This is a genomic window from Stenotrophomonas sp. MMGLT7, assembly GCF_021168555.1.
GTDB lineage: Bacteria > Pseudomonadota > Gammaproteobacteria > Xanthomonadales > Xanthomonadaceae > MMGLT7.
Window position 1 is genome coordinate 1 of sequence record NZ_JAJOZS010000010.1, and the last position, 57671, is coordinate 57671.

Here is a 57671-nt window from a genome sequence, read left to right on the forward strand (position 1 = left end):
CCGCCTTGGAAGCCGAGTACGGCGAGTTCGGCGCGTAAGGGGTGGTCTCGCTGAACTTGCCGGTGGCCCCCAGCGTGCCGTAGACCTCGTCGGTGGACACGTGCAGGAAGCGGAACGCCTCGCGCGCACCGGCCGGCAGCGCCTTCCAATGGTCGCGCACCGCCTCCAGTAGGCCCAGGGTGCCGACCACGTTGGTCTGCACGAACGCGCCGGGACCGTCGATGGAGCGGTCGACGTGGCTCTCGGCGGCGAAGTTCACCACTGCGTCGGGCTTGTGTTCGGCCAGCAGTTGGGCGACGAGCGCGCGGTCGCCGATGTCGCCGTGCACGAACACGTGGTCCGGGTTGCCCTCGAGCGAGGCCAGCGTGTCCAGGTTGCCGGCGTAGGTCAGCGCGTCGAGGTTGATCACGCGGATGCCGCGCGCCACCGCCTCCAGCACGAAGTTACCGCCGATGAAACCGGCGCCGCCGGTTACGAGCCAAGTCAACAAAAATCACCTATATCGTCTATCAATAGAAAAATGGAGCACGCAAGATACAAATATCATCAACTCAAGTCCATTCATCAGGGCAATCCCTCTTCCAATCCTCCATTGCAGAATTCAAATCATATAAATAAGGATACCCCGTGGACTCAAGAAACTTCGGAATAATGTTATTAGATCGAACTAGCTTATGAATTCGCACAGGACTGAAGGGGTGCTTCAAATGAAATGGCTTCATCACCGCATCAATCACATGAGCAACGCAAAGTAACGCAGAATATGGAACATTTAATACAACCCGCTTAACGTCCGAAACATTACAAACCGCCGCAACATATTCAGAAATGGAAGGTCCCGGATTCATCGACCCATTAAACAAGGCAACCCCTCCACCATTTTTTGCTTGTCGTGAAAACACCCACCAAAAAGCAGCACACAGTTCTTTAACATAGATGCCGGCTTTTCGTGTATCTCGATTGCCCATATAGAAAAAATAACCTTTCCGCACCGCCTTCACCAATCTTGTTACATTTCCCCCCTCACCTGGCCCGAATACGACTCCCGGCCGAGCGATCACCAATGTCCTTCGCCTTGGATCTCCGGCTTGCCAAACTAAATGAATTTTTTCAGCAACTAACTTCGAAGAACCATAGGCGGTAACTGGCACCGGCAAAGTGGCTTCATCCTTTACATCTTCGCTGATGCCATACGGCGAGATCGAGGACGTGAAAATTATATTGTCACACTTCATATCTTGAGCCCAGACAACCACATTCTCGGCACCTTTCAAATTAGTATTGAAATATTCTTGATCGACATGTCCAGGTTCGCGATGAACAGCAGCAAAATTAGCTATCAAAGTGATATTATCGACTGGTTTCCAATCGATACTTAAGCGTACGTCGCCCCGAATGAATTCTATTTTTGAACCATGACGTTCCATCAATCGTGAACGATAGGGAAATGGCTTTTCCTGATACGACTCCATGTCATACAAGTAAATCTTTTCAAATCCGCCCTCACGCAAGAGAAAATCGGCAAAAAAACAACCTATGAATCCAGAACCACCAAAAATAACTGCGCAAGACATTCCAATTTCCTCCAGTTAAATCCAACCAAAAATAGCGGAAATGGCTAGGACAGCTCTATCGGAAAGCCGGCGACGTCCGCGCTTGAACAACAAACATGCGAAGCTCAGTCTTCGCTGAATACTATCGGGACGATCGAGAATCACAGCGAAATCCTTAGGAATCACGCCTGGCCCGCCGATCTCGATGATTGCAGCGGCAATTAGGCGGACTTGACTGACGTACCAACCACTTCTTATCAACTGCAGTCGTTTCTTTACACCAGACCACGCTCCACGAGCCCCTGTGTCATTTCCTCCATGTTGGCGATATTTCAGATATGAGTCACTATCGAATATCCAGCCACGATCTAGCGCCCTACTAATTGCATAAATAAACCAATCATGATAATGGACCCCTGAATAATTCAACCTTGGATTCCTCAAGACTTTCTGGACTTGGGCTACAAAATCGCTTCTCAGCACGAAAGAACATCCCTGACCAGCCCCCTCAAACAGAAAATCAATATCCGTGACATTCGGATTCTGGCGAAGCATCTTGGCAGAGCCATCTGCCCAGAATGCCTCCACTGCACATGAATAGCCTGCTACAGAAGATGATTCAAGCTTACCTACCGCACTCAATAACTTGTTATGCGACCAGATATCATCTTGATCGCTAAAAGCAACATAATCGCATTTACCTGTATCTATGATTTTTAATAAGCGCAAGAAATTCTGTCCCGCACCACCAGACTGCTCTTTAAATCGGACAATTTCACATACCTCAAGATACTGGGATTCAATAAAATCAGCACTCCCATCTCCGGAACAATCGTCCCCTACAATCAAACTGACCCGAACACCCTGTTGATTAAGAATACTATCAATCTGTTCTTTGAGCCAAACTTTACCGTTATAGACACCGAGAACAACGAGAACATGCTTCATATTAGTCATATTCATATTATTTAAGCATCAGCCCCCTTGGACGCAATAATAACCTACAGCTCAAAACAAGAGCGCACTATCAATATTCAACGAATAACCTAGGCTTACAGCAATACATAGATCATAACATGCTAAGAAAGCAAACCATTATGGATATTTAAGAAATCTTAATCAACTCAGAATTTCGCAAACTTTCAGAGTCGCGACCGATTTTAACTTGATGCAGATATTTTCCATAAAACACCCAAAACAAAAGCATGGCTTTATGTGTGACGAGTGCATCGATAAATATAGAACTCAGCACTAAAACCAACAGATAACCACGCAAAAGTCGATCATCTACACTCCGGTACAGAATAAACAAAAAGGAGATATAGAGAATGAATCCTATCAAGCCCACTTCAATCAAAAGACGAACAAAATTTCCATCTACAGCAAATCCAGCAAATGAAGGCCCAAGTCCGAAGACCGCAGAGTCAAGACTACCAAGAGAAGACTTTATTAAAGTAGCCCACCTATTAAATCTAATATATGCACTAACGTCGCCATCGGCTTGTGAAAATTCATCTACAGCATCGCCGTAGGTCATATCACGATAATCAGCAGATGTCTTGACGGCTGTACTGTTGGAAACTATAGACTTAATAACATCCATTGTTCCACTATCTAACGCCTGTTCAAACCTAGATAAAACCCCATCAGAACTTGAACTGAAGCTAAAAGTCCCAATAACAAAAACAAAACACAAAGCTAAAGCAGATAAAAAAACAAAAGAGAACCGCCTGGCGCTATTTAAAATATTTCTAAAGAATATACGCAAATATAAGCCAAGAAAAACTACAACCAGAGCTACAATGGTAACCCTGGACTGAGTAAACACTAGTAATAGAAAAGAAGCAGCCGCCCAAACGAATGCCTTATATTCCAAAAAATAAAGGCACATAAATGCCGCCAACAAGGCAAGTTCCCAAGGCCCCCCCGTGTTGGCTATTGCCCGATTAAAACTAAAAGAAGTGACTCCGCCAATAACCCCCAAGAACTGCCCAACAACAAGAATAGAGGAATAAATCAAATATAAGCAAATCCACCTCCTGAAGTTGAAGTTAGATTTCGCCAGCATATACCCCAGATACGCATAAAAAGAATACTCCAGATGCCTCAAGGCAAACAACAGTCCAGATATAAGCTCTATTCTCCCAACGAAAAAATTGTAGAATACCGATAAGCAAGACCATAAAATAAAAACAAAGAAAACAATTAACGCACGACTCACCCTCGCCAACTTATTAGTCAGCAACTGATGAACCGCTAGACAACCTAGTATTACAGCAAGAAAATCGTCAGGACGAATCCGCCCCCAACTTTCTACAAGATTCAGTTTGAACCCAAACAAACTATAGATAAAAACAAAAGAGTAGAATAATTTACTCACCCGCCACCCCTGTATTCGACCCACGGGAAACTAAAACCACTGCTATTTTCAAAAAAATGTCGCCTATGAATTAGCTCGACACTTAAATGTCCCACCAATTCTGCGCCGAGCGTTAACCCGCACTTAACAAATCGCTATAGGCACGCATATAAGACTTTGCTGAATATGAAATACTAAATTCAAGGATATCATCATTATTGACATCCCCGTAATTGGAATACTCATCAAAAATCATCCTGACACATGAGTAAAATTCACCATCGTTACACACCACTCCAAATCTACTGCTTTTAATTTGCTCTGGCAGCCCTCCCTTGTTGGACACAACAACAGGGAGCCCTCTAATTATTGCTTCCATAGCCACTCGGCCAAATGGCTCATTATACGAAGATGGAACAACAATACAGTCGACCATGTCATAGAAATCCGAAGACTTCATATATCCGACAAAGTCTATCCAGGGCATTAAATCCTTAACCTTCGACTCCATTTCCGGGTAAATTTCTAGAAAATCATCCCTAAATCCTCCCGCTATGATTAATTTAGTTCCTCGTTTCCCTCTATAGAAAGAGTCGATAAGTACATCGATCCCTTTTTCTTTCGAAAAACGACCAATGTACCCCGCCACTCGCGACTCTCTTTGTCGGATACCTTCGTTCACCGAATTAACAGCAAAGCCATTATATATGACACGCCGATTTGCTTTTTCAAAAAAAGCAAAATTAGCATGCGCATTTAACATATACTTGCTATTAAAAACAACGCTTTTTAAAGGGCGTGACAGCCACCTTTTATAAGTTAACTCCATTCTAGCAACAAGACCCATCCTATTATGATCACCTCTATACCATGATTGGCGATCTAATAAATAAAAATCCCGAGTGGTGTGAATAACCCGAACCCCCAATAAACGACAAGCACAAAAAATCCAGGGAGAGACACCTTTTATGTTATTAGTGTGAAGTATATCCCCTCCTTCACTCTTTACCAGCCGCACAACCCTAATTGCCATTGGAATATTTAAAAGATCGATTAAGTTCCAAAAAACCTTCATTAATAAATTTCTTTTCTTTGCCGAAAATGGCCAAAATATATTCCAGAGAGGAATTTTCTTTATTCGTACTCCACAATATTCAAAAATCTCAACGCCTTTAGATGGATCGTTTAATGCAAGCATGCATACATTTACATCGTTCTTTAGCAGCTCACTAGCCAATTCCAGACAAGAAAATTCACTCCCTCCGTGCATTTCTGGATATGAAGTAGTATTAAAAATCACCACCTTCGCCCCACCCAAATAAATATTTTCGCTCACTTAAACCACCTTAGATCCCGATATTAATTCCACCCAATCAGCCGCTAGAACTTATACGTCATCGCAGGCATGAAATAAATTATATATGCCCTAAGACCCGATTTCTCTGATCTTAGATTAAATTTCTAATTTTTTAAAATTGTGACTACGATCGCCCACTTCAGTAGAAAGTAATGAACCAACGGATTCTGCACAGGGCGCATGGTTAATGTAGTGGCATAGACTTGGTCGGGCGTTTTCATCTTCAACGCCTGATGCGGTCGCTGCCGGTTGTAGAACCCGATCAAGTCGCCGATCACGCGCAGGGCGTGGCTCTGGCTCTCGAACCGGTGGCGCTGGCGGTGGCGGTGGACGCATTGCTTCTTCAGCCTATGGATCACCCGTTCCACCATCCCGTTCTGCTGTGGACAGTGCGGTGTGATGGACTCCTGCTTCAGTCCGTAGCTGCGCACCAGACGGGTGTAGTCCCGGCTAGTGAAGACCAGGCCGTTGTCCGAGCGCAGCAGGAACGGCTCCTCCCGGCCCAGCGTGCCGAACCGATTGATCAAGGCCTGTACCAGGGCCGCCACGGACGTGCTGGCATTGCCGGTGCGTGATGCTGCCAGCCCAGCGGGCTACTGGGAATGAACAAAAACACGGTACAGCGGATCTTCCAACTCTAGGGCTGGCAGGTACGCAAGCGAGCCGTAGGCCATCGTCCCCGGATCGAGGGCGCTGGTTCGGTTGCCACGGGCACCGAACCAGCGCTGGACCCCAGACCTGTGCCGAATCTGGGGTGGCAAGGATGGCTGGCTGAGTCTTGCACTAATGATCGACTGTCATACCCGACCCCGGCGTCCGATAGCCGAACGACGGCACGACCTTGATCAGCTCCCGAATCGGTTCGGCCAGCTCCGGTTTCACCTTCGGCGTTGCCTTGACGGATTCGTAGTAAACACTGCGCCGGCCGGCCCACGCCGAACCACTGGCACAGCTTCACCATCGATACCTCGAACCCGTATTCCCTCAAGCCCTGCTGGATCGAGGCCATCAGCTCTCGTCCTTACCCAGTAGGGCTGCCAACTTTCTTCGGCTACACAACTCCAGCATCGCCTCGCCGTAGGCCTCCTGCAGGTCCTTGAGCTGACGCTCGTACTACTGCTCTTGCACATCTTCCGGCTTGACCCGCAGCGCCTTCTCCAGGCCTCGCTTGCGTTCATCGATCCAGCCTTAAATCTCCGCCGGAGTCAGGTCGAACTGCCGGCTGGCCTGCGCCACCGCCGTCTTGCCCTAAGATGATCTCCAGCACCAAGGCTGACTTGCATTAGGCCGTCCAGCGCTTGATCTGTTCCTCGTCCATCACTTCGCTCATCGGTGTCTCCTTCGAAAACTAACACCTGAGCAGAAATTCAGTGGGTCATTACAAGAATCCTGATTAGCTAAGCTCTCGCTCTTGGTAACACCCTAGGTCATCGTATATCTTGCTTCTGATGGTTTCGCACAACTCGCGCAGGCACGCCAACTGCAACCGAACCAGCCGGTAACGATTTCGTCACGACGGCACCTGCACCTACTACGCAATCTTCGCCTAGCACTACACCATCTAATATGGTGACATTATTGCCAAGCCAACAGCGTGCACCAATACTGATACCCTCACGGGTAACTGTTCCTGAAGTGAAACTACCATCTTCTCCCAGCACATGTTGCTCTGCCGCCAACGCAAGCCCTGCACCGATCTGACAATTTTCGCCAATCGAGATAGGCCCGCCGACACCGATCACTGCATTTGGTCCAATGTAAGCTCCAGTACCAATCACCAATCTTGCACCAGGCTCATTAAATCCAGACCGGCATTGTACCCAGGCATTCTCGCGCAACGTCACTCTGTCCTCGAAGCGACAGGCAGAAATCGAACAAGTTTCAATATAACTATATGCTCCAATTGATACACCACGCCCGAGTTCAAGCTTAGTTGAGCATATAAACCTTACACCGGCACCAATGAATAATAGTCGCGGCTGACGTAAATGTAAGATCTGCCAAAGCAATCCACGCACCATTGGGCCGAGCCCCTTTTCAAGCCCATAAAACAAATCCACCCTGTTAGCAAGTAGGCGTTTGATATGAAACCTCATCGATTTTCACCCATCATTCTATCGATTTCCACTTATAGCACCATGATAGAGATCTCTACTCGCAAATGCATCCTTAAATCGAACTCACACGAGTTATGAACCCGATACTTCTGGCATGAATAATAAAATAAAACCTTGCCCGAACCAAATCAAAATCCATAATTTTGGATTTATTTACTGGCGCGACCGTTAACGGGATTAATATGAATTTCTGATGGCAGAGGCGATTCTAAAGCCGTGAAAAAAACCCGTGCATATTCAATTGCCGCTTTATGCAATTCTATTGCTTGACTTCGTGCAGCCCGCGCAAGTTCACACCGCCCCTTTTGACATATGCTCACTGCCTGCGCTAATCGACTCGCATCAGACTCTAGGTCCATAGTGAGTAACCACGGATAATTTGACATAAGTCGTTCGGAAATACAGCCTCTATCTGAAGCCAATACCGCTACACCAGCGCTGTATGCTTCCAAAATGACGAGCGGGTCAGCCTCATCTACTAGCATAGTAGGCAAGATAAATAAATCAATTTCTCTATAGAAACGCGCTTTATCCGCGCCCGTTACCGGACCACGCCATTCGATCTTATCGGGGTAACGAGCAATAGAAGCGTAGATCTGTGCAGAAAGTGACGCTGCCTTAACAGGGCCAGCCAGCACCAGCCGAATATCACATCCCTGCGCTAGTAATAATTCGGTTAGCTCTAAAACTATCTTTACTCCTTTTTCTGGAGTCATTACACTCAGGTGACCAAGCGTAACAGGCCCAGCACGCGCAACTACCAAAGAATCCTCCAATGGCATAGGAAATAAGAAAGCATTTGGCAAAACTAAAACATGAGCGCGCTGTTTTAAAGTCAGATAAAGTTGACCATAAGCTTCAGCCATGCGCGCGCTAAAAAAAATATGTCGCTGCTTACTCCCCCCGAATAGACAGAGCAAACGCGACGATAGCAGAGGACCTAAATTTATTGCTCGATAAGAATGATGATGTACAAAATGGCCGGCCCCACGTAATCTTAATGCCAGCACCGTCAATAAAAATAGCCAGAGCCCCATCTGTCCCGGTGGTGACGTATAAACTATATCACCTCTCCGCCATTGCAATAAAATAGAGAAAGGATTAATCAGCGCGCGCAATATTTTCTCTACAGGGTCCCCGCCAATCGGAAGAAATCTTATTTTTCGTGATCTATTGACAAGCAAGGATTGCATTTGATCATTGAATAGCGACTGTCCATTTATCGGCGGCGACGTTGCCCCAATAAACCAGAGACACCCCATATTTTTACCGTTGTAAGTGTTACTCATTTTTTCACCGCCACCTCAAACTCAAAAATTCCTTATTTGATGCCAAGCTAACGAAGTACCCTCTAACCGATAAACTTATTTCCCGCATACCAATAACACCCTCATAAATTTACAGATGATCGCCTTGATCGCATTCTAACAAAGCCTCCCACGAAAATTAGTAGATTCACAAAAACCTAATAGGACGACGACAGAAGAAAGAGAAATGTGGGCTCCGAAGTAGCCATATCTATGCATCCCCCGCCCGCCGATGGATCCCAGATAAGCATCTTCAAACGAACCATGCAACTGCGAACTCATAAGATTAGCTACAATCATATCGAAAAGCATGCTTAATCGACCGCTTGAATAATACTTCTTTTACCCCCTTAAGATCCTCAGATCACTTGGACCATGGGAATCAATCAGTCACAAGCATAAGAATTTTTGTATGGGATGGGCAGAAAAATCCACGTATTTATGATGGCCGACCTAGTTGACAATATTATTTATCGATGCGATTGATGCCATTACGAATGTAGCAACCCCAGATGGCCAAGTATTTATAAGAAATTTTCCATACCCCCCACCTAATACTTTCTTATGCAATACAAAGTAAATCTGGAAAAAATTTAAATTGAATGAAACAAATAAGCTCCAGCATAATGCCTCAAGACTACCACACCAAATCCCAAAAACAATGGCAGAAATATTGAGTATTGTCCACAGCACGCCTGTGCTGAACATCAAATCAGTACGATTGAATGCTTGGAAAAAACTTCCACTAGTGGACATGATAGTTTGTGCAGGGATGCTCAGCGCCAGCAGCTTGATCACTGGAACAACGGTCATCCATTGCTGACCAAAAGCTATAAGCACAATATATTTTGCAAAGAAAAATACGCCGAGCGCTGCGATTGAGCCACCGATAGATAGCTTGAACGCCAAATCGCGATGAAGATCGTTAACATGCCTAATATCATGAGTAACTTCACGAAGCGCAGGTTGTATCGCTGGCGTCATCGCAAAGGTGAGCAACATCAACGGGTAGCGCATCAACTGATAAGATCGGTCGTAAATACCTAGAAAACTAGCGCCGAGATATTTTCCCACAAGGATGTTATCAAGATTTCGCGAAAAATAGTTCATGAAGTTAAAACCCAACTGGTAACTAGTGGTCCCCAGCAATGGCCTTATCGCGAAAAAATAACTTCCCGGCAATGGACGGCCGAATTCGGTATAGCCACTATAATACAAATTTGCAATAAAATTAAGCAATGCCTTGACTGGAAAATATAAAGCATATGCTTGCAATGCCGACAGTTTATAATGTGCGATGACGGTGACAACAAGTGCGCCGAATTCGGCCATCATCCCAGCTTGTGCTATCCGCTTGAACATTTGCTCCCGCTGCAATAACGCGAGTGGGAGTACTACAGCGGTATTAGCGAACAAAGCAACAGATACAAATGGAATTATATAGACAATGTCTTCAATATTATAGAATTTCGCCAGAGTCGAGCCAAGCATCACCATGACAACAGCAAGAAACGCCGCAACAAACAAACTTAATCCAAAAATACCGTCACGATCTCTTTTTTCAAAGTCTCGTAAATTAATGATAGCTGGACTAAGCCCACCTTCAGCTATCAATTGAAAAAAAAGCACGATGCTTTGCGCAGCAGCGACCACGCCAAAAACCTGCGGCGTAAAAATACGTGTCAAGACCATAAGCGAAATTATACTACATGCATACACCGCATAGCGAGATAACATGCTTTTCCCTATGGCGCGATAGAGATTACTCATCTGTCAAAGTTCATATCAATCAAAACTCCCACGGCATGCCATCTGGATTTTCAACAGATCTTATAAGTTTCGCAGGAGCGCCGGCCATAACGGAGTACGGAGCAACATCTTTAGTAACAACCGAATTAGCTCCGATCACCGAGTGATGACCAATTGTTATGGGTCCAAGAATCACGGCACCGGCACCTATAGAACAAAAATCTTCGATTTTTGGATGGATACGCTGTCCATCCATTGGACGAAAATTTCCAGCGCCTAAAGTTACACCATGCCTAATAACTACGTTTGCGCCCACAATAGAGCTGAAACCGATCACAGTGCCCATGCCATGACTGAAGATCGCCTTATCCGAAATTACTACGCCAGGTTCGATTTCGATACCTGTCAGAAAGCGGGAAATCTGGCTGACTAATGACGCCGCATGTTTCATTTTTATGCGATACAATGCCGCAGTTAATTTGTGCAAAAAAATTGCTTTTTCGCCAGGAAACACAAGAGTACGATATATTTTCCCAAAACCTTTTTTTGAGCTTCTGAGAATGTTATTTTTCCCATTCGTCATCGGAATCAATCCGCCCCAAAGAGATCGCGACTGTACACCTTTTCAACTACGTCCCTGATGTCGTCAGTCGCGCGGTTAGCAACTATTACATCGCTGAGTTGCTTGAATCCTGTGAGGTCATTTACGACGCGGGAGTTGTAGAATTTGGTATCAGTGAACACCGGTTCGTACACAATCACTTCCACACCCTTGGCCTTAATACGTTTCATAATTCCCTGGATGCTGGAGGCACGAAAATTGTCGCTTCCAGCCTTCATGATCAAACGATAGATTCCCACCACTTTGGGCTTACGCCTTAGAATTTCGTCGGCAATGAAATCCTTGCGGGTGCTGTTGGATTCCACGATAGCTTTGATCAGGGTTTGCGGCACATCGTTATAATTGGCCAGCAGTTGCTTCGTGTCCTTGGGCAAGCAATAACCGCCGTAGCCAAAGCTGGGATTATTGTAATGGTTGCCTATACGTGGATCCAGACTGACGCCTTCGATAATCTGGCGAGTATCCAGATCACGGCTGGCCGCGTAGGTATCCAGTTCGTTGAAGAAGGCCACACGCATGGCGAGATAGGTGTTGGCGAAGAGCTTGATCGCCTCGGCCTCAGTAGGGTCAGTGAACAACACAGGCACGTCTTTCTTGATCGCCCCTTCCTTAAGCAGATTCGCGAAGGCTTCGGCGCGCGCTGACGGCTCACCGACGATGATCCGGCTAGGATGTAGATTGTCATATAGCGCACGACCTTCACGCAGAAATTCGGGCGAGAAAATCAGATTGTTGGTTCCGTATTCTTCGCATGCCTTGACGGTGAAGCCTACCGGAATAGTGGATTTGACTATCATCACTGCTGTCGGATTGATGGCTACTACGTCAGCAATTACGGATTCTACCGAACTGGTGTTGAAGTAATTGGTCTGGACATCATAATCAGTGGGCGTGGCGATGATGACGAAGTCGGCGCCCTCATAGGCTTGGTGCTTGTCCAGAGTGGCGGTGAAATCCAGTTCATGGTTGGCCAGGTAGTCCTGAATCTCCGCATCCTCGATCGGGGACTGCTTGCGGTTGAGCAATTCGACCTTGTGTGGGTCGATGTCCAGGGCCACCACTTGGTGATGCTGAGCCAGGAGAACGGCGTTGGACAGGCCGACGTAGCCAGTACCGGCGATTGCGATCTTCATGTCGTTGGTTGGGTAGTTTTGAAAGAGGGGGATACGCCATTGGCCGCGCGGGTTGGACATTGGAAATATGGCTGCCGGCCGCGGAGGCCGATATACGCTTGGATGCCAGGGCCATCGCATCCCGGGCATCACGGGCAGCGGTGGTCTTCGTGCGTCGGCCGCATGGGGCCGACCTACGGAAAGGTAATGCGATGGCCCGTGCGGTCAGGTTTAAAGCATTAAGATCAGGGTCACGGCCCTGACGCTCGTGAAACCCGGGCACTTCACTACTTGGTTTCACGGAGGAAGCCGCTGGGTCCCCGCCTGCGCGCACTACTGTCCGGGGAAATCCCGCTCGTCGCTCCCGCGCAGGCGCCGAGCCTATGGACGTTGCCTCGATCTGCAGGAAAGTCCCTGGATCCCCGCTTTCGCGGGGATGACGAGAACCAAAGTTCGGCGCGCAAGCCACAATCGAGTCCTGGTACACCGGGAGCTTTGCGTTCCAGGCATTTGCTGTCCCAACGACGAAACTTCCCCGGACAGTAGGGCGTCTGCGCGAGGACGACGAGTTCCAGTTTCGCAAGGCGCTTGGAACCCTAGCAATCACGCGCGTCAGCTACGTAGAGCCGACGCACGGAACGACGGAATCATTTTTCCGTGGACTTGTACTCGTAGTAGCCGTAGCTGTAGTAGCCGGCTGCCCGACGTTCAACGGCGTTGAAGATGGCACCCTTGATCTTGACGTTGTTCTGCTCGAAGCGCTTCTTGGCCAAGGCCAGTTCCTTGGCCTGATTGAGGCCGAAGCGTGCCACCAGCAGGCTGGTGCCTGCATGGTGCGCTATGACCGCCGCGTCGGTCACCGCCAGGATCGGCGGAGTGTCGATGATGACAAGGTCGTAGTCCTTGCTCACCCCTTCCAGCAGGCGGGTGAAGTTCTCGTGCATCAACAGTTCCGATGGGTTCGGCGGTACGTCGCCACGTGGAATGAAGTGCAGGTTGGGCAGGCCATCGAGAGCGCGGGTGGCTTGCTCGGCAGTAACGTCGCCCACCAGAAGGTCCGACAGGCCGGGCGACTGCTTGGCGCCCAAAGCCTTGTGCAGCGTGCCCTTGCGCATGTCCGCATCGATCATCAGCACCTTCTTGCCGGCCTGGGCGATCACTGCGCCCAGGTTGGTGGAGACGAAGGTCTTGCCGGCGTTGGGGCTGGAGCCGGAGATCAGCACGATGTTGTTCTTGGCTTCCAACTGGGCGAAGTGCAGGCTGGTGCGCAGGCTGCGCATGGCCTCCACCGCCAGATCCGCCGGGTCGTTGATCGCCAGCAGGTGCAGCTTGCCGTCGGCGCGTACGTGGCCGCGCACCGAGTCGGTTTCCTGCTTGGGACTGACCGGGATGGAGGCGTAGACCGGCAGGCCGAGCTCCTCAATCTGCGCCGGATCCTCGATGCCGCGGTTAAGCATCTGCCGCAGCAGCACGATGCCCACCGACAGGAACACACCCAGCAGGGTACCGATCAGCACCACCAGCCCCTTGCGTGGCTTGACCGGGCGGGTATCGTCCACCGCAGCAGGATCGACAATGCGTACATTGCCGACGGTGCCGGCCCGTGCCACGTCGAGCTGCTGCGCCTGGTTCAACAGCGAGGTGTACATCTCGTTGCTGAGGGTGAGATCGCGGGTGAGCCGCAGCAGCTCGCGCTGGGCATCGGGCAGTTCCCCGACCTCGCGCTGGAAGCCGGACTTGCGCCCTTCCAGTTCGCCGATCTGCTTGAGCAGGGCCTGGTAGGCCGGGTGGTCGCGGGTGAACTTGCGGTCCATCTCCGCCTGCTGCAGGCGCAGTTGCTGGATGCTGGTCTCCACGGCAACCTGCTGGTCCAGCAGGCCCTTGGTCTGCAAGGTGAGATCGACCGAGTGCGCCTTGGTCTGGTAGGCATTCATCGCCTCCTGCGCCGCTTCCACGTCCAGGCGCACCTTGGGCAGTTGTTCCTTGACGAACGCCAGCTGCGCCGAGGCCTCGGCGGAATTGCGGTCCACGTTCTGGCGCACGTAGGCCTGCGCCACGTGCTGCAGAAAGGTCTGCGCCAACGCCGGGTCGGCGTTCTGGTAGGACAACGACAGGATGCCGGATTCCTTGCCGCTCTCGCTGGCCTGCACTTGCTGCTGCAGGTCGCTGACGATGTTCAGGCGGCGAAGCTTGGTGACGTGGAAGCGGGTCCCGGGATTGGCCTTGAGTTCGGCCACCTGGAGGGTGACGCCCTTGCCCTGTACCGGCTGGCCCACCTGCCCCTTGAGCAGCAGTTCCCCGTCTGCATCGTGCAGCTCATAGCTGCCGGGTTGGTCGCCCGCGCGCAGGGTCAGTTCCGATTCGATGAGCTTGTCGGGCACCTGCAACTGGAAGATGTCGAGCTTTTCGCCGCCCCAGCCGTAGCTGTTGAATCCCAGCCAGGGCTTGGCCACCTGCCCCGGCTCCGACGCCTCGTGCCTGCGTGCCAGGAAGCCGCCCAGCAAGGGGAAGCGGTACGGCTCCACCGCAATATCCAGCCGCAGTTCGTCGGTTGCCGCACCGATCACCGTGCGCGAGCGGATCAGGGCGATCTCGGTGGTGGCCATGGCACTACCGCCCACGCCCAGCGATTCGCTCAGGTCCGACAGGCCCGGCAGCGACGGCATCTTCGACTCCACCTGCACCATGGCGTTGGCCTGGTAGATCGGCGTGGCCAGCAGTGCATAGGCGACGCTGACCACGAAGAACAGGCCGGTGATGCCGGCGATCAGCCAGCGGTGATCGATCAGGGTTCCCAGCAGTTGGCGCAGGTCGATCTCGTCCGCGTCGGCGGTGGCAGCGGCTCGGGCGTCTTGGCTCGTCATGGATTGGGTTCGATTTCTTGGAAGATAGATGGAAAGGCGCGATTAGAGATAACGCTGCCAGCTTTCGACGCCCTCGGCCATCAGCCGGTAGACGTGCTCGAAGGCGGGGCGCTGTTGCCGGTAGGGGTCCGGGATCTCGCGATCGGACTGCCACTTGCCCAGCAGGAAGGTCTTGCCGGATACCTGCGGGGCCTGCTCGGCGATGCTTTTGAGGTGGCGACGCTCCATCGTCAGGATAAGGTCGGCGGAGGTCATCAGTTGCACGTCGATCTGGCGTGCGCTGTGTGCACTGCCGTCCAGGCCGTGTTCGGCCAGCAGCTCCTGTGCGGTGGGGTCGATGCCCCGCCCTACCAGCGCGCCCAGGCCAGCCGAGGACACCTGGATATCGCGGCCGCGGAGTGCATCGCGCATGAGGATCTCGGCGGTGGGACTGCGGCAGATGTTGCCGATGCAGACAAACAAGATGTTGTTGAACAAAACCAGGATCCCGATGCTTTCCGTTGTGGCCGTGGCGGTTGCGGCAGGCCTACAGCGCCGGAGAGATACGGCTCCAGCTCCCAGCCCTACAGGATAAAGCAATCTTGGCTGAATGGGATTCATGTTCCCGGTGCGAGCGCAGCGCGGGCTACCGGGCCTGGCCACATCGTTTCGTAGCGCCGAGCTTGCTCGGCTGGGGCCTTACCGGGGAAAGCTCCAGCCGAGCGAGCTCGGCTCTACGGGCGGTGCGCTTGCCGGACGGACTCCAGACACGCTACCGCCCTACGATCGCCACTCAGGGTCTCGCATACATGCCGCGGCGCTCCCATCCATGGGAACAACCGGGGATCAGGCGCCAGAAGGCACCAGGTTGCTGGCCGGCATCTGCACCATTCTAGGTACGCCCAGCCAGTGCAGCAGCACCGCCACCCGCTCGCTGCCGGTACGGGCCTGGAACACCGCCTCGAAGCCACTGAACGGGCCGGCGGCAACCTTCAGCGGCTCGCCGGGCTTCCAGTCCTGCTCCAGCACTACCCTGCCACCCCCGTCGCAGCGGGCGCGGATGGCCTCGATCGCCTGGCCCGGCAAGGTCGCCAAGTCGGCACCGAAGCGCACCAACCCGCAGCAGCCGATGGTGCTGCGGATCGGGGCGGTGTTCTCGGCGGCGCTGTCCACGTTCACGAACAGGTAGCGGGGGAACAGCGGCACCGTGCGCTCCTGTCGCTGCCCGCGGCGGCCGGCGGCATGCTCCTGCGCCAACGGCAGCCAGGTCTCGTAGCCCTGTCGCTGCAGTTGCACCAGCGCCTGGCGCTCCTGCCGGGGACGGGTCAATACGAGGTGCCAGCGGCGTGTCACTTCGGCCGCTCCTGGTTCTCCGGAACATGTTCGCGCACGCCACCACCGACCTCGGCCACCAGCAACTCGATCTCGGCCTTGAGACGCTCGTACTCGCTCATCTTGCGCTGTAGGAACTTCATGGTGATGCGCGCCTTTTCCTCGATGCCCGATGGCGTGAGCAGGTAGCGGTACACCCGCTTGTCGGCGTTGCGGCGGAAGTTGCCCAACTTGACGTGGCCACGCTCCATGAGCGCCTTGAGGCAGTAGTTCACCTTGCCCAGGCTGATGCCCAGTTCACGGGCCACCTCGCGCTGGGTGATATCCGGCTGCTGCTCGATCATGCGCAGGAGCTGGTGGCGCACTTCGTCGGGCTGCATCCTTCCATCCGTGTTCAACGATTGAACAGACCTTAGCGTCCACGTCCCGGTGCTGCAAGCCAACATGCCCGGGCATGCGTCCGCCGTTCAGTAGGCGGTTTTCTGCGCCAGGACCTTCACCGCGGTCAGCACGATGATCTTGATGTCCAGCCAGGGAGTCCAGCGGCGGATGTAGTCCAGGTCGTACTGCACACGCTTCTTCATCGACCGCAGCTCGGGGGTTTCGCCGCGGAAGCCGTGTACCTGTGCCCAGCCGGTGATGCCGGGCTTGACGTAGTGCCGCTGCATGTAGCGATCGATCAGCCGCTCGTACTGGTTGTTGTGCTGGACCGCATGCGGCCGCGGTCCCACCACGGACATGCTGCCGCCAAGCACATTGAAGAACTGCGGCAACTCGTCGAGGCTGGTCCTGCGCAGGAATGCACCGAAACGGGTCACCCGCGGATCGCCCTTGGTGGCCTGGGTGATCTTGTCCGGATCCTCGGCGTGTACCCGCATCGAGCGGAACTTGAGCATGCGGAACTCCCGCCCCCCCAGGCCGTTGCGCTTCTGCCGGAAGAACACCGGCCCCGGCGAACTGAGCTTGACCCCGATGGCCAGCACCAGGAAAACAGGACTGAGCACGATCACCGCGATGCCGGCCACCAGCCAGTCCTCGATGCGCTTGACCGCCAGGTAGTAGGGATTGGCGACGCCCTGGCGCAGGTTGATCACCGGCACGCCGCCGATCTGTTCGACGGAAGGATTGAGGATGCCGAAATCGGAGATGTCCGGCACCAGCTTCACCGGAACTGGATAGCGCTCGAGCAGACGCAGCATGCCCTTGATGTCGTTGCGGTCCGACAGCGGCAGCGAGATCCAGACCTGCTCGACCCGGTCGTGGTTCTTCTCCAGATAGGCGCCAAGGGCGGCGAGGCTGCCCAGGCACGGCGGCAGGTTGCCGGAGGTGCTGTGGGTGTCGTGGTGGGAAGCGAAGTAGCCGGCAACGGCGATGCCCGTCTCCGGGTGCACCCGCAAGTGGCGGTAGAGCTTGAGGATGGGGGTACGCAGGCCGATCACGATCACCCGCTGCATGTCGATGCCCTGCTTGCGCATGTTGCGCAGCAGTGCATGGGCGCACACGCGCGCGACCGCCATGCCGCCATAACCCAGCAGGTACCAGTAGCCCAGCCACTGCCGTGAGATGACATTGCCCATCTGCACCAGCATGGCGTGCATCGAGAACAGGCCGAAGACGATGGTCCACGCCAGCCACAGCACGCCGAGTTCGCGCGCCAGGCTGCGTCCGCGCCATCCGCGGTAGATCGGCGACAGCCAGAAGCACAGCGTGGCGTACAGCAGCACGGTGCCGATGGCGATGCGGTACTCCTGATGCGGCAAGGTGTTGCCGAAACGCACGACATACGACACCGCCGCGGCTCCCGCCACGATCGCGGCATCGGCAATGCGCAGCCACAGGTCCAATGTGGCCACCCGCTCCGGGAGCGCCGTCACGGAACGCATGCCGCCGATCCCGTCATCACCGATCTTGCCCTGCAACAAAGTCATCTCCTATGCGTGCTCCAGTGCTCGTCCCTGGCCAGCCGCCAGCCACAGAGGGCTTCGCGGAGACAAAGAGATCTGATTATCCCGACATGTAATTGACATGTGAAGGCTTGACATACGTGCAGCTGCCAATGCGTCGGAAAGCTGACTCATTGCTGCTCGTCCTCGTCCATCCTGCGGATACGCGAGATGCGCCAGCCGCCGTGGGTCCTGAATAACCCAGTGTCCCCCAACAGGGCATAACGGACTGCACGATAGAGCGAGGGGACCACGGGGTGCTCCCAGGACCGGACCTTGTGATAGGCCCTCCGGAAATCGCTGACGCATGATTTGGACATTGGAAGCCACCCATGAGGACTACGGTGCACGAACCTGTGGATTCTTCCTAACCGGAATTAACGGTTCATTCCTGTCAGAGAAAAATTGATTTCAGGTGAAATAAGGGTGGAACTGGCAGCGGCTGTCGATGCACTCAAATAACAAACGCCTTGTTTTGATGCAATGCGGAAACGCTGAGAATGTCAATTTTTTGGCGCAAAGGAGATAGGCATCACGACGGAGCTTTACCGGAGATTCAAGAACCTGAGTAGTAGGCATCTAATGGCAATGCCGGTCGGCCCATGTGGCCGACGCCGGGGAGCGGGTTCGCGAGGCATGGAGCGTGGCCCCAGGCTGTGCATGGACCGACCATCGGTTCATCGCGTGGGGCCACCTTGGTCTCTGGTCCGGCTTCGGGCCCCAAGGCTATGGAGTGGTCCTGGCCCCGCGGCTCGCCGCGTTCGGGCCACGCCGGAGCGGCAGAGTGAGTCCGCCAGATGTTCCACGGCGCCCGTCCCCAGCGGGAACAGGCCAAGCCCACAGGCCAGCCCGCGCGACCGAGGCGCGGGCTACCTGGGGGGGATTCAATGAGCGTCGGGGAGCCCCGACCTACCGGGCATTGCCTAGGTCGCCCCCGCGCAGCTGAGGCGCGGGACGTCTGGGTTTCATGCGCATCGGGGCGTGGCCCACGATATGTTTCAGGCGGAACCGATCAGAACGGGATGTCGTCGTCGGCGAAGTCGTCCGCGGGCGGGGCCGACTGCTGCGGCGCAGGCTGCTGCCGGCGCGGGGCGTAGTCCTGGCCGCCGCCGCTCTGGCGCGGCGGGGCCGAACGCTGAGGACGGTCGCCGCCCATGCCGCCGCCACCGCCTTCGCCGCGGCCGCCGAGCATCTGCATCTCATTGGCCACGATGTCGGTGGAATACTTCTCCACGCCGTCCTGGCCGGTGTACTTGTCGTAGCGGATCTCGCCTTCGACATACACCTGCGAGCCCTTGCGCAGGTACTCGCCGGCGATCTCGCCGAGCTTGCCGAAGAACACCACGCGGTGCCATTCGGTGCGCTCCTGCTGGTTGCCGTCGCGGTCCTTGCGCACGCTGGTGGTGGCCAGGCTGATGCGGGTGATGGCCATGCCGGCCTGGGTGTACTTGGTGTCGGGATCGTTGCCGAGGTTGCCGACGAGGATGACTTTGTTGACGCCGCGAGCCATAGGGTTCTTCCGTTGGGAGATGTCACCCGCCGGATGCGGGCCTAGCCATTGGATTATAACGATCCGGCCCGGGTCTGTCGGCCAGCCGGCCGGCATCATGTGGGACTAATCCGGCGCCCCCACCTATAATCCTCGGATGCCAACGGCCCTGAACGCATGACCCTCGCCGAAGACCTTCGTCCTGCCCTGGACCTTTCGCAGATCCAGGCCCTCGCCGCGGCCGACATGGCCTCGGTGGATGCGCTGATCCGTCGCCGCCTGGCCTCCGACGTGGTGCTGATCAACCAGATCGCCGACCACATCGTCTCCGCCGGCGGCAAGCGCCTGCGGCCGATGCTGGTGATGCTGGCCGGGCACGCCTGCGGCGGTGCCGGTGCCGACCACCACCAGTTGGCGGCGATCATCGAGTTCATCCACACCTCCACCCTGCTGCACGACGACGTCGTCGACGAATCGGACCTGCGCCGCGGCCGCAGCACCGCCAATGCCCTGTGGGGCAACGCGCCCAGCGTGCTGGTCGGCGACTTCCTGTATTCGCGCAGCTTCCAGCTGATGGTCGAGCTGGACACGATGGCGGTGATGCGGATCCTGGCCGACACCACCAACCGCATCGCCGAGGGGGAGGTGCTGCAGCTGCTGCATGTGCACAACCCCGATACCGACGAGGCCGCGTACCTGCGCGTGATCGAGCGCAAGACCGCGGTGCTGTTCGCCGCCGCCACCCGCCTGGGGGCGCTGGCCGCTGGTGCCGACGAGACGCTGCAGCAGCAGCTGTACGACTACGGCATGAACCTGGGCTACGCCTTCCAGATCGCCGACGACGTGCTCGACTACACCGCCGATGCCGCCGAACTGGGCAAGAACCTGGGCGACGACCTGGCCGAGGGCAAGGCGACGCTGCCGCTCATCCATGCCATCGCCTGCTCCGATGCGCAGCTCTCCTCGCGGCTGCGCGGGATCGTGCAGGACGGCGATGCCACGGCGATGCCGGAAGTGCTGGCCGCCATCGAGGTGGCCGGCAGCCTGGACTACAGCCGCCAACGGGCGATCGAGTATGCCGATGCCGCCGAGCGATCGCTCGCCGGACTGGACGAGAGGCCTGCGCTGGCCGCGTTGCGCGGACTCGCCCGCTATGCGGTGGAACGCAGGTCGTAGTAGCGCCGAGCGCGCCCGACGGCTGGCCGCGAGGGCGCTCGCCATCGTCGGGAATGCCCCAGCGGAGCAAGCTCCGCTCTACGATAGGTGCTGTCCTGCACCGTAGCGCCGAGCTTGCTCGGCGGCCGTTCTTGATGTCCCGGCACGCCATCTACCCCTCACGTCGACCGCACGGGGCCGGCCTGCGGACTCCCCAATGGCCACATGCTCAGGTTCGGCCGCGCGCCTGCCCGGGGGTGATGCCGAAACGGCGCTTGAAGGCGGTGGAGAAGTTCGCGCTGCTGCCGTAGCCGGCCCGCTGCGCCGCCATCGCGATGCTGGCGCGTCCGCGGGCGAGCAATGCGTAGGCCTCCCGCATCCTGCGCTCGCGCAGGTAGGCGAACACGGTGGTGCCATAGGCGGCGCGGAACTCCAGTTGCAGCGAGGTGGTGTTGATGGCCACGTGGCGGGCGATCCGCTGCAGATCCCAGGCATCGGCCTGGCCGCTGTCGAGCAGTTCGCGCAACGCGCGCATGCGCCGCTGCTGGCGCGGCCCCAGGCTTGGCGACTGCGGCGATTCCCGGGCGATGACCGAGCAGGCTTCCAGGACGATATCCAGGCAGCGCGCCTCCAGGTGAAGTGCGAGCAGCCCGGCGGGCAGCGGTGGCGGCCGCAGGATCGCATCGGCAGCGACCAGCGCCTGGCCCGACGGCGTCCACGGTGCCTGGGACATGTGCCCGCGAAGGAACGCCTTCAGCCTGCGGCCGGCGTCATGCCCATGCAGCCCGGCCGACTCGATCCATTCCGGCTTCAGTGTGATGGAAACCTTGCGCTCGGGCCGGCCGGCACGCCAGCGACGCCGGAACAGGTCCGGCTCGGCCAGGTTCACCAATGCGCCGAAGTTGCCGGCCCGCATCGCCACCTGTTCGCCGAGCGGCCCCAGTCGGAAGCTGTGGCTGCCGTAGCCCACTTCGGTGGCGCCATCGACCAGCAGCACGATCTTCACGCCGGGTGCGAGTTCGGCCTCGCTCTCCAGGTCCTGCAGGTCGCGGGCCTGGGTGCAATGCAGCACCAGTCCCGCGCGCAGCTCGCGGGTGAAGGTGCGCCCGGCGAGCAGCGGCAGGTCGGCGGCAGGCTCGCGACTGAAGCGATAGCCGCCACCGATCAGATCCATGCCCATCAGCAGGTCGTCACGCCTCACGATGCCGGACATTTCCACTCCCCCCGATTCTTTCATTGCGCAAAGGATTTCCTGCGTGGTGCAAACCCGGTGCGCCGAAGCAGCGGCTAGATTAGCCGCCTTCACTCACAAACGCGAACGAATTTCATTCGCGCGACAGATTCGTCCAGTCCGGAATTCCCCATGCCCCCTTTCCTTCGCCTCTCTCCGCTGGCGCTCGCCTGCATGGCCTGTAGCCTGCCCGCCCTTGCTCAATCCAGTGCGGATCCGGTCAAGCAACTCGACACAGTCGTGGTCACCGCCTCCGCCGCCGGACAGACGCTGCGCGAGGCCCCGGCCAGCATCACCCTCATCGACCGCGAGGAACTGGCGCTCAAGCCGGTCATGGACCTGGGCCAGCTCCTCGGCTCGGTCGAAGGCGTCACCCTGCAGCGCTCGGGCAACCTCGCCCCGCGGGTGCAACTGCGCGGCCTGGATGCGGCCTACACGCTGATCCTGATCGACGGCAAGCGGGTCAACTCGACCAGTGCGTCGTTCCGTGGCAACGACTACGACACCGGCTGGGTGCCGGCGGAAATGATCGAGCGCATCGAGGTCGTGCGCGGTCCGATGTCCTCGCTGTACGGCTCCGACGCGATCGGCGGCGTAGTCAACATCATCACCCGCCGCATCGGCGAAGCCTGGCATGGCAGCATCGGCGCCGACTACATCCGCCAGCAGGACCGCGATGCTGGCGACACCCGCAAGGGCACCTTCTCCGTGAGCGGCCCGCTGGTCGCCGGCAAGCTGGGGCTGAAGGTCTACGGCAGCCGCGACGAACGCGATGCCGATGGCGCGGTGAACGACTCCGGCCAAGCCGGCATGCCTTATAACGAGAACCGATCCGTCCACGCGACCGTGGCGTGGACACCCAGCGAGAACCACGATCTCGACCTGGGGGTGGACGACAGCTACCGCGACCACGACGGCTTCGAGATGAAGCGCCAGACCGGCTCGCTCACCTGGCGCGGCCGCTACGATTTCGGCAGCGCCGAGGCTATCGCCTACCGCGACCGCACCCGCAACCTGACCGGCAGCATCAGCGGCGAGATCAACCCGAACCGGTCGCTGCTAACCTCCGCCAGCGGCAAGCTGACGCTGGATACGCTGGAACGGCAGACCCTCACCTTTGGCGGCGAGGTACGCAAGGAGGAACTGCACGATCCGGCCAACCTCGGCGGCTGGCCCGGCAGCGATGGCTACGGCCAGAATCCGGACACCTCGGTGCAGCAGGAGGCGCTGTTCGTCGAGGACGAGATCGTCCTGCACCAGGACCTGAGGCTGACCCTCGGCGACCGGTTCGACCACCACGAGAACTTCGGCGGGCACCACAGCCCGCGTGCCTACCTGGTGTGGAATGCCGACGAGGCGATCACGGTGAAAGCCGGCTGGGCGCGCGCCTTCCGTGCGCCGACGCTGCTGCAGAACAGCCCCAACTGGGGTTCGGTGTCCTGCGGCAGCGCCACCACCGGTTGCTACGTCATCGGTTCGACCGATCTCAAGCCCGAGACCAGCACCAGCTACGAGCTGGGCGTGCTGATCGACCGGGGACGGTGGGGCGGCGGCTTCACGCTGTTCCGCACCGACCTGGAGGACATGATCGACATCACCAGCCGCACCCGCGACACCGCACTGGCGCCGAGCTATCCCAACTTCGTCGGCTTCCTCGCCGATGGCCGGCCGATATTCGCCTACCAGAACATCGCCCGCGTCCGCACCCAGGGCCTGGAGGCCAATGCCCGCATTCTCCTCGGCGAGGACTGGAGCGTGCGCGCCAACTACACCTACCTGGACGCCACCAACCTCAGCTACGACACCCCACGCCCGATGGTCTACAAGCCCGAACACTCGGCCAACGTGAACCTGCAATGGCAGGCCAGCGAGCGGATCGGCCTGGGCCTGCAGGCGCGCTACGTCGGCAGGCAGTACACCTCGGTCTACGCCAACGCCGCTAACAACCTGTCCAAGCGCGGTTACGTGCTGGCCGACCTGACCTCGAGCTGGAAGCTCGGCCGCCACCTGACTTTGCGCGCCGGCGCGCTCAACCTCGCCGACCACAGCGTCGACCGCGACAACAGCAGCGACTACAACGAGGAAGGCCGGCGCTGGTACGCCTCGATGACGGCGAGCTTCTGAGCATGTGTCCGCACCTGTTGGCCGGATTGCTGCTGTTCTCCTGGAATGCCGCTGCGTCGGAGTTCGTGGTCGAGGCGGCCGCCGGTTCACTGGTGACCGGGACGCTGGCCGCGCCGGTCGCCGACGCGCCGGCGCGCGCATTGCTGCTCGATGCCAGCGGCCGCCACGTACGCGCGTTCGAGATGACCGAAGACGGCAGGATCGACTACCAGTTCGTCGCCGGCACGGCCGGTCCGTACCGCCTGCGTCCGGAAACGGCGGCACTGCCATGGCAGGACCACCGCGACCCGCCACACGACCTGGCCGCGCTGGAATTTCCGGTCGCCGATGCGGTACCCGCCGATCCGCGCCTGCGGGCACTACTGGCCCTGCCGGAAGCTGCGCGCGCGGAACGGATGCCGAGGTTCTGGCAGGAGGTCCATGCGGCGGGAACGCCATTGCACACCCCTCTGGCATCCGGGCTGGTCAGGCTCACCTTCCTCTGGCGCGGCCAACCCGATACCCGCAACGTACGCCTGTACTGGCCGGCGCAATCGGCCAACCTGCGGCCGTTCTCGCGACTCCCCGCCACCGACCTGTGGTTCCTGGAGCTGGAGGTGCCCGCCGGCACCCGCGCTTCCTACCGGATAGCGCCCGACGTCCCGGCGGGCGAGCGCAGGCTGATGCGGCGGATGATGCGCGCCAGTGCGCAGGCCGATCCGCTGAACCCGTCGCGCTGGCGGCGCGACCCGCGTGACGGCGAATACGACAGCGATTCGCTGCTGGCACTCCCGGGCTCACCAACGCAGCACTGGACCACCGCCGTACCGTCCACGCTGCAGGGCCGCGTCGAGGAGCACCGCATCGCCAGTGCGCGCCTGGGCAACAGCCGCCGATTGAGCGTCTATCTTCCCCACGGCTACGCCGAAAACAGCACCTATCCGCTGCTGCTGGTGTTCGACCGCCAGGCCTATCTGCGCGACGCCGCCCTGCCGGCGACACTGGACAAGCTCATCGCCGCCGGCCGGATACCGCCGCTGATGGCGGTGCTGATCGACAACTCGTCCGCCGAGGCGCGGGCGCGCGAACTGCCGTGCAATTACGAATTCGCCGCGTTCATGACCGACGAACTGCTGCCGTGGCTGCACCGACACTGGACGCTGGAACGCGATCCATCCCGCGTGGTGGTGGCAGGTGCCAGCTACGGCGGACTGGCGGCGGCGTGCCTGGCCTGGCGCCATCCGCAGCGCTTCGGGCGCGTGCTGGCCCAGTCCGGCTCGTTCTGGTGGGGGCCGGCCGCACTGGATGCCGACCCGGCTGCGAACGGCGGCGGTTGGCTGGCCCGGCAGTTCGCCGAGGCGCCACGCTCGAACCTGTCGTTCTACCTGGAGGCCGGCCTGCTCGAGATCCGCCGCCGCGGCGACTCCAGCCAGGGCATCCTGGAATCCACCCGCGAACTGGCCGAGGTACTGCGCCGGCGCGGCTACCCGGTGCAGTTGCACGAATATGCCGGCGGCCACGACTATGCGGTCTGGCGCGAAGGCATCGCCGAAGGACTGATCGCCCTGTTGGGCGGCGATTGAGCCTGCATGATTCACGTAGGGCGCGCATCGCCGCCTCCAAAACCCACTGCGTGAAGGAATGCTGGCCGTAGCGCCGAGCTTGCTCGGCGACTGTTCGCGAGGACGTTGGCCATGGTCGGGAATGCCCCAGCGGAGCAAGCTCCGCTCTACGGGTTTTCTTCGAGCGGCCATCGGCACCATCCGTATGGATACTCCGATGCCCGTTTCACCAACCCTGCTCGAATGGGATTGGTCACCACATACAGGGCCAGGCAACGCTGGTCTTCGTCGTCTCGCACGCGATGATCGTAGAAGCCCGGTTGCCATATCCGGCCACGGCGACGCAAGGACGCATTGATTGCCTGCGCGGATCGCGACTTGTACGACTGCATGCAACGGCTGAGGGAGTCTTTGTTCAGGGCGAAGAGCCAATGCAGGTGGTCCGGCATCAGGACCCAGGCAAGGCTGTGCATCCAGCCGTCGCGCTCGTGACGACGGATCTCGTCGATGGCCGCGACAGCGGCCGTTTCTTCCAAGAACAAGCGCCTCCTAGAGGATGCCACCGTCGTCACCATGTAGACGGCGCCGGGTAGGGAATGCCTTCCTATCAGCAGGTTCGGACTGGCCATGCACGAATCCTGCCCGTCGTCTCGGGCCCTGAAACATGCGGCTCCCCCCCTCGCCGGTGTCGGCCAAGGCAACGGACGCACGTAGGGTATCGCCTACCAAGGTAGCACCGAGCTAGCTCGGCGGCTGTTCGCGAGGACGTTGGCCATGGTCGGGAATGCCTCAGCGGAGCAAGCTCCGCTCTACGATGTAGCGGTTCCTTCCGTCGTAGCGCCGAGCTTGCTCGGCGGCCGTTCGCAAGGACGTTGGCCATGGTCGGGAATGCCTCAGCGGAGCAAGCTCCGCTCTACGATGTAGCGGCTCCTTCCGTCGTAGCGCCGAGCTTGTTTGGCAGCCGTTCGCGAGGACGTCGACCATGGTCGGGAATGCCCTAGCGGAGCAAGCTCCGCTCTACGATGTAGCGGCTCCTTCCGTCGTAGCGCCGAGCTTGCTCGGCGGCTGTTCGCGAGGACGTCGACCATGGCCGGGAATGCCCCAGCGGAGCAAGCTCCGCTCTACATCCGGGCGGTTGGGGTCAGGCTATTCCCAGGCCGGGAATGGCACTGATCACATGCGGGTCGAAGCCGGCCAGCTCGGCGAAGTGGCGGCCGCGGGCGACGTAGTCCTTGTAGGCGCCGAAGCTGGGAGCGCCCGGCGACAGCAGCACCACGCCGCCCTGCCCGCCCAGTGCGTGGCGCGCCAGCGCCACCGCCTCGGGCAGGTCGCGGGCGGCATGCAGGCCGAAGCCATCGGCATCCGCCACCGTGGCCAGCAGGTCGTGGATGCGCGGGCCGTTCTGACCGGGAATGCCCGCCCCCATGGTGACGATCTCCAGCGGGGCCTGCCGTGCCATTGCCTCGGCGAAGCCGTGCCAGTCGAGGCCGCGGTCGTGGCCGCCGACCAGCAGCGCGATGCGCTGGCCGCGGAAGAACTCCAGCGCCGCCAGGGTGGCGTGCGGGGTGGTGCTGATCGAGTCGTTGACCCAGGTAATGCCCTCGCGCGTGCCCAGCGTCTGCAGGCGGTTGGGCAGCGGCCGGAAGCTGCGCGCAGCCGGTGCCAGCGCTACCGCGTCCAGCCCCAGCGCCTCGATCGCCGCCAGCACCGCGCACAGGTTGCCGCGGTTGTGGCGCCCGGGCAGCGGCAGGTCGGAGGTGTCGAGCACCACCTGTTCGCCGCGGTGCACGACCTCGCCGCGCAGGTGCCAGCCGTCGTCGCGGTTGAACCAGTGCACCCGGCTGCGCGGCAGTTGCAGTGCCGCCAGGCGCGGATCGGCAGCGTTGAGCACGGCGATGCGCGGGGCCGCGTCGGTGACCAGCGACAGCTTGTCGGCGATGTAGCGTGCCTCGCTGCCGTGCCAGTCCAGGTGTTCGGGGAACAGGTTCAGCACCAGCGCCAGCTGCGGCCGCGCGCCGCTGCGGGCGACTTCGCCGGTCTGGTAGCTGGACAGCTCGATCGCCCACCAGTCCGGCGCGGGCTGCGGATCGAGTGGCGACTGCGGCGAATCGAGTGTGTCCAGCAGCGGCAGGCCGATATTGCCCGCCAGCCCGACGCGCGCGCCGCCGGCGCGCAGCAGGTGCGCCAGCAGCGCGGTGGTGGTGCTCTTGCCCTTGGTGCCGGTCACGCACACGGCGTTGGCGACGAAGCCGTCGGCGTCGGCGTGCTCGGAGAACCACAGCGAGGTGCCGCCGAGGAACTGCGTGCCGTTCGCCGCCGCGGCCCGCGCCTCCGGCCTGTACGGGCTGATGCCGGGCGACTTCACCACCACCTCGAAGCGCGACAGCGCCGCGGCGCTGGCCTCGGTCTCGATCGCCAGCGCGCCGCCGGCGTCGGCCTGCGCCGCGGCGGCCTCGTCGGGCCGGCAGAACAGCGTCAACGGCAGCCGCGGCAGCCGCGCATGGATGGCGCGGAAGGCCGCATGGCCCTCGCGGCCCCAGCCCCACAGCGCGACGCGGCGGCCCTCAAGCTGCGAAATTCGCACGCAATTGCTCCCACAGCGAGGCCGGGATGCGGTGTTCCTCGTCCAGCGCCAGCAACGGCTCGATCGCCAGCTCGGCCGGATCGAGCTGCGGGGCGATCTCGCGCACGAAGCGCGCCACCAGCGCGTCCTCCTTCCACTCCGGTCGCGCGGCCAGCGTGGCCATCGCCGCGCGCGACTCGCGGCCCTCGCCTACGCACTCGAACGGCTTGTGGTCGTGGAACTCCAGCAGCGCATCAAAACCACCGGCCTGCGAGGCGTCGTCGAGCAGGTTACGGCCGAAGATGCCCACCAGCCGGGTCTTGGGCATGAACGGCGCCAGCGCCAGGAACACGAAGTGGCACTTCGGGCAGACCCCGCACCAGCGGTGCGCCGGGCGCTCGCCGAGGATGTGGAAGTTGCGGTTGCAGCTGGAGAAATGCGCGTCGTAGCGGTCGCTCCTGGCGAACTGGCGCGCCACCGCCAGCTCCGACAGCGGCCGCAGCAGCGAATAGTAGTGCAGGTCGGCGGCGATGCGCTGCTCGACGTACTCGCCGAACGCGCGCTCGAACGCCCAGCCCTTGGACCACTGGTGGTTGACCTCGCCGGTTCCCGGGATCTGGCTGCCGTAGCTGGCCGAGCGCTCGTTGGAGAACACCACCTGGTCGGCATCCACCAGCAGCGCGGCCAGCACCAGGATCGCCGAGTTGATCGCGGTCACCGGGATGTGGCCGTTCCACGCGCCCTGGCGGTTGAGTTCGAACAGCTCCGGCGCCAGCTGGCGGCCGATGTTGAGCAGCGGCAGGCCGGTGCGCTCGGCGCAGGCGCGGATCAGCTGCGAGCCGCCGATCCAGGCCACCGTCTGCGCCACGCCGGCGCCGCGCAGCGCCTCGATGCTGACCAGCGAATCCTTGCCGCCGCCGATGGCGGTGAGCGCCTGCGTGCGCAGGCCCAGCACCGGCGCCGGCCGTTCATTCCCTTCCTCGCCGACTGCACTCCCCCCCCTTCTCCCGCCTGCGGGGCTGGGCACCCTCGGGATCGAAGGTGCCCGAAGGGCGGATAGGGGCAGATCTTCGGGCGGTTCAGCGTCACCCTCGCCCCCGCCCCGGCCCTCCCCCGCAAGCGGAGGAGGAAGCGGCTCCACGGTGGCCGGGAAGCGGATGCGTCCGCGCAGGTTGAGCCCGTTGCGGTAGGCGAACTCGCCCAGCCCGTTGAGGTAGACCTGTTCCAGCAGCGTCGCGGTCGCGGCATCGATGGCATAGCCGTCGATCTCGATCAGCGGCGGCACCGCGGCCTTGTAGTAGCTCACCCCGGCGATCAGGTGCAGCAGCCGCAGCGCGCGCTGCACCGCCTCGGCGCGTGCGCCGCCCAGCTCGAACGGCGCCCCCGGGATGGTGATGGTCTCCACCAGCTCGGGGCCGTCGTCAAAGGCATAGACCAGCTGCGCCACGCCGGTGTGCGCGTCGAACGCGCAGCGGACGAAGCGGAAGCGGGCGATAGTGTTCTTGTCGAAGACGCTCATGGTGTGTCCGGTACTGTATCCGTGCTCAGGCGGGCCGATGTCCGCGCGGCCATCGGCGCGGCGCGCTTTGCCGTGCCGCGGTCATGGCGAAGATGCATCGATGACCTCCTCCTTCGGCAACGCGCGCTGGTTGTAGGTGGAGGCCATGACGTAGCCGTAGGCGCCGGCGTCGGCGATCAGCATGACGTCGCCCGGCGCGGTGGCGGCCGGCAGCGCCACGCGGCGGCCGAATACGTCGGAGGACTCGCAGATCGGCCCGACCACGTCGAACAGGCCGTCGCGCGGCGCGTCCAGGCGGTCGAGGTCGACGATGTCGTGCCAGGCGTCGTACAGCGCCGGGCGGATCAGCGTGTTCATGCCCGCATCCAGGCCGACGCGGCGGACGCCGTCCTTGTCCACCACCTGGGTGGCGCGGGCCAGCAGCACGCCGGACTCGGCCACCAGGAAGCGGCCCGGCTCGATCGCTACGCGGAAGGCCGGGTGCACCGCCTTCATCTCCGCCAGCCCGGCACCCCAGGCGTCCAGGTCGAAGGGTTCGTCGTCGTCGCTGTACGGGATCGGCAGGCCACCGCCGATGTCCAGCGTGTGTACGCTGCCGATGCGGCGGGCGAAGCCGGCCAGCTCGTCGTACATGCGCCGCCAGTGCTGCTTGGTCTCCACGCCGCTGCCCAGGTGTGCATGCAGGCCGGTGATGCTGATGTCCAGCGCGCGCGCGGCCTCGACGAACTCGTCCACGCGCGCGGCCGCCAGGCCGAACTTGGAGGCCTTGCCGCCGGTGTTGACCTTGGCATGGTGGCCGTCGCCATGGCCCAGGTCGATGCGCAGCCACAGCTCGCGGCCGCGGAACACCTGCGGCCAGCGCTGCAGCGCCTCGATGTTGTCCAGGGTGACCTGCACCCCGAGCGCGAACGCGGCCTCGTATTCCTCGTGCGGGGCGAAGCTGGGGGTGAACAGCACCCGCCGCGGCGACAGCTCGGGGATGGTGTCGAACACCCGCCGCAGCTCGCCCAGCGACACGCACTCCAGGCCAAAGTCCTCGGCCACCAGCGCCTCCAGGATCGCCGGGTGCGAGTTGGCCTTGATCGCGTAGTAGCGCTGGTCGACCGCGGCCACCGCCTTGAGCTGGCGCGCCCGCTCGCGCACCGTCGGCAGGTGGTAGACGTAGCGCGGGGTGCCTGCCTCGGCGAGCTTGAGCAGATGCTCGCGCTCGCCCTTCCACCACGGCACCGGTCGCGGCCGCAACTGGCCGATGATCTCGCGCCAGCGCGGGCCGAACACCTGGCTCTCGTGCACCGGCATGGCGCCGGAATCGATCAGCTCGTCGTGCAGGATCGGCAGCAGCCCGTCGGCGGCGGCCTCGTCGATGACGAAGGTTAGGTTCAGGTCGTTGGACGACTGCGAGATCATGTGCACGCGCTCCTTGCCGAACGTGGCCCACACGTCCGAGAGCTTGTGCAGCAGCGAGCGCATGCCGCGCCCGACCAGGGTGATCGCCGCGCACGGGACGATGACCTTGACCCGGCAGATCTTCGCCAGGTCCTCCGACAGCGCAGCCAGCACGTCGGTGCTGACCAGGTTCTCGCTGGGGTCCAGCGACACGGTGACGTTGGTCTCGGCCGAGCCGATCAGGTCCACCGACAGCCCGTGCTTCTTGAACAACGCGAACACGTCGGCCAGGAAGCCGACCTGCTGCCACATGCCGATGCCTTCCATCGACACCAGCACGATGCCGTTGCGGCGGCTGATCGCCTTGACCCCGGGCACCGGCTCGGCGTCGCCGTCGATGCTGGTGCCGGGCATGTGCGGGCGCTCGGTGTCCAGGATCGCCATCGGCACGCGGCCGTCACGGCACGGCTTGATCGAGCGCGGGTGCAGCACCTTGGCGCCGGTGGTGGCGATTTCCTGCGCCTCGTAGTAGTCCAGCCGGGTCAGCAGGCGCGCGTCCGGCACTTCCTTGGGGTTGGCGCTGAACATGCCGGGCACGTCGGTCCAGATCTCCACCCGGCCGGCGCCGAGCAGCGCGCCGAAGTAGGCCGCCGAGGTATCCGAGCCGCCGCGGCCGAGGATCGCGGTGCCGCCATCCTGGTGCCGGGAGATGAAGCCCTGGGTGATCAGCATGCGCGTGGGCTGGGCGTCGAAGCGTGCCTTCCAGTCCGCGGCGGCCTGCCACTGGCAGTTCACCGACAGCCGCTGCGACCACTCGCTCTGGCTGGGCTGCGGCGGCAGCGCATCCAGCCACTGGCGCGCATCCATCCAGCCGAAATCCAGTGCCAATGTGCGCAGGTAGGCCGCGCCCAGCGTGGAGGACAGCAGTTCGCCCTGCCCCAGCACCTCGGCCTGCCAGTCCAGCGGGCGGCTGGCGGCGCGCGGGTCGTCGAGCAGCGCCTGCAACGCCGCCAGGCGCTCGCCCAGCACCTGCGCGTCCAGTTCCAGCTCGGCCAGGAACTCGTGGTGGCGGCGTACCAGCGCCTCCACCCGCTCGCGGCTGTCGGCGGCGCCGTCGGCGATGGCGGTCAGCTCGTTGGTGACGCCGGACAGCGCCGACACCACCACCAGCACCCGGGCGCCGGTCTCCTCGGCCCGTTTCTTCGCCAGTTTCCCGATCGTGTCCCAGCGATGACGACGCGACACCGAAGTGCCGCCGAACTTGAGGACGATCCAGCGATCGACGGAGGTGGGAGCAGGCATGTGAGGTTGATTCGGGGGAAGTCGAGGGAGAAGGATGCAGAAGAACGCCCGGCATGCCGGGCGGAACCTGTGATTCTATGCCAACCTTGCCTGCTTCCGTGGCCCTGTTTTCCCCTGCAACCATGCGCCAGCGCCGTTACCTGCAAGTGGACGTGTTCGCCGCCCGCCCCGGAGCGGGCAATCCGCTGGCGCTGGTGCTCGACGCCGAGGACCTGGACGCCGCCGCGATGCAGGCGCTGGCGGCCTGGCTGGGCCTGTCCGAGACGGTGTTCTTCCTGCCGCCGGACGAGCCCGGCGCGGACTACCGCATCCGCATCTTCACCCCGCGCATGGAGCTGCCGTTCGCCGGCCATCCCAGCGTCGGCGCCGGCTGGGCGGCCATCGAGACCGGCCTGGCCACCGCCGGCAAGCTGACCCAGCAATGCGCCGCCGGGCTGCTGCCGGTGCACGTGGGCAGCGCGGCGGGCCAGCGCGTGGTCGCCGTGCGCAGCCCCAAGGCGCAGCTGCTGATCGCCGCGCCGCCGACGCTGCCGCCAGCACTGGCCGCCATCGCCGCGGGCGAGCCGTCGCTGTGGAGCAACGGCCCGGAATGGTGGCTGCTGGAGGTCGCCGACGAGGCCGCGCTGCGCGCACTGCAGCCGGACATCGCCGCCATCGCCGAGCTGCCGCGCAGCGGCAAGCTGGCCGCATTCGCGCTGGCCGACGGCGACGGCTACCAACTGGTGCTGCGAGCGTTCGCGCCCGCAGCCGGCGTGGCCGAGGATGCGGTCACTGGCAGCGCCAACGCACTGGTGGCCGCATTGCTGCAGGCGCAGCGTCGCCTGCCCGGCCGCGACGGACGCTACATCGCCAGTCAGGGCCGTGAACGCGGCCGCGACGGACGGGTCGAGATCCACGTCGACAGCGACGAGGCGGTATGGATAGGCGGGCTGGTCCAACCGGTGATCGAGGGCCGCCTGCGCTGGTAGCCGCTGACGCCGGGAGCGGCGGCCGATAAGCTGCATGGCTCCCCCGATCCGGTCAGCGCCATGCCCTCACGCCGTTTCCTGCAACTGGATGTGTTCTCGCCCCGCCCCGGCGCCGGCAATCCGCTGGCGGTGGTGCTCGACGCCCAGGGCCTGGACGATGCGGCGATGCAGGCCATCGCGCGCTGGACGCGGCTGCCGGAGACCACCTTCGTGTTCCCGGCCGCCGATGCCGCGGCGGACTATCGCATCCGCATGTTCAGTCCGCAGAAGGAAGTCCCGTTCGCCGGCCATCCCAGCGTCGGCACCGCCCACGCCGTGCTCGAGGCGGGCCTGGCCACGCCGCGCGACGGCCTGCTGGTGCAGGACGGCATCGCCGGCAGGTTGCCGTTGCGCGTGGATGAGCGCGACGGCCGGCGCAGCATCGCCATCCGCACCCCGCGCGCGGCGGTGGCCGAGGTCGCCCGCGCGGACGATGCGCGGCTGGCCGCTGCCCTCGCCGGCTGGCGGCTGGGTGTGCTGCCGCCGGCACTGATGGACGGAGGACGCCGCTGGTGGCTGGTGGAACTGGCCGACGAGGCGGCACTGCGTGGCCTGGCGCCGGACTGGGACGCCATCGCCGCGCTGGCCGAAGCCACCGGCAGCATGGGCGTGTTCGCCCATGCGCGCAGCCCGGGGCAGCCCTACGAACTGGCGGTACGCGCATTCGTCGGCAACGGCCGCCGCTTCGAGGATGCCGCCTCGGGCGCGGCCAATGCAGTGCTGGCGGCCTGGCTGGATGCCCGCCAGGCGCTGCCCGGCCGCGACCGGCGCTACCGCGTCAGCCAGGGCCGCGAGGTCGGCTTCGACGCGCAGCTGGACCTGGCGATCGACGACCACGGCGAGGTGTGGTCCGGCGGCCAGGTGCAGACGGTGATCCGCGGCAGCATCGACTGGTAGCCCCGGCGCGGGATTTCCACGGCGCCTTGCCGCGGCTCCGGCTATCGTCGCGCCATCTTCCATGGCCGCGGAGGCCCCATGAATCGCTGGCATGCACTGGCTTCGGCCTTTTTCCTGACCGCCGGGCTGGCGGCATGCGCCGCCTCGGCGCCGCCGGCCACGTCCGCCGCGACCCACGGGACACAACCTCCCGGCGCGGACCGGGATGCCCATGGCTGCATCGGTTCGGCCGGCTATGCCTGGTGCGAAGGCACCGGCACGTGCGAACGGCCGTGGGAGCTGGCCAGCCGGCAGGGCTTCGCAAATACGCGCGAGGCGTTCGAGGCCTACTGCGGCAAGCCCGCGGCGCGGTAGGCCGGACGCCTTGCGCTTCCACGCCTGCCGCAGGCTGGGGCCGGGCGCTCCCGAGCCGGTGCCCTTCAGTCGCTCGCCGCGCCGTCGTATACCGCCTTCCCGTCGACCCAGGTGGACAGCACCTTCAGCTCGTCCAGCTGCGACGGCTCGACCGCCAGCGGATCGCGATCGAGGATCACGAAGTCGGCGCGCAGGCCGGGCGCCAGCCGGCCCACGCGGGTCTCGTCGCGGCCGGCGAAGGCGGCATCGGCGGTGAAGCCGCGCAGCGCCTCGGCCGCGGTCAGGCGCTGGTCCGGCAGCCAGCCGCCGGGCGGCTGGTCGTCGCGATCCTGGCGGGTGACCGCGGCATGCAGGCCCAGACGCGGATCCGGCGATTCGACCGGGAAATCCGATCCCAGCGCCAGGCGCGCGCCGCTGTCGATGAAGCGTCGCCACGCATAGGCACCGGCAAGCCGCTCACGGCCCAGGCGCTGCTCGGCCCACGGCATGTCGGAAGTGGCATGGGTGGGCTGCATCGAGGCGATGATGCCCAGCGGCGCGAATCGCGGGATGTCGGCCGGCGCGACGATCTGCGCATGCTCGATGCGCCAGCGATGGTCGCTGCCGGCGCGGTCGCCGAGCACGCGCTGGTAGGTGTCGAGCACGATGCGGTTGCCGCGGTCGCCGATCGCGTGGGTGGCCACCTGCAGGCCGCATGACTGCGCCTGCGCCACCAGTTCGCCATAGCGCACCGGCTCGGTGACCAGCAGGCCGCGGTTGCCGTGGTCGTCGCTGTAGTCCTCGAGCAACGCCGCGCCGCGGCTGCCGAGCGCGCCGTCCATGAACAGCTTGACGCCCTGCATCTTCAGCCGCCCGCCCGGATGCTGATAGCCGCCGTCGCGGCACAGGTCGGCCAGCGCGTCCCGGTCGCCGTCGGCGTAGGCGTCGATGCGTGCGCTCAGGCGACCGCTGTCGGCGAAGCGGCGCATCAGCGCCAGGTCCTCGCGCGAGGTCCCCATGTCGTGCACGCCGGTCAGTCCGTCGCGCGCCATCGCCGCCAGCGCGCGCTGCAGGGCCTGTTCGCGATAGGCGTCGTCCGGCACCGGCAGCACGGCCTCGACCAGTTTCATCGCGCCATCGATGAACACTCCGGTGGGCGCATCACCGTCGCGGACGATCCGCCCGCCCTCGGGCTGCCAGTCGCCGGCAAGCGGCCTGGACGAGGCCTGCGCCACCAGTCGCAAGGCCGCCGAGTTCGCCCAGCCGGCATGGCCGTCGACGCGCTCCAGCCACACCGGCCGCGCGGGGAATGCGGCATCCAGGTCGGCCGCCGAGGGGAATTCGCCGCCCGGCCAGTCGTTCTGGTCCCAGCCGCCGCCCAGCACCCAGGCGTTGGCCGGCAGCGTGGTCGCGTATTCGCGCAGCCGCGCCAGGACCTCGTCCTTGCTGCGCGCACGGGTCAGGTCGGCCCGCATCAATGCGTAGCCCAGGTACATCACGTGGCCGTGGGCATCGATCAGCCCGGGCACCACGGTGGCCTGGCCCGCCTCCACGCGCCGCGCCTGCGGATAGCGCCGGGACAGCTGCCTGGCATCGCCCACCGCCAGGATGCGTCCCTGGTCGTCCCAGGCCAGCGCGGTGGCGGTGGGCCGCTGCGGATCGGAAGTGCGGATGGAGGCGGCGGTCAGCAGGCTAACCTGCGCCGCCGCGGCAGCGAATGGCAGCAGGCAGGCGCAGGCCAAGACGATCAGGCGTGGCGGCATCGATGGCATCCCCGGCGTTGAATGCCGGCCATGCTACCGCCACGCGGCATCGACGACGATCAGCCGGCCAGTTCGGCGTCCAGGCTGATCGGCACCGCGCTCAACGCCTTGGACACCGGGCAGTTCTGCTTGGCGTCCTCGGCGATCGCGCGGAAGCGCTCGGCATCGATGCCCGGCACCTTGGCCGTCACCTTCAGGCGGATCTGCGAAAGCTGCGGGCCGCCCTCCACCGACAGGTCCACGTCGGCGCGGGTGTCCAGCGCCGCCGGCGGGAAACCGGCCTCGCTGAGCTTGGCCGACAACGCCATGGTGAAGCAGCCCGCATGCGCGGCGGCGATCAGTTCCTCGGGATTGGTGCCCTTCTTTTCGCCGAAACGGGTGTTGAAGGCATAGGGCACCTTGTCCAGTACGCCGCTCTGCGGAGTGTCGAGCTGGCCCTGCCCGCTCTTGAGGTCACCTTCCCAATGGGCGCTGGCATGACGGGAAATACCCATGTGAAACTCCTTGCTTGGTTGGACGAATGTGCCAGCCTAGGGCCTGCCGCGTTACGCCCGTGTGGCAACAGCCGGCCGGGAAACCGGCGGCCGCGCCGACGCCGGGAGGCGGACAAATAGCCGGGCGGCAATGAACCAATGCGATTTTTTATGGGTATTTGCGCAATTTCCTATTGGCGCGACCCCGCACATGGCCTACATTTCGCCTTGCCGACGGTGGTCGGCGCGACCAAACACCAACCGTTCACGGAATCAGGAAATCATGGCAAAGACCGCTACCAAGGCTGCCCCCAAGAAGGCAGCAAAGAAAGTTGCAACCAAGGCCGCAAAACCGGCCGCTCCGAAGCCGATCAAGGAAGCCCTGAGCAAGTCGGGTCTGGTCGCGCACATCGCCGAGGCCACCGAACTGGCGGCCAAGGACGTGCGTGCCGTGCTGGCCGCCCTGGAAAGCGCAGTGCATGCCTCGGTCAACAAGAAGGGCGCCGGCTCCTTCACCCTGCCCGGCCTGCTGAAGATCTCCACGGTCAGCGTGCCGGCCAAGCCCAAGCGCAAGGGCATCAACCCCTTCACCAAGGAAGAGCAGTGGTTCGCCGCCAAGCCGGCGACCACCAAGCTCAAGGTTCGCCCGCTCAAGAAGCTCAAGGATTCCGCCGCCTGATCGCATTGCGGTCACAGCGGTTCGATTGCACAGCGAGACGGCCCAGCGCCGTCTCGTTGCGTATGGGCACGATGAGTTGACGCAGCGCTCAGCCGCGTCCGGCTATACAGGGGCTTGGTTCCTCCCCCGGTGACAGCCAGACGATGACGCAGCCCAACGGCCCGTCGGATTCTCCCGCCACGCCCTCGCTGGCCCGGCGCCTGCGCCAGGCGCTGGTGAGGCTGCTTGTGCTAGCGGTGCTCGCGGTGGCCGCTGCCTGGGCATGGAAGCAGCCCTGGCTGGACAGGCCACGCATGATGTGGACGCTGTGGCGCTCGCCGCCGCCGGCAGCGCTGGCGATGCCGGTGCAGGGCGTGCAGGCCGGGCGCGTCGCCGATACCTTCGGCGCCCCGCGCGGCAGCGATCGCCAGCACGCCGGCGTGGACATCTTCGCCCCGCGCGGGACCGCCGTGGTCGCGGCCACGTCCGGAATTGTCAGCAGCATCCGCGAAGGCGGCCTGGGCGGCCGCCAGGTGTGGGTGCTGGGTCCGGCGCTGGAGCGCCACTACTACGCGCACCTGGACGACTGGGCACCGGAGCTGCGCGTGGGCCAGGTGGTGAACCCCGGCGACCGGCTCGGCAGCGTCGGCGATACCGGCAACGCCAAGGGCACGCCGCCGCACCTGCACTACGGCATCTACGGCAGCCAGGGCGCCTACGATCCGCTGCCGCTGCTGCGCAATTCACGCTGAACCGGCGGCGCACTGGAACATAGCGTCGCAGCCCCGGCTATCGCGGTCACGCGTGCGCATGCCTATGGTGGCGGCACCGGATTTCCCGTTTCATCCCCACCATGGCCTGTTCGAAACAACGCTATCGCATCACCGCAAGCCCCATCGAGAGCAACGGGCTGCCCTGCAGCGGCCGCTGCACCATCGAGTTCGAACGCACCTGCGACCAGGACTGGATGCGCCTGCTCGAAGCCAGCCACCGCCAGCGCGGGCTTGCCGGCGACGACCGCGCCGCACTGACCATCGGACTGCAGCTGCTCAAGTCCCTGCGCCATCGCGGCGCGACGGCCAGCGAACTGCAGAGCCTGCAGCCGCAGCTGGATGCGCTGATCGAACGCATCCAGTCGCTGCCTTCGGCCAGCTGATTCCTGCACAGCCAGGGCAAGCGGAGCGCATCCGGCTGGACGATGTCCCGGGGGCGCTCCGCTTGCCCGGTTGCGGCTGTGCCCTCCAACCGCCGACCTGCCATCGGGCACCGCCGCCCGGACAGCCGGACCTGCCGTAGGAGCGACTTCAGCCGCGAGAGGCTCCACCGGTAAAGCCCTATCGCGACTGAAGTCGCTCCTACGCAGTCGCTACTGCTGGCGAGCGCGTTCGATGCGCCGACGGCTAACTCCCGGTTCACCGGCGCCGGCTACAGTGGCATTCGATCCCACAGCGACCACCGTCCATGAACCCCCTCCGCATCCCCGCGCGCGCCATCGTGCTTTCGCTGCTGCTGGCGGCCGGCATCGGCAATGTGGCCGCAGCCCCCGCCGTGCAGGGCAACCGCATCAGCGTCGCTGCCGAGGACGTGCAGCACTACCTTGCCGGCAGCTTTCCGCAGACCCACGACACGCTCGGCGGCCTGCTCGCACTGACCGTCAGCGATCCCCGGCTCGCGCTGCCGCCGGGCAACCGCCTGCAGATGCGTTTCGACCTGGCCATGGCCAGCGCCGGCTCGGCGCCGGTGGCGGTCGGCAACGTGCAGTTGAGCAGTGCCCTGCGCTACGACACGCAGAAGCAGGGCTTCTTCCTCGACCAGCCCACCGTGGACGGTTTCACCCCGGCCGCCGCGGGCGGGCGCCTGGACTCGAAGACGCGCGAGCTGCTCAACCTGTGGCTGACCGATTACGCGCGCAAGGAGCCGGTCTACCGCATCGATCCGGCCATCGCCGCGATGATGGGCACGCTGCAGGTGCAGTCGGCGGCGGTGGAGAACGGGCAACTGGTCGTGCACTTCAACCAGGACGTGGAAGCACTGATCCCGCCGGGACTGCTCAAGGGCGGTTGAAGCCAGCCCGGCGCGGCATGTCGCGTCGCCGGACGCGGGCGATCGGTTCGGCGACCCGGATCAGGCCTGCAGCGCCCTGGCCACCGCGTCGGCGAAGGCGGGAATGTCGTCCGGCTTGCGGCTGGTGACGAGCTTGCCGTCCACCACCACCTCGGCATCCTTCCACTGCGCGCCGGCGTTGACCAGGTCGGTCTTGAGCGAAGGCCACGAGGTCACCTGCCGGCCCTTGGCCAGCCCGCTCTCGACCAGCAGCCAGGGGCCGTGGCAGATGGCGGCCACCGGCTTGCCGGCCGCGGCAAAGGCCTTGATGAAGTCCACCGCCTTGGCATCGATGCGCAGCGCGTCGGGATTGATGACCCCGCCCGGCAGCACCAGCGCGTCGTAGCCGGCCGGATCGGCGTCGGCCAGTGCGACGTCCACCGCCACCGTGTCGCCCCAGTCGGTGTGCTTCCAGCCGCGGATGCCCTCGCCCTGCTTCTTCGGCGAGACCACGTCGACCGTCGCGCCCCAGGACTCGAGCAGGCGCTTGGGCTCGGTCAGCTCGGACTGCTCGAAGCCGTCGGTGGCGAGAATGGCGACGTGCTTGCCGGACAGTGCATGGCTCATGGCGGATCTCCTGCATGAAAGTGTCTTTCCACGCTAGAAGCGCCGTCGTGGCGCTGCCGTGAACCGTTCGTTGCCGCGGCGTCAGCGCTTGGGCTGCAGCATGGTCCCGGTGCATTTCTTCGAGCCGCAGCGGCAGGCCCAGATCTTCTTCAGCCGCGGCGTGTGGCGCTCGGCCAGGGTGATGCCGTAGTTGTAGGTCAGTTCCTCGCCCGGGCGGATGTTGCGGATCGCCTCGATGAAGATGCGGTCCTTGCGGCGGTCGTCGCCCTCGGCCTCCTCGATCACCGCCTCGCAGTTGGGCGCGCAGCTGTGGTTGATCCAGCGCGCGTCGTTGCCGCCGTGGTTGGCGTCGATGACGTAGTCCTCGCTCAGCGTGAACAGGAAGGTGTGGCCACTCTCCACGTCGCCGCTGTCGTCGGCGTCGACTTCCTCGTGGGTGCGGATGAGCCCCTTGTACTCGATGATGCGCTCGCCCTTCTTCAGCGGCTGCACGGCGAACACGCCATTGCCATGGATGCGGGACTTGCGGGCTGCGATCTTGCGGGCCATGAAGGAATCCGGGGGAGTCAAACCGGTGATTCTGGCGCAGAACGCCGCGCGAACCCAAGCCCCGCCGGCACGATCGACGACGTCGATGAATCGCACAGGAGATGCGGATTGGCCTGCACGCCGCAAAAGGGTACAATTTTGGTCCGCATTGAAAACCGCTCTCATCCGACCATGCTGCGCGTCACCAAACTGACCGATTACGCCACCGTGGTGCTGACCGTCCTGGCCAGCCGCCCCGGCGAGGTGCTCAGCGCCAGCGAACTGGCCGAGCAGTCCGGCCTGGAGCCGCCCACCGTGGCCAAGCTGCTCAAGCCGCTGGCCCAGGCCGGCCTGGTCGAGGGCCTGCGCGGCGTGCGCGGCGGCTACCGGCTGGCGCGCGAGGCCGCGCAGATCACCCTGGTCGAGGTCGTCGAGGCCATGGAAGGACCACTGGCGATCACCGAATGCAGCCACGACCACAGCCAGTGCGGCATCGCCCACCAATGCGGCGTGCGCTCGAACTGGCGGCTGATCAACGACGTGGTCGCCGACGCGCTGCGCGCGGTGACCCTGGCGCAGATGCTGCATCCCCTCCCGCCCCCATCCGGCGATGGCCGGCGACGCCCGATCGCCGTCCGCGTCGCGATCACCTGACACCGTAGGCAGCCCGATGGCCACCGAACTCGCTCCCCCGCAGAATGCCGAAATCCTCGAACGCCTGGGGCGTCGCTACGACGCCGGCTTCGTCACCGACATCGAATCCGATTCGCTCCCGCCCGGCCTGAGCGAGGACATCGTCCGCGCGCTCTCGACCAAGAAGGACGAGCCGCAATGGATGACCGAATGGCGCCTGGAGGCGTACCGGCACTGGCTGAAGATGCCGATGCCGCACTGGGCCAAGCTGAAGATCGCGCCGATCGACTTCCAGGCGCTGAGCTACTACTCCGCGCCCAAGGGCCCGAAGTACAAGTCTCTGGACGAGGTGCCGCAGGAGCTGATCGACACCTACGACAAGCTCGGCGTGCCGCTGCACGAGCGCGCCCGGCTGGCCGGCGTGGCGGTCGACGCGGTGTTCGACTCGGTCAGCGTCGGCACCACCTTCCGCAAGGAACTGGCCGAGAAGGGCGTGATCTTCTGCTCGATGAGCGAGGCCATCAAGGAGCACCCCGAGCTGGTCCGGCAGTACCTGGGCAGCGTGGTGCCCACCGGCGACAACTACTTCGCCGCGCTCAACTCGGCGGTGTTCTCCGACGGCAGCTTCGTGTTCATCCCCAAAGGGGTGCGCTGTCCGATGGAGCTGAGCACCTACTTCCGCATCAATGCCGGCCATACCGGCCAGTTCGAGCGCACCCTGATCATCTGCGAGGACAAGGCCTACGTGTCCTACCTGGAAGGCTGCACCGCGCCGATGCGCGACGAGAACCAGCTGCACGCGGCGGTGGTCGAGCTGGTGGCGCTGGAGGATGCGGAGATCAAGTACTCGACCGTGCAGAACTGGTACCCCGGCGACGAGGAAGGCCGCGGCGGCATCTACAACTTCGTCACCAAGCGTGCCGAGTGCCGCGGCGCGCGCAGCAAGGTCACCTGGACCCAGGTCGAGACCGGCTCGGCGATCACCTGGAAGTACCCGTCCTGCGTGCTGCTGGGCGACGACTCGGTCGGCGAGTTCCACTCGGTGGCGCTCACCCACCACCGCCAGCAGGCCGACACCGGCACCAAGATGATCCACGTCGGCAAGCGCACCAAGAGCAAGATCGTCAGCAAGGGCATCAGCGCCGGCCGCGGCCAGAACACCTACCGCGGCCTGGTCAAGGTGGACCGTGGCGCCGACGGCGCGCGCAACTACACCCAGTGCGACTCGCTGCTGATCGGCAAGCAGTGCGGCGCCCACACCTTCCCCTACATCGAGGTGAAGAACCCGGGCGCCACCGTCGAGCACGAGGCCACCACCTCGAAGATCAGCGACGACCAGCTGTTCTACTGCCGTGCCCGCGGCATCGACCAGGAAAACGCGGTGTCGATGATCGTCGACGGTTTCTGCAAGCAGGTGTTCCGCGAACTGCCGATGGAGTTCGCGGTCGAGGCCAAGAAGCTGCTGGAGGTCTCGCTGGAGGGTTCGGTCGGATGATCCGCCCGCTCCTGACCACCGTGCTGTTCATCGCCTGCATGCCGGCGTTTGCCGCCACGCGCGATGGTGCCGCACGGCCGACCTGCAACCAGGACGGCTCGCAGGCAGAACTCAACGCCTGCGCGGCCGACGAGCTGGCCGCCGCCGATGCCGAATTGAACGCTGTCTGGCGCGACGTGCTGGCCGGCGCCGGCGACGACGCGCTGGCGCGCGAGCGGCTGCGGACGGCTCAGCGGTTGTGGCTGCAGCTGCGCGATGCCGACCTGGCGGCGCAGTTCCCGCTGGCCGAGGGCCAGGACCCGCGCGTCCAGTACGGCTCGATGTACCCGATGAGCTTCGCCCTGGCCAAGGCCGAACTCACCCGCGAGCGTACCGCCTACCTGCGCGCACGCTTGCTCGATCGCGACGGCCGCTGAGCCGCGCCCCCATACGAATCAAGACGATGACCACCATGCTGAAGATCGAAAACCTCCACGCCAGCATCGCCGGCAAGGAAATCCTCAAGGGCCTCTCGCTCGAAGTGAAGCCGGGCGAAGTGCACGCCATCATGGGCCCCAACGGCGCCGGCAAGTCCACCCTGGGCAACGTGCTGTCCGGCCGCGACGGCTACGAGGTCACCGCCGGCAGCGTCGAGTTCGAGGGCGAGCCGCTGCTGGAGCTGGAGCCGGAGGAGCGCGCCGCCGCCGGCCTGTTCCTGGCGTTCCAGTACCCGGTGGAGATCCCGGGCGTGAACAACACCTACTTCCTGCGCAGCGCGCTCAACGCCCAGCGCCGCGCACGCGGCGAGCCGGAACTGGACTCGATGCAGTTCCTCAAGCTGGTGCGGCAGAAGCTGGCGGTGCTGCACCTGAACGACGAACTGCTGCATCGCGGCGTCAACGAGGGCTTCTCCGGCGGCGAGAAGAAGCGCAACGAGATCTTCCAGCTGGCGGTGCTGGAGCCGAAGCTGGCGATCCTGGACGAGACCGACTCGGGCCTGGACATCGACGCGCTCAAGACCGTGGCCGGGGGCGTCAACGCGCTGCGCTCGCCCGAGCGCGCGTTCCTGGTCATCACCCACTACCAGCGCCTGCTCGACTACATCAAACCGGACGTGGTGCACGTGCTGGCCGAGGGCCGCATCGTGCAGAGCGGCGGCCCGGAGCTGGCGCTGGAGCTGGAAGCGCATGGCTACGCCTGGCTGAAGGATCGCGTCGTGCCGGAGGCCGCTGCCTGATGTCCGCCCTGCTCGACTCCCTGGCCGCCGGCTTCCACGGCGACGCCGCGCGCCGCGCGGTGCTCGACGACGCCCTGCGCGACGGCCTGCCCGGCCCGCGCAGCGAGGCCTGGAAGTACACGCCGCTGCGCGCACTCGAGCGCCGCAGCTTCGCCATCGCCCCCGCCGCGCCGGCCACGATCGATCCGGCGCTGCTGGCCGCCGTCCCGGCGCCGCGGCTGGTGTTCGTCAACGGCCGCCACGATGCCACGCTGTCCGACCTTGCCGGCCTGCCCGCGGGCGTGGAACTGCAGCCGCTGTCGACCGCGCTGGCCGGCGGCGGCGAGGCCCTGCGCTTCCTCGGCCGCCGCTTCGAGCGCAGCGACGAGGTGTTCGCCCGGCTCAATGCCGCACTCGCCGACGAAGGCGTGCTGCTGCGCGTGGATGCCGGCGTGCAGGTGGCGGTGCCACTGCACCTGGTGTTCGCCAGCGCCGCCGCAGCGGAGGCAGCGCAACCGCCGGACCTGGCCTGGCACCACCGCCACCTGATCGAGCTGCGCCAGGACGCCTCGCTGCAGCTGGTCGAGCATCATCTGCACGTCGGCGACGACCGCCACCTGGGCAACACCCTGGCGCATGTGCACCTGGCCAGCGGAGCGCGGCTGGCGCACGCGCGCGTGCAGTCCGATGCCGCCGGCTTCACCTCGCTGCTGCGCACCGATGCGGTGCTCGCGCGCGAGGCCGACTACCGCCGCGTCGACCTGGAACTGGGCGCCGGCCTGTCGCGCCACGAGCTCAACGTGCGGCTGGAAGGCGACAACGCCAGCCTGACCGCCAACGGCGTTCTGCTGGGCAACGGCCGCCGCCATCTCGACACCCGCCTGGGCATCGACCACATCGCCCGCGACACCAGTGCCTCGCTGCAGTGGCGCGGCGTGGCCGCCGGCCGCAGCCACGTGGTGTTCCACGGCGGCATCAACATCCGCCCCGGCGCAGACGGCACCGATGCCAGCCTGTCCAACAAGAACCTGCTGCTGTCGGCCGATGCCGAGGTCGATACCCAGCCGGTGCTGGTGATCGATGCCGACGAGGTGCAGGCCGCGCACGGCGCCACCGTCGGCCAGCTCGATGCCAACGCGCTGTTCTACCTGCGCTCGCGCGGGCTGCCGCAGCAGCAGGCGCAGCGGCTGCTCAGCGCCGCCTTCTGCCACGAGCCGCTGCAGGCGCTGCCGGCGCCGCTGGGCGCGGTCCTGGCCGGCCACCTGGACCAGGCACTGGATTCGGCGGGCCTGGCATGAACACGTCCGCCTCCCCTGTCGATGCCGCCGCCGATGCCGCTGCCCCGGACTGGAACCAGGTCCGCGCCGAGTTCCCGCTGCTGCTGCGCCAGGTCAACGGCAAGCCGCTGATCTATTTCGACAACGCCAACACCGCGCAGAAGCCGCTGCCGGTGATCGCCGCGGTGGACGAGTTCTACCGCCGCTACAACGCAAACGTCAGCCGCGCCGTGCACGCGCTCGGCACCGAGGCCACCGATGCCTACGAGGGCGCGCGCTCCAGGCTGGCAGGCTTCCTCGGCGTGCGCGCGGACGAGATCGTGCTGTGCAGCGGCACCACCTTCGCCATCAACCTGGTGGCCTACTCCTGGGCGCTGCCGCGGCTGAAGGCCGGCGACGTCATCCTGGTCTCGCGCATGGAGCACCACGCCAACATCGTGCCATGGCAGCTTGTGGCCGAACGCACCGGCGCCAGCATCCGCGTGGCCGAGATCACCCCCGAGGGCGCGCTGGACCTGGACGCGCTGCGGCGGGCGATGACCCCGGAAGTCAAGCTGCTGGCGGTGGCGCACGTGTCCAACGTGCTGGGCACCGTCAACCCGGTGCGCGAGATCTGCCGCGAGGCGCGCAGGCGCGGCATCGTCACCGTGGTCGACGGCTCGCAGGCGGTGCCGCACCGCCGCGTCGACGTGGCCGCCATCGGCTGCGACTTCTACGCCCTCACCGGCCACAAGATGTTCGGTCCCACCGGCACCGGCGCGCTGTGGGCACGGCGCGAGCACCTGCAGGCGATGCCGCCGTTCCTCGGCGGCGGCGAGATGATCAAGGAGGTCAGCTTCGACGGCACCGTGTTCAACGACCCGCCGCACAAGTTCGAGGCCGGTACCCCCAACATCGCCGGCTTCGTCGGCCTGGGCGCGGCGGTGGACTACCTCGACGCACTGGGCCTGCAGCACGTGGAAGCGCACGAGGCCGAGCTGCTGGCGCACCTGACCGAGGAACTGCTCCGGATCGACGGCCTGCGCATCTTCGGCACCACGCCGGACAAGGCCGCGGTGGTGTCGTTCCTGGTCGAGGGCGCGCACGCCCACGATCTGGCCACGCTGCTCGACCTGGAGGGCGTGGCAGTACGCTCCGGCCAGCACTGCGCGCACCCGCTGCTGCAGTTCTACGGCGTGGCCGCCACCTGCCGCGCCTCGCTGGCGTTCTACAACACCCACGAGGAGATCGAGGGCTTCGTCGCCGCGCTGAAGAAGGTGCGCAGGCTGCTCGCCTGAGCCGCACGGCGGCGGCCTCTTCGCCGCCGTTTCGCTAGAATGCGCCGATGCAGAACCTCACCTTCCGCAATGCCGGCGAAGGCGACATCCCCGCCATCGTCGCCCTGGTCACCTCGGCCTACCGCGGCGATGCCAGCCGCGCCGGATGGACCACCGAGGCCGACTTCCTCGATGGCGAACGCATCGATCCGGACGTCCTGCGCCAGGACATCGCACGACCTGGCAGCCAGGTCCTGCTGGCCGAGCAGGGCGGGCAGCTGCTCGCCTGCTGCCACGTCACCGTGGAGGACGGCGCCGGCTACTTCGGCATGTTCTCGGTGTCGCCCAGCCGGCAGGGCGGCGGCATCGGCAAGGCGATGATGGCCGAGGCCGAGCGCATCGTCGCCGGGCAATGGAACCTGCCGTCCATGCGCATGACGGTGATCGACATCCGCGACGAGCTGATCGCCTTCTACGAGCGCCGCGGCTACCGCCGCACCGGCGTCAAGAAACCCTTCCCCTACGGCGACCCGCGCTTCGGCATCCCGCTGCGCGGCGACATCCGTTTCGAGGTGCTGGAGAAGGCCTTGTCGGTGCCGGCATGAGCGAGAACTGGACCTTCGTGTGCAGCACCGCCGAGCTGCTGCCCGGCGAACTGAAGACGGTGTGGGACGAGGTGAACGCCACGCCGATCGTGGTGTTCAACCGCGACGGCGATTTCTACGCGCTGGAGGATCGCTGCAGCCACGAGGATTTCGAGCTGTCGCCGGGCATCTACGACAGCGGGGCGGGCTCGATCGAATGCGTGCTGCACGGCGCCCGCTTCGACATCCGCGACGGCCGTCCGCTGTGCCCGCCGGCCTATAGCGCGGTCGCCAAGTTCCCGGTGAAGGTGGCCGACGGCGCGATCTGGACGCGCGACGACCGCGACTGAATCCTCGCATCGGCCGCCGCCCGACGGAAGCTCGCGCGCCCGCGGTCTCCACATTTCGAACGTGCGCCGCTGCGGGAACTGCGTGGCGTTGCCCAAGGACCGGCGCGGAGCCGGCGACCGATGCCCGCGCCGACGGCCTGCCCGGCCAAAGGGCATCGGCGCCGCGAGCGGGCCGCCAGTCGGCGGATGCAGTCGCGTGGATGCAGCATTCGGACAAGGCACGACGCCGCAGCCGCGAGCACGCCGATCCGATACGCGCCTGCGGACACGCCGGCACTGCGGCATGCGGCGTCGATCGCAGCCCGGCTGCGTGCCCGCGACAGAAAATTCCAGCTGCGTGTCAACCGGACGACGCGCCGGGCGTTCACAGCAGACGCATCGTCAATGAGATCTATTCTCATCGATCACCTATACTGGCCCATCATTCGTCCCGATCCGCTACGTGCCCGCCTCCTCTTCCCACCGCGACGCAACCGCTGCCCAGCAGCGCCGTGGCTTCTGGCTGCGCACGCTGCACCAGTGGCACTGGATCAGTTCGGCGGTGTGCCTGATCGGCATGCTGGTGTTCGCCGCCACCGGCCTGACCCTCAACCATGCCTCGCGCATCGAGGCCAGTCCGGAAGTATCCAACCGGCATCTGCAGCTGCCGCCGGCGATGCAGCAGGCGCTGGGCGATCGCGAGGACGGCAACGCGCCGCTGCCGGCCGGGGTGGCGCGCTGGCTGAGCGAGGAACTGTCGGTGTCCATCGGCCGCCGCCCGGCCGAATGGTCGGCCGAGGAGATCTACCTGTCGATGCCAGGTCCCGGGGCCGATGCCTGGCTCAGCATCGACCGCGAGAGCGGCGCGGTGGAGTACGAAAGCACCCGCCGCGGCTGGATCGCCTACTTCAACGACCTGCACAAGGGCCGCAACACCGGACCGGCCTGGAGCTGGTTCATCGACGTCTTCGCCGTGGCCTGCCTGGTGTTCTGCTTCACCGGCCTGTTCCTGCTGCAGCTGCACGCGCGGCAGCGGCGCATGACCTGGCCGCTGGTCGGGCTGGGCCTGATGATCCCGCTGCTGATCGCGCTGCTGCTCATCCATTGACCCCTTCCCGACCCTTGCGAGGACTGCCTGCATGCGTGCCACCCTCACCATCGCCCTGAGCGGCCTGCTGGCCACGCCGGCCTATGCCGCCACGCTCGACGTCAGCGTCGAGATCCCCAAGCTCAACGTGGCCGAGTATCACCGTCCCTACGTGGCGATCTGGGTGGAGGGGGCCGACCAGAAGGTCGCCGCCAACCTGGCCGTGTGGTACCAGTCCAAGGACACCGCCGAAGGCCACGGCACCAAGTGGCTGCCGGACCTGCGCCAGTGGTGGCGCAAGAGCGGCCGCACCCTGAGCGTGCCGATCGACGGCGTCACCGGCCCGACCCGGCCGGCCGGCAAGCACGCGCTCAGCTTCACCGACAGGCAGCAGCTCAAGGGCCTGGCACCGGGCCAGTACACGCTGGTGGTCGAGGCCGTGCGCGAGGTCGGCGGACGCGAGCTGCTGAAGATCCCCTTCGCCTGGCCGGCCAAGGCCGCCGAAACCGGCAGCGCCCAGGGCAGCAGCGAGCTGGGTGCCGTGTCTCTGACCGTATCGCCCTGACATCGCGCATGTCGCGTACATGCAGCGGCCGCCTTGCCGGCCGTCACCACACAACCGAAACCGGAGATTCCCGATGAAGCGTCCCCTCGTCCTTGCCGTGCTGCTCGCCTTCCTGCCCGCCAGTGCCTTCGCGCACAAGCAGTGGCTGCTGCCCTCCTCCACCGTCGTCGCCGGCGAGGACGTCTGGGTGACGGTGGACGCGGCGGTGTCCAACGCCCTGTACTACCCCGACTTCGTGCCGCTGCGCCTGGACACCCTGGCCATCACCGCACCGGACGGCAGCCCGGTGCAGGCGCAGAACGCCTCCACGCTGAAGTCCCGCAGCGTGTTCGACCTGCACCTGAGCCAGCAGGGCACCTACCGCATCGCCAGCGTCAACAACGGCCTGTCCGCGCGCTGGGGCGACCGTCCCGGCGGCAGGAACGCGGGCGCTGGCCAAGGCCAGGGGCCCCAGGGCCAAGGTCCCGGCAGCCAGAACGGCGGTTTCCTGCGCAACGTCAGCGTGGAAGAGCTGGCCACCAAGATCCCCAAGGACGCCAAGAACGTCGAGGTCAACGAGACCCTGGCCCGCGTCGAGACCTTCGTCACCAACGGCACGCCCACTCCGATCCGGCCCACCGGCAAGGGCCTGGAACTGCTGCCCGTGACCCATCCCAACGACCTGTTCGCCGGCGAGCCGGCCGAGTTCAAGCTGACCGTCGACGGCAAGCCGCAGGCCGGCCTGGAGGTCCACGTCGTCCGCGGCGCCACCCGCTACCGCAACGCCCAGGACGAGATCAAGGCCACCACCGATGCCAACGGCGTCGTCACCGTCACCTGGCCGGAAGCCGGCATGTACTGGCTGCAGTCCGGCACCCAGGACGACAAGACCAGCGTCAAGCAGGCCAAGTCGCGCCGCCTGAGCTATATCGCCACCCTGGAAGTGCTGCCGCAGTAACGGCACGGCCTCCGCCGCTCCCGCGCGCGCAGCCGGGACGGCGGTTCTGCCTGCAGTGGGACCCCGGGGCCGATAATGGCCCCCGTCAGCACTTCCACCGGTATCTCCCCGCAGTGACCTCATCACCCCTCGACATCGCCACGCTCGGCGGCCAGACCATGGGTACGACCTGGAGCGCAAAGCTGGTGGCCGGCCGCAATCGCGACCTGCATGCGCTGCACGCCGGCATCCAGGCACGGCTGGACACGGTGGTGGCGCAGATGAGCACCTGGGAGCCGCAGTCGGACATCAGCCGCTACAACCGCGCCGCAGGCGGCTGGCAGCGGCTGCCGCCGGAGTTCTTCAACGTCCTGCAGGCCGCGCAGGCCATTGCCCGCAGCAGCGGCGGCGCCTTCGACCCTACCGTCGGACCGATGGTGGAGCTGTGGGGCTTCGGTGCCGGCGCGCATCCGCAGCGCGTGCCCGCCGCGGCCGAGATCGCGGCCGTGGCCGCGCGCGTGGGCTGGCAGCGCCTGGAGCTGCGTCCGGACGGACACGAGGCCCTGCAGCCCGGCGGGCTGCAGCTGGACCTCTCCGCCATCGCCAAGGGCTTCGGCGTCGACCTGGCGACCGCCTGGCTGCGCCAGGCCGGCATCGACGCGGCGCTGGTCGAGGTGGGCGGCGAGCTGGCCGGCTATGGCCGCAAGCCGGATGGCGCCCCGTGGCAGGTGCTGGTGGAATCGGCGCCCGAGGAAGACGACGCCGCGGGCCTGCCGCCGCGCGTGCTGGCGCTGGACGGGATGGCGGTCGCAACCTCGGGCGACCGCTGGCACCGCTTCGACGCCGGCGGCCAGCGCTACTCGCACACCTTCGATGCGCGCCTGGGCAGGCCGGTGGTCAGTGCCGCCGCCGCGGTGACGGTGGTCGCCGAGGACGCCATGCACGCCGACGGCTGGGCCACCGCGCTGACGGTGATGGGTGCGCAGGCCGGCCTGGAACTGGCCGAGCGCGAAGGATTGGCGGCGCGCTTCCTGGTGCGCGACGGCAACGGCCTGCGCGAGACCTTCAGCGGTGCGTTCGCGGCCCGCATGGAGGCCGGCGCATGAGCACCTCCAGGATTCCGCGCGCCACCTGGGGCAACCTCGCCGTGGGCGCGCTGCTACTGGCCATCGCCGGCTGGCTGCTGGGCCTGCACGACAGCGGCTGGTGGGTCGCCGCGCCACAGCGTCGCCAGGTCTGGATCGCGGTGGCCGCGGTGCTGGCCTACGCCGGCTTCTGCGCGCTGGTGGCCTGGCGCTCGCGCGAGCCCCGGACCACGGCGGCAGCGGCGGCCTCCGGCAAGCCCGAGCTGCTGGTCGCCTGGGCCAGCCAGAGCGGCTTCGCGCAGGACCTGGCGGCGCGCAGCGTCGCCCTGCTGCGCGACAGTGGCCAGCCGGCCCGGCAGGTGCCGCTGGAGCGGCTCGATGCGGCCACCCTGGCCACGGCCGGGCGCATCCTGTTCGTCGCCAGCACCACCGGCGAAGGCGACCCGCCCGATCATGCGCTGCCGTTCCTGCGCCAGGTGATGGACAAGTCCACGCCGCTGCCGCAGCTGCACTATGCGGTGCTGGCGCTGGGCGACCGCAAGTACGGCGATTTCTGCCAGTTCGGCCGCGAGCTGGACGCATGGCTGCGCCACCAGGGCGCGCACCCGCTGTGCGACCGGCTGGAAGTGGACAACGCCGATGCCGACACCCTGCGCCGCTGGCAGCACCTGCTCGGGCAGATCGCCGGCAGCCCGGTCGTCACCCCGGACTGGGCCGGCCCCGAGTACCAGCACTGGCGCCTGCAACGACGCCGCCAGACCAACCCCGGCAGCATCGGCGGCGCCGCATTCGACCTGACGCTGGTCCCGGACGGCTTCGCCCTCCCGCAATGGCAGGCCGGCGACATCGCCGAGGTCGGCCCGCGCCACGACCCGGCCGTGGTCGCGGAATGGCTGCGCAGCCACCACCTCGACGGCGATGCGCCCGTGGCAGGACACCGCAACGCCCGCAACCTGCGCGAACTGGCGTCGCGCTCGCAGCTGCCGCAGGAAGGGGTGGGCGCGGACGTGCAGGCGCTGGCCGCCACGCTCAAGCCGCTGCCGCACCGCGAATACTCGGTCGCCTCGGTGCCGGCCGAGGGCGAGGTGCGGCTGCTGCTGCGGCGCCAGCTCGGCGCCGATGGCCGCCCCGGGACCGGCAGCGGCTGGCTGTGCGACTACGCCACGGTCGGCGGACCGATCGCCATGCGCCTGCGCAGCAATCCCGCCTTCCATCCACCGGCGGCGGAACTGCCGCTGATCCTGATCGGCAACGGCACCGGCATCGCCGGCCTGCGCGCGCAGCTGCGCGCGCGCATCGAGGCCGGGGCACGCCGCAACTGGCTGCTGTTCGGCGAGCGCCAGGCCGCCTGCGACGACCACTACGGCCAGGACCTGCGCCACTGGCAGGCCGAAGGCTGGCTGGAACGGCTGGACGCGGTGTTCTCGCGCGACGGCGGGCGCTACCGCTACGTGCAGGATGCCCTGGCCGATGCGATGCCGATGCTGCGCGAATGGGTGGATGCGGGCGCGGCGATCTACGTCTGCGGCAGCCTGCGCCACATGGCGCCGGGCGTGGACGGCGTGATCGAGCAGGCCCTGGGAGCGGAACGCAAGGAGGCCCTGCTGCTGCAGGGCCGCTACCGGCGCGACGTGTACTGACACGCGTCCGGCCTGTTCAAAGCCTTCTTAGTTGAGGCGGTGCCAGGCCGCCTTGCGTATCGGCTGCGAGGACTCTCCCCTGGCTGGCACCAGTGTCATGCAGTTGCTTCTCTCATCGAGACCGAGGCGTGTTGCATGCGAGCCGCTGGCCTGCACAAGCCTGAGCGCCCGGCGCGCTGCGAAGGACCGGGACGCGGAGCCAGATGCAGTCCTGCCTAGGCACCCTGCCTCGCGGATGGCAGATGGTCCCAGGCTGCCACTGCCGTCATCAGCCACCACGTAGCCCGGTAAGCGAAGCGCATCTGGGACACCGGCAATCCCGAGGGATGGCCGTTGCCCTTGCCCGGATCAAGAATTCCGCAGCAGCGATCACGCACCCGGCCAATGCAGACGAACCCCGACCTGGCAATGCCGCCCGGCGGGCAGAGCCACCGGGCGGGCTTCCTGCCGCGCGTCAGGCCGCCACGTTCAACGAGGAGGTCGTCGCGGCCGCTGCCGAGGCCAGGCCGCCGATGCTGCCGTACTGGCCCAGCGCCATCCTCAACAGCTGGGCGTAGGCATTGCCGGTGTCGCTGGTAGCCGCCGTGCCGGTGGCGGCCGATGCGGCCTCGGGCGCCTGTCCTGGCTGCATGTCCGGCGGCGGCGCCATGGCCTGCAGGCCCGCCTGCAGTTCGTCGAGACCGAGGGCGCCATCGCTGTCGCTGTCCAGCGCGGTGAACAGATCCTCCACCTGCGAAGTATCGCTGCCGCTCGCCGCGGCAATCTCGTCCAGGCTGACGATGCCGTCGCCATTGGTGTCCAGGCTGGAAAGCAGGGTCTCGGCGTCGGCGGCACCGTCCTGCGGCGGGGGCGGAGGCGGCGCCATGGCCTGGGCGAACTCGCTCTCGCTGACCGTGCCGCCGCCATCCTGGTCGAGCAGCCCGAGCAGGCTCTCCACGTCGATCTGCTGCGACTGGCCGGTATCCGAAGTCGACGCAGCGGCAAGTGCCGAGCCCAGTTCGCTGGAACTCAGGCTGCCGTCGTTATCGCTGTCGATCGAGGCGAACAGCTGCTTCAGCGGATTGTCGTCGCTGCCGGACGACGGGATGGCGCTGTCGGCGGACGTACGGCTGGCGACGCCGTAGTACCCGACGCCCGCGCCGATGCTGGTGATCATGGTAGGCCCCCTGTTCTGGTATCGATGGTCGGAACGGCTTCCGACGCATGCAATGTGCATGCAGCGCGTGGCGAGGACATGCCGGCGTGTGTCATGGCCGACACGATCGTCCCGGGTGCCGCAGGAGCGCGTGTCCCAGGTCGTATCGATGCGGATGGCGAGCAGGCCACGCAGCCACGCATGTGCGGTGTACCCCAGAGGACCATGGCCGGCTCGGCCGCGGCCTTCGGCCCCGTCCGGGTCGCTGGGCACCGGCACGGCCCGTCCGGCAACGGACGGCGCACCCTACGCCAGGGCGTCGACCCGGATGGCGAGCAGTTCACCGCCACCTTCTAGCGAATGACGCCGCCGCTCGCCGGCCGACAGCCAGGCGGTATCGCCGGCCTGCATGGCCGGCAGGCCGCTGTCGGCACCGAATCCGGCCTGCCCGCCCAGCAGGTGGATGACCCAGGCGCTGCCGCGGTCGACGAAGAAGTGCATCGCCCCCGTCAGCGGGCGATGCAGCACCTCGGTGCGCAGGGCATCGCGCCGCCACATCACGTTGAAGTCCTCGGTCGGGCCATCGAGCAGTTCGCCCACCAAGGCGCGCTCGCCGGCGAAGCGCAGCCGCTGGCAGGGCGGCCGCAGTTCCTCGCACTGGCCATCGTCGAAGCGCAGGCGCACGCCGTTGCCCCGGAGCAGCACCAGTTCGCGCTCCACGCCAGGAAACGGGGAAAACGCGGCATCGCGCTCGATCTCGGCGATCGACAGCCTCAGCAGCCAATCGTCCGCGGCCGGCAAGCGCAGGATCTCGCGGGTCCATCCGTTGCCGTTGCGCCAGCGCTCGCGACGGTAGGCGCTGGACGGGATCACCCGGGTGGGAAGGGGCGGCATGGACATCGCCGCATTCTAGAGCGTGCGCCGGTATGGAACGTGCGATGGGGAACGCACGGCGGTACCCATCGGCATCGGCGGCGGCGACCGGCCACGCGCCCTGCGACATGATGTCGCGCGGACTTCCTGCCCACGCGACCATCGGCAGCCTTCCATACCTCGGAGGCTTTTCCACTCATCCGGAAGCGCCCGTGTGGGTCGGGGCCAACGGACACATCCCGGCATGCCCCCTCCCCGTCCGTGGCCGCTCTCATCGGTCCGCAAACGGGAGGAAGATCGCGCAAGACCGGGGGCGGGGAACAAGCCCCCTGTCCGGGGCCGACGACCATGGGTCACCGCAAAAAAGAATCGCCCGGCTGCACGTCAATGTGCTTCACCGGGCGATGGGTCACGTCCTTGTCGGCATCCTGCCTCCCCGGCGCGTCCAGCGCCTTGAGGTTTGCGGTCGTGCGTCCTGCACTGGACCGATTGCGACTTCCTGTCCCGCTACCGTCTTTCCACCGGCTTTGCGGCCGCCGCCTTGGCAGCCTTCGCGGCGGGAGCCTTCCTGGCGCCCACCTCGACCAGATCGCGATTCCGTTCGGCGGTCTTGAGCCCTATTCCCTTGACCAGCGCCAGTTCCTCGACGCTCTTGAAAGGACCGTGCTCCGTGCGGTAATCGATGATCGCCTGGGCCTTGGCCGGCCCCACGTTCAGCAACACCCGGTCCAGCTCCGCGGCATCGGCGGTATTGATGTTGACCTTGTCCGCGGCGAAGGCGGTCCCGGTCAGCAGCAGCGCCAGTGCCAGCGACTTCAACGTCACGGCAAAAGACTTCATGGCAACACTCCTTGTGGCTTGGGATGTATCCGCCGGCTTTCCCGCCGGCCGGATCAGTGTCCCGCGCCACATGACTGCAGCCTATCGCCCGCCGCCTGCCCAAACAGCCAGTGAATGACGCTTAACGTTGTAGGAAAAATCCTACCCCCCGGGTGCCCGGGCGTAGAATTGGTCTTTTCCGAAAGCAAATGCTGGAGCCGCAATGGACAGTGCCAATATCGATCGCTTCGTCGGCGGGAAGTGGGACGACGAGATCGTTCCCAAGCTGATCGACTACATCGCCATCCCCGCCAAGTCGCCGATGTTCGACGCCGATTGGGTCGCCCACGGCTACATGGACCAGGCGATCGAGCTGATGGAGGACTGGGCCAGGGCGCAGCCGATCAAGGGCCTGCAGGTCGAGGTGGTGCGGCTGGAAGGGCGTACCCCATTGATCTTCCTGGAAATCCCGGCCAGCGGCCCGGAGAGCGGCGAGGACACGGTGCTGCTGTACGGCCACATGGACAAGCAGCCGGAGATGACCGGCTGGGACCCGGACCTGGGACCGTGGAAGCCGGTGCTGCGCGGCGACAAGCTGTACGGCCGCGGCGGCGCCGACGACGGCTATGCGATCTTCGGCTCGCTGACCTCGATCCTGGCGCTGCAGGAGCAAGGCATGCCGCACGCGCGCTGCGTGATCCTGATCGAGGCCTGCGAGGAATCGGGCAGCTACGACCTGCCGGCCTACGTCGACCACCTGGCCGAGCGCATCGGCCAGCCGTCGCTGGTGGTATGCCTGGATTCGGGCTGCGGCAACTACGAGCAGCTGTGGTGCACCACCTCGCTGCGCGGGCTGACCGGCGGCAACCTGACGGTGAAGGTGCTGACCGAGGGCGTGCACTCGGGCGATGCCTCCGGCATCGTGCCGTCGAGCTTCCGCCTGCTGCGCCAGCTGCTGTCGCGCATCGAGGACGAAGCCAGCGGACGCATCCTGCTGGAGGACCTGCACGTCGAGGTGCCGGCCGAGCGGCTGGAACAGGCCAAGCGCTCGGCCGAGGTGCTCGATACCGCCATCTTCGACAAGTTCCCGCTGGTCGATGGCCTGGAGCCGATGAGCGAGGACCTGACCGAGCTGGTGCTCAACCGCACCTGGCGCCCGGCGCTGTCGGTGACCGGCATCGGCGGCATGCCGCCGCTGGAATCGGCCGGCAACGTGCTGCGCCCGGTGACCGCGGTGAAGCTGTCGCTGCGCCTGCCGCCCACCGCCGACGGCAAGCGCGCGGGCGAGGCGCTCAAGCAAGCGCTGCTGCGCGATCCGCCCAACGGCGCGCAGGTCACCCTGGAGCTGGAGAAGGCCTCCACCGGCTGGAACGCGCCGGCGATGGCGCCGTGGCTGGAGAAGGCGATCGACGAGGCCAGCCAGGCGTTCTACGGCAAGCCGGCGATGTACATGGGCGAAGGCGGCTCGATCCCGTTCATGGGCATGCTCGGCGAGAAGTTCCCGGGCGCCCAGTTCATGATCACCGGCGTGCTCGGCCCGCATTCCAACGCGCACGGCCCCAACGAGTTCCTGCACATCCCGATGGGCAAGCGGGTGACCGCCTGCGTGGCCAAGGTGATCGCCGAGCACCACGCCGCCAGCCTGCGCGGGGAGACCAGCGGATCGAAGGTGGCCGCCGACAGCGGCACCCGCCACGGCGGCCACGGTTGCTGCTGAGGGGCTGGGATTCGGGATTTGGGATTCGGGATTCGCAAAGGCGGGGCACTCCTCCCTGCCTTCGAGGTCCAGCCCATCCCGAATCCCGAATCCCGAATCCCGAATCCGGCAGATGCTAGTCTGCCGCCACCT

Annotated in this window: 53 protein-coding genes and 1 pseudogene; 24 read left to right on the forward strand and 30 right to left on the reverse strand. The window is 64.2% G+C overall.

All coding sequences use genetic code 11. The annotated features are described in order from the left end of the window. The 18 genes and pseudogenes from LRX76_RS12840 to LRX76_RS12920 form a co-directional block, all read right to left on the reverse strand. Positions 1-490, reverse strand: a 490-nt coding sequence (locus tag LRX76_RS12840; RefSeq protein WP_231805842.1) for a GDP-mannose 4,6-dehydratase, incomplete at its 3' end; no start/stop codon positions are given. A 61-nt stretch (positions 491-551) separates the two neighbouring features. Next, positions 552-1574, reverse strand: a complete 1023-nt coding sequence (locus LRX76_RS12845; protein WP_231805844.1) for an NAD(P)-dependent oxidoreductase — start codon at positions 1572-1574, stop codon at positions 552-554. Positions 1575-1589: 15 nt separating this feature from the next. Beyond that, complete coding sequence (locus LRX76_RS12850) at positions 1590-2510, reverse strand: glycosyltransferase (protein ID WP_231805846.1); 921 nt, start codon at positions 2508-2510, stop codon at positions 1590-1592. Positions 2511-2658: 148 nt separating this feature from the next. Then, positions 2659-3933 carry a hypothetical protein gene (locus LRX76_RS12855; protein ID WP_231805848.1) on the reverse strand — a complete coding sequence of 425 codons (1275 nt, stop codon included), beginning with the start codon at positions 3931-3933 and terminating at the stop codon, positions 2659-2661. A gap of 112 nt (positions 3934-4045) precedes the next feature. Beyond that, entirely contained in the window at positions 4046-5248 is a 1203-nt protein-coding gene (locus LRX76_RS12860; RefSeq protein ID WP_231805850.1) for a glycosyltransferase, read from the reverse strand. Positions 5249-5373: 125 nt separating this feature from the next. After that, on the reverse strand, positions 5374-5817 hold the full coding sequence (locus LRX76_RS12865) for an integrase core domain-containing protein (protein ID WP_231805852.1): 444 nt from the start codon (positions 5815-5817) through the stop codon (positions 5374-5376). Positions 5818-6277: 460 nt separating this feature from the next. Beyond that, positions 6278-6539 (reverse strand): annotated as a pseudogene (locus tag LRX76_RS18825) (DUF1153 domain-containing protein). 157 nt (positions 6540-6696) lie between these two features. Next, complete coding sequence (locus tag LRX76_RS12870; RefSeq protein ID WP_231805854.1) at positions 6697-7365, reverse strand: acyltransferase; 669 nt, start codon at positions 7363-7365, stop codon at positions 6697-6699. 170 nt (positions 7366-7535) lie between these two features. After that, positions 7536-8675 carry a glycosyltransferase family 4 protein gene (locus LRX76_RS12875; protein WP_231805856.1) on the reverse strand — a complete coding sequence of 380 codons (1140 nt, stop codon included), beginning with the start codon at positions 8673-8675 and terminating at the stop codon, positions 7536-7538. Between the two features lie 471 nt (positions 8676-9146). Continuing rightward, on the reverse strand, positions 9147-10463 hold the full coding sequence (locus LRX76_RS12880) for an oligosaccharide flippase family protein (protein WP_231805858.1): 1317 nt from the start codon (positions 10461-10463) through the stop codon (positions 9147-9149). Positions 10464-10482: 19 nt separating this feature from the next. Next, the gene (gene epsC, locus LRX76_RS12885) at positions 10483-11025 is read right to left on the reverse strand and encodes a serine O-acetyltransferase EpsC (RefSeq protein WP_231805860.1); all 543 of its coding nucleotides are present in this window, start codon (positions 11023-11025) and stop codon (positions 10483-10485) included. Positions 11026-11030: 5 nt separating this feature from the next. Next, on the reverse strand, positions 11031-12197 hold the full coding sequence (locus LRX76_RS12890; protein WP_231806042.1) for a nucleotide sugar dehydrogenase: 1167 nt from the start codon (positions 12195-12197) through the stop codon (positions 11031-11033). Positions 12198-12823: 626 nt separating this feature from the next. After that, the gene (locus LRX76_RS12895) at positions 12824-15040 is read right to left on the reverse strand and encodes a polysaccharide biosynthesis tyrosine autokinase (protein ID WP_231805862.1); all 2217 of its coding nucleotides are present in this window, start codon (positions 15038-15040) and stop codon (positions 12824-12826) included. Between the two features lie 42 nt (positions 15041-15082). Next, the gene (locus LRX76_RS12900) at positions 15083-15517 is read right to left on the reverse strand and encodes a low molecular weight protein-tyrosine-phosphatase (RefSeq protein WP_231805864.1); all 435 of its coding nucleotides are present in this window, start codon (positions 15515-15517) and stop codon (positions 15083-15085) included. A 348-nt stretch (positions 15518-15865) separates the two neighbouring features. Next, positions 15866-16372 carry a transcription termination/antitermination NusG family protein gene (locus LRX76_RS12905; RefSeq protein ID WP_231805866.1) on the reverse strand — a complete coding sequence of 169 codons (507 nt, stop codon included), beginning with the start codon at positions 16370-16372 and terminating at the stop codon, positions 15866-15868. After that, entirely contained in the window at positions 16369-16731 is a 363-nt protein-coding gene (locus tag LRX76_RS12910; protein ID WP_231805868.1) for a MarR family EPS-associated transcriptional regulator, read from the reverse strand. The genes LRX76_RS12905 and LRX76_RS12910 overlap by 4 nt, the downstream gene beginning before the upstream one ends. Before the next feature lie 87 nt (positions 16732-16818). Beyond that, positions 16819-18234: an undecaprenyl-phosphate glucose phosphotransferase gene (locus tag LRX76_RS12915; RefSeq protein WP_231805870.1), complete on the reverse strand. Its 1416-nt coding sequence runs from the start codon at positions 18232-18234 to the stop codon at positions 16819-16821. Between the two features lie 1072 nt (positions 18235-19306). Next, on the reverse strand, positions 19307-19804 hold the full coding sequence (locus LRX76_RS12920) for a single-stranded DNA-binding protein (protein ID WP_231805872.1): 498 nt from the start codon (positions 19802-19804) through the stop codon (positions 19307-19309). Between the two features lie 156 nt (positions 19805-19960). On the opposite strand from LRX76_RS12920, the gene LRX76_RS12925 reads away from it, so the two are divergent. After that, positions 19961-20959: a polyprenyl synthetase family protein gene (locus tag LRX76_RS12925; RefSeq protein WP_231805874.1), complete on the forward strand. Its 999-nt coding sequence runs from the start codon at positions 19961-19963 to the stop codon at positions 20957-20959. A 208-nt stretch (positions 20960-21167) separates the two neighbouring features. Here the strand turns inward: LRX76_RS12925 and LRX76_RS12930 are convergent, their stop codons facing one another. Then, positions 21168-22151: a helix-turn-helix transcriptional regulator gene (locus tag LRX76_RS12930; RefSeq protein ID WP_231805876.1), complete on the reverse strand. Its 984-nt coding sequence runs from the start codon at positions 22149-22151 to the stop codon at positions 21168-21170. Positions 22152-22409: 258 nt separating this feature from the next. Between LRX76_RS12930 and LRX76_RS12935 the strand changes: the two genes are divergently transcribed. Together LRX76_RS12935 and fes are read left to right on the forward strand one after the other, a co-directional pair. After that, positions 22410-24293 carry a TonB-dependent receptor gene (locus LRX76_RS12935; protein WP_231805878.1) on the forward strand — a complete coding sequence of 628 codons (1884 nt, stop codon included), beginning with the start codon at positions 22410-22412 and terminating at the stop codon, positions 24291-24293. A gap of 2 nt (positions 24294-24295) precedes the next feature. Further along, the gene (fes, locus tag LRX76_RS12940) at positions 24296-25855 is read left to right on the forward strand and encodes an enterochelin esterase (RefSeq protein ID WP_231805880.1); all 1560 of its coding nucleotides are present in this window, start codon (positions 24296-24298) and stop codon (positions 25853-25855) included. 146 nt (positions 25856-26001) lie between these two features. Here the strand turns inward: fes and LRX76_RS12945 are convergent, their stop codons facing one another. From LRX76_RS12945 to LRX76_RS12960, 4 genes are all read right to left on the reverse strand, one after another. Further along, positions 26002-26463 carry a transposase gene (locus LRX76_RS12945; RefSeq protein ID WP_231805882.1) on the reverse strand — a complete coding sequence of 154 codons (462 nt, stop codon included), beginning with the start codon at positions 26461-26463 and terminating at the stop codon, positions 26002-26004. A 512-nt stretch (positions 26464-26975) separates the two neighbouring features. Beyond that, a complete protein-coding gene (gene murD, locus LRX76_RS12950) occupies positions 26976-28418 on the reverse strand; it encodes a UDP-N-acetylmuramoyl-L-alanine--D-glutamate ligase (protein ID WP_231805884.1) in 1443 nt (480 codons plus the stop codon). Continuing rightward, the gene (locus tag LRX76_RS12955) at positions 28399-29916 is read right to left on the reverse strand and encodes an endonuclease domain-containing protein (protein ID WP_231805886.1); all 1518 of its coding nucleotides are present in this window, start codon (positions 29914-29916) and stop codon (positions 28399-28401) included. The genes murD and LRX76_RS12955 overlap by 20 nt, the downstream gene beginning before the upstream one ends. An 81-nt stretch (positions 29917-29997) precedes the next feature. Next, a complete protein-coding gene (locus LRX76_RS12960; protein ID WP_231805888.1) occupies positions 29998-32604 on the reverse strand; it encodes a bifunctional aspartate kinase/diaminopimelate decarboxylase in 2607 nt (868 codons plus the stop codon). A gap of 122 nt (positions 32605-32726) precedes the next feature. Between LRX76_RS12960 and LRX76_RS12965 the strand changes: the two genes are divergently transcribed. The 3 genes from LRX76_RS12965 (at position 32727) to LRX76_RS12975 (ending at position 34862) form a co-directional block, all read left to right on the forward strand. Then, on the forward strand, positions 32727-33572 hold the full coding sequence (locus tag LRX76_RS12965; RefSeq protein WP_231805890.1) for a PhzF family phenazine biosynthesis protein: 846 nt from the start codon (positions 32727-32729) through the stop codon (positions 33570-33572). Between the two features lie 60 nt (positions 33573-33632). Further along, positions 33633-34508: a PhzF family phenazine biosynthesis protein gene (locus LRX76_RS12970; protein WP_231805892.1), complete on the forward strand. Its 876-nt coding sequence runs from the start codon at positions 33633-33635 to the stop codon at positions 34506-34508. 78 nt (positions 34509-34586) lie between these two features. After that, positions 34587-34862 carry a hypothetical protein gene (locus tag LRX76_RS12975; protein ID WP_231805893.1) on the forward strand — a complete coding sequence of 92 codons (276 nt, stop codon included), beginning with the start codon at positions 34587-34589 and terminating at the stop codon, positions 34860-34862. A 65-nt stretch (positions 34863-34927) separates the two neighbouring features. Here the strand turns inward: LRX76_RS12975 and LRX76_RS12980 are convergent, their stop codons facing one another. After that, positions 34928-36604, reverse strand: coding sequence for an amidohydrolase family protein (locus LRX76_RS12980; protein ID WP_231805894.1), 1677 nt, complete (start codon positions 36602-36604; stop codon positions 34928-34930). A 59-nt stretch (positions 36605-36663) separates the two neighbouring features. Continuing rightward, complete coding sequence (locus LRX76_RS12985; RefSeq protein WP_231805895.1) at positions 36664-37098, reverse strand: OsmC family protein; 435 nt, start codon at positions 37096-37098, stop codon at positions 36664-36666. A gap of 262 nt (positions 37099-37360) precedes the next feature. Between LRX76_RS12985 and LRX76_RS12990 the strand changes: the two genes are divergently transcribed. The 4 genes from LRX76_RS12990 (at position 37361) to LRX76_RS13005 (ending at position 39799) form a co-directional block, all read left to right on the forward strand. Next, a complete protein-coding gene (locus LRX76_RS12990) occupies positions 37361-37756 on the forward strand; it encodes an HU family DNA-binding protein (RefSeq protein WP_231805896.1) in 396 nt (131 codons plus the stop codon). 143 nt (positions 37757-37899) lie between these two features. Further along, complete coding sequence (locus LRX76_RS12995) at positions 37900-38487, forward strand: M23 family metallopeptidase (RefSeq protein ID WP_231805897.1); 588 nt, start codon at positions 37900-37902, stop codon at positions 38485-38487. 101 nt (positions 38488-38588) lie between these two features. Further along, entirely contained in the window at positions 38589-38891 is a 303-nt protein-coding gene (locus tag LRX76_RS13000) for a DUF3861 family protein (protein WP_231805898.1), read from the forward strand. Positions 38892-39196: 305 nt separating this feature from the next. Next, positions 39197-39799 carry a DUF1439 domain-containing protein gene (locus LRX76_RS13005; protein ID WP_231805899.1) on the forward strand — a complete coding sequence of 201 codons (603 nt, stop codon included), beginning with the start codon at positions 39197-39199 and terminating at the stop codon, positions 39797-39799. Between the two features lie 60 nt (positions 39800-39859). On the opposite strand, the gene LRX76_RS13010 is transcribed toward LRX76_RS13005, so the two are convergent. Further along, positions 39860-40405 carry a type 1 glutamine amidotransferase domain-containing protein gene (locus tag LRX76_RS13010; protein ID WP_231805900.1) on the reverse strand — a complete coding sequence of 182 codons (546 nt, stop codon included), beginning with the start codon at positions 40403-40405 and terminating at the stop codon, positions 39860-39862. Between the two features lie 81 nt (positions 40406-40486). Further along, on the reverse strand, positions 40487-40954 hold the full coding sequence (locus LRX76_RS13015) for an SET domain-containing protein-lysine N-methyltransferase (protein ID WP_231805901.1): 468 nt from the start codon (positions 40952-40954) through the stop codon (positions 40487-40489). Between the two features lie 171 nt (positions 40955-41125). Here LRX76_RS13015 and LRX76_RS13020 point away from each other — a divergent pair, with 171 nt between their 5' ends. The 13 genes from LRX76_RS13020 to LRX76_RS13080 all read left to right on the forward strand — a co-directional run bounded on the left by LRX76_RS13020 (position 41126) and on the right by LRX76_RS13080 (position 52995). Further along, complete coding sequence (locus LRX76_RS13020; RefSeq protein ID WP_231805902.1) at positions 41126-41587, forward strand: SUF system Fe-S cluster assembly regulator; 462 nt, start codon at positions 41126-41128, stop codon at positions 41585-41587. 16 nt (positions 41588-41603) lie between these two features. Then, a complete protein-coding gene (gene sufB / locus LRX76_RS13025; RefSeq protein ID WP_231805903.1) occupies positions 41604-43061 on the forward strand; it encodes a Fe-S cluster assembly protein SufB in 1458 nt (485 codons plus the stop codon). Further along, complete coding sequence (locus tag LRX76_RS13030; protein WP_231805904.1) at positions 43058-43477, forward strand: lysozyme inhibitor LprI family protein; 420 nt, start codon at positions 43058-43060, stop codon at positions 43475-43477. Before sufB ends, LRX76_RS13030 begins: the two co-directional genes overlap by 4 nt. Positions 43478-43512: 35 nt before the next feature. After that, positions 43513-44277 carry a Fe-S cluster assembly ATPase SufC gene (gene sufC / locus LRX76_RS13035; RefSeq protein ID WP_231806044.1) on the forward strand — a complete coding sequence of 255 codons (765 nt, stop codon included), beginning with the start codon at positions 43513-43515 and terminating at the stop codon, positions 44275-44277. Beyond that, the gene (gene sufD / locus LRX76_RS13040) at positions 44277-45554 is read left to right on the forward strand and encodes a Fe-S cluster assembly protein SufD (protein ID WP_231805905.1); all 1278 of its coding nucleotides are present in this window, start codon (positions 44277-44279) and stop codon (positions 45552-45554) included. The genes sufC and sufD overlap by 1 nt, the downstream gene beginning before the upstream one ends. Then, positions 45551-46810, forward strand: a complete 1260-nt coding sequence (locus LRX76_RS13045; RefSeq protein WP_231805906.1) for a cysteine desulfurase — start codon at positions 45551-45553, stop codon at positions 46808-46810. The genes sufD and LRX76_RS13045 overlap by 4 nt, the downstream gene beginning before the upstream one ends. 47 nt (positions 46811-46857) lie before the next feature. Next, the gene (locus LRX76_RS13050; RefSeq protein ID WP_231805907.1) at positions 46858-47394 is read left to right on the forward strand and encodes a GNAT family N-acetyltransferase; all 537 of its coding nucleotides are present in this window, start codon (positions 46858-46860) and stop codon (positions 47392-47394) included. Beyond that, entirely contained in the window at positions 47391-47723 is a 333-nt protein-coding gene (locus LRX76_RS13055; RefSeq protein WP_231805908.1) for a non-heme iron oxygenase ferredoxin subunit, read from the forward strand. The genes LRX76_RS13050 and LRX76_RS13055 overlap by 4 nt, the downstream gene beginning before the upstream one ends. A gap of 442 nt (positions 47724-48165) precedes the next feature. Continuing rightward, positions 48166-48810, forward strand: a complete 645-nt coding sequence (locus LRX76_RS13060; RefSeq protein ID WP_231805909.1) for a PepSY-associated TM helix domain-containing protein — start codon at positions 48166-48168, stop codon at positions 48808-48810. A 31-nt stretch (positions 48811-48841) separates the two neighbouring features. Beyond that, complete coding sequence (locus tag LRX76_RS13065; RefSeq protein ID WP_231805910.1) at positions 48842-49354, forward strand: DUF2271 domain-containing protein; 513 nt, start codon at positions 48842-48844, stop codon at positions 49352-49354. A gap of 73 nt (positions 49355-49427) precedes the next feature. Continuing rightward, complete coding sequence (locus LRX76_RS13070; protein ID WP_231805911.1) at positions 49428-50291, forward strand: DUF4198 domain-containing protein; 864 nt, start codon at positions 49428-49430, stop codon at positions 50289-50291. 113 nt (positions 50292-50404) lie between these two features. Then, the gene (locus LRX76_RS13075; protein ID WP_231805912.1) at positions 50405-51376 is read left to right on the forward strand and encodes an FAD:protein FMN transferase; all 972 of its coding nucleotides are present in this window, start codon (positions 50405-50407) and stop codon (positions 51374-51376) included. Further along, complete coding sequence (locus LRX76_RS13080) at positions 51373-52995, forward strand: sulfite reductase flavoprotein subunit alpha (RefSeq protein WP_231805913.1); 1623 nt, start codon at positions 51373-51375, stop codon at positions 52993-52995. The genes LRX76_RS13075 and LRX76_RS13080 overlap by 4 nt, the downstream gene beginning before the upstream one ends. A 454-nt stretch (positions 52996-53449) precedes the next feature. Here LRX76_RS13080 and LRX76_RS13085 read toward each other — a convergent pair whose 3' ends face one another. The 3 genes from LRX76_RS13085 to LRX76_RS13095 all read right to left on the reverse strand — a co-directional run bounded on the left by LRX76_RS13085 (position 53450) and on the right by LRX76_RS13095 (position 55843). Then, a complete protein-coding gene (locus tag LRX76_RS13085; RefSeq protein ID WP_231805914.1) occupies positions 53450-54151 on the reverse strand; it encodes an EF-hand domain-containing protein in 702 nt (233 codons plus the stop codon). A gap of 285 nt (positions 54152-54436) precedes the next feature. Next, the gene (locus LRX76_RS13090; RefSeq protein WP_231805915.1) at positions 54437-55030 is read right to left on the reverse strand and encodes a HutD family protein; all 594 of its coding nucleotides are present in this window, start codon (positions 55028-55030) and stop codon (positions 54437-54439) included. Positions 55031-55510: 480 nt separating this feature from the next. Then, a complete protein-coding gene (locus LRX76_RS13095; protein ID WP_331716778.1) occupies positions 55511-55843 on the reverse strand; it encodes a ComEA family DNA-binding protein in 333 nt (110 codons plus the stop codon). A 202-nt stretch (positions 55844-56045) separates the two neighbouring features. On the opposite strand from LRX76_RS13095, the gene LRX76_RS13100 reads away from it, so the two are divergent. Then, entirely contained in the window at positions 56046-57539 is a 1494-nt protein-coding gene (locus tag LRX76_RS13100; RefSeq protein ID WP_231805917.1) for a M20 family metallopeptidase, read from the forward strand. The last annotated feature ends 132 nt before the right edge of the window (positions 57540-57671 follow it).

Coding starts and splice junctions, on each gene's coding strand:
- LRX76_RS12845 (WP_231805844.1), bottom strand. CDS start 1,574: ATGTCTTGCGCAGTTATTTTTGGTGGTTCTGGATTCATAGGTTGTTTT.
- LRX76_RS12850 (WP_231805846.1), bottom strand. CDS start 2,510: ATGACTAATATGAAGCATGTTCTCGTTGTTCTCGGTGTCTATAACGGT.
- LRX76_RS12870 (WP_231805854.1), bottom strand. CDS start 7,365: ATGAGGTTTCATATCAAACGCCTACTTGCTAACAGGGTGGATTTGTTT.
- LRX76_RS12875 (WP_231805856.1), bottom strand. CDS start 8,675: ATGAGTAACACTTACAACGGTAAAAATATGGGGTGTCTCTGGTTTATT.
- LRX76_RS12880 (WP_231805858.1), bottom strand. CDS start 10,463: ATGAGTAATCTCTATCGCGCCATAGGGAAAAGCATGTTATCTCGCTAT.
- epsC (WP_231805860.1), bottom strand. CDS start 11,025: ATGACGAATGGGAAAAATAACATTCTCAGAAGCTCAAAAAAAGGTTTT.
- LRX76_RS12890 (WP_231806042.1), bottom strand. CDS start 12,197: ATGAAGATCGCAATCGCCGGTACTGGCTACGTCGGCCTGTCCAACGCC.
- LRX76_RS12895 (WP_231805862.1), bottom strand. CDS start 15,040: ATGACGAGCCAAGACGCCCGAGCCGCTGCCACCGCCGACGCGGACGAG.
- LRX76_RS12910 (WP_231805868.1), bottom strand. CDS start 16,731: ATGCAGCCCGACGAAGTGCGCCACCAGCTCCTGCGCATGATCGAGCAG.
- LRX76_RS12915 (WP_231805870.1), bottom strand. CDS start 18,234: ATGCGTTCCGTGACGGCGCTCCCGGAGCGGGTGGCCACATTGGACCTG.
- LRX76_RS12920 (WP_231805872.1), bottom strand. CDS start 19,804: ATGGCTCGCGGCGTCAACAAAGTCATCCTCGTCGGCAACCTCGGCAAC.
- LRX76_RS12925 (WP_231805874.1), top strand. CDS start 19,961: ATGACCCTCGCCGAAGACCTTCGTCCTGCCCTGGACCTTTCGCAGATC.
- LRX76_RS12930 (WP_231805876.1), bottom strand. CDS start 22,151: ATGTCCGGCATCGTGAGGCGTGACGACCTGCTGATGGGCATGGATCTG.
- fes (WP_231805880.1), top strand. CDS start 24,296: ATGTGTCCGCACCTGTTGGCCGGATTGCTGCTGTTCTCCTGGAATGCC.
- LRX76_RS12945 (WP_231805882.1), bottom strand. CDS start 26,463: ATGGCCAGTCCGAACCTGCTGATAGGAAGGCATTCCCTACCCGGCGCC.
- LRX76_RS12955 (WP_231805886.1), bottom strand. CDS start 29,916: ATGAGCGTCTTCGACAAGAACACTATCGCCCGCTTCCGCTTCGTCCGC.
- LRX76_RS12960 (WP_231805888.1), bottom strand. CDS start 32,604: ATGCCTGCTCCCACCTCCGTCGATCGCTGGATCGTCCTCAAGTTCGGC.
- LRX76_RS12965 (WP_231805890.1), top strand. CDS start 32,727: ATGCGCCAGCGCCGTTACCTGCAAGTGGACGTGTTCGCCGCCCGCCCC.
- LRX76_RS12970 (WP_231805892.1), top strand. CDS start 33,633: ATGCCCTCACGCCGTTTCCTGCAACTGGATGTGTTCTCGCCCCGCCCC.
- LRX76_RS12975 (WP_231805893.1), top strand. CDS start 34,587: ATGAATCGCTGGCATGCACTGGCTTCGGCCTTTTTCCTGACCGCCGGG.
- LRX76_RS12980 (WP_231805894.1), bottom strand. CDS start 36,604: ATGCCGCCACGCCTGATCGTCTTGGCCTGCGCCTGCCTGCTGCCATTC.
- LRX76_RS12985 (WP_231805895.1), bottom strand. CDS start 37,098: ATGGGTATTTCCCGTCATGCCAGCGCCCATTGGGAAGGTGACCTCAAG.
- LRX76_RS12990 (WP_231805896.1), top strand. CDS start 37,361: ATGGCAAAGACCGCTACCAAGGCTGCCCCCAAGAAGGCAGCAAAGAAA.
- LRX76_RS12995 (WP_231805897.1), top strand. CDS start 37,900: ATGACGCAGCCCAACGGCCCGTCGGATTCTCCCGCCACGCCCTCGCTG.
- LRX76_RS13000 (WP_231805898.1), top strand. CDS start 38,589: ATGGCCTGTTCGAAACAACGCTATCGCATCACCGCAAGCCCCATCGAG.
- LRX76_RS13005 (WP_231805899.1), top strand. CDS start 39,197: ATGAACCCCCTCCGCATCCCCGCGCGCGCCATCGTGCTTTCGCTGCTG.
- LRX76_RS13010 (WP_231805900.1), bottom strand. CDS start 40,405: ATGAGCCATGCACTGTCCGGCAAGCACGTCGCCATTCTCGCCACCGAC.
- LRX76_RS13015 (WP_231805901.1), bottom strand. CDS start 40,954: ATGGCCCGCAAGATCGCAGCCCGCAAGTCCCGCATCCATGGCAATGGC.
- LRX76_RS13020 (WP_231805902.1), top strand. CDS start 41,126: ATGCTGCGCGTCACCAAACTGACCGATTACGCCACCGTGGTGCTGACC.
- sufB (WP_231805903.1), top strand. CDS start 41,604: ATGGCCACCGAACTCGCTCCCCCGCAGAATGCCGAAATCCTCGAACGC.
- LRX76_RS13030 (WP_231805904.1), top strand. CDS start 43,058: ATGATCCGCCCGCTCCTGACCACCGTGCTGTTCATCGCCTGCATGCCG.
- sufC (WP_231806044.1), top strand. CDS start 43,513: ATGCTGAAGATCGAAAACCTCCACGCCAGCATCGCCGGCAAGGAAATC.
- sufD (WP_231805905.1), top strand. CDS start 44,277: ATGTCCGCCCTGCTCGACTCCCTGGCCGCCGGCTTCCACGGCGACGCC.
- LRX76_RS13045 (WP_231805906.1), top strand. CDS start 45,551: ATGAACACGTCCGCCTCCCCTGTCGATGCCGCCGCCGATGCCGCTGCC.
- LRX76_RS13050 (WP_231805907.1), top strand. CDS start 46,858: ATGCAGAACCTCACCTTCCGCAATGCCGGCGAAGGCGACATCCCCGCC.
- LRX76_RS13055 (WP_231805908.1), top strand. CDS start 47,391: ATGAGCGAGAACTGGACCTTCGTGTGCAGCACCGCCGAGCTGCTGCCC.
- LRX76_RS13065 (WP_231805910.1), top strand. CDS start 48,842: ATGCGTGCCACCCTCACCATCGCCCTGAGCGGCCTGCTGGCCACGCCG.
- LRX76_RS13070 (WP_231805911.1), top strand. CDS start 49,428: ATGAAGCGTCCCCTCGTCCTTGCCGTGCTGCTCGCCTTCCTGCCCGCC.
- LRX76_RS13080 (WP_231805913.1), top strand. CDS start 51,373: ATGAGCACCTCCAGGATTCCGCGCGCCACCTGGGGCAACCTCGCCGTG.
- LRX76_RS13085 (WP_231805914.1), bottom strand. CDS start 54,151: ATGATCACCAGCATCGGCGCGGGCGTCGGGTACTACGGCGTCGCCAGC.
- LRX76_RS13090 (WP_231805915.1), bottom strand. CDS start 55,030: ATGTCCATGCCGCCCCTTCCCACCCGGGTGATCCCGTCCAGCGCCTAC.
- LRX76_RS13095 (WP_331716778.1), bottom strand. CDS start 55,843: ATGAAGTCTTTTGCCGTGACGTTGAAGTCGCTGGCACTGGCGCTGCTG.
- LRX76_RS13100 (WP_231805917.1), top strand. CDS start 56,046: ATGGACAGTGCCAATATCGATCGCTTCGTCGGCGGGAAGTGGGACGAC.